The 53640-nt window shown below is 59.0% G+C and carries 52 protein-coding genes and 1 tRNA gene; 19 read left to right on the top strand and 34 right to left on the bottom strand.

Annotated elements, in window-relative coordinates; translation table 11 throughout:
* Window positions 1-118: 118 nt before the first annotated feature.
* The 5 genes from glmS to VH599_05310 all read right to left on the bottom strand — a co-directional run bounded on the left by glmS (window position 119) and on the right by VH599_05310 (window position 8806).
* Complete coding sequence (gene glmS, locus VH599_05330; GenBank protein HEY7347720.1) at window positions 119-1984, bottom strand: glutamine--fructose-6-phosphate transaminase (isomerizing); 1866 nt, start codon at window positions 1982-1984, stop codon at window positions 119-121.
* A gap of 335 nt (window positions 1985-2319) precedes the next feature.
* The gene (locus tag VH599_05325; protein HEY7347719.1) at window positions 2320-3054 is read right to left on the bottom strand and encodes a CdaR family protein; all 735 of its coding nucleotides are present in this window, start codon (window positions 3052-3054) and stop codon (window positions 2320-2322) included.
* A gap of 16 nt (window positions 3055-3070) precedes the next feature.
* A complete protein-coding gene (gene cdaA, locus VH599_05320; GenBank protein HEY7347718.1) occupies window positions 3071-3949 on the bottom strand; it encodes a diadenylate cyclase CdaA in 879 nt (292 codons plus the stop codon).
* A gap of 150 nt (window positions 3950-4099) precedes the next feature.
* Entirely contained in the window at window positions 4100-7918 is a 3819-nt protein-coding gene (locus tag VH599_05315; GenBank protein HEY7347717.1) for a tetratricopeptide repeat protein, read from the bottom strand.
* A 390-nt stretch (window positions 7919-8308) separates the two neighbouring features.
* A complete protein-coding gene (locus VH599_05310; GenBank protein ID HEY7347716.1) occupies window positions 8309-8806 on the bottom strand; it encodes a YajQ family cyclic di-GMP-binding protein in 498 nt (165 codons plus the stop codon).
* Window positions 8807-9006: 200 nt separating this feature from the next.
* Here VH599_05310 and VH599_05305 point away from each other — a divergent pair, with 200 nt between their 5' ends.
* From VH599_05305 to VH599_05295, 3 genes are all read left to right on the top strand, one after another.
* Window positions 9007-9717 (top strand): C4-type zinc ribbon domain-containing protein, encoded by a 711-nt coding sequence (locus VH599_05305; protein ID HEY7347715.1) that lies wholly within the window; start codon window positions 9007-9009, stop codon window positions 9715-9717.
* A gap of 89 nt (window positions 9718-9806) precedes the next feature.
* Window positions 9807-10223, top strand: coding sequence for a ribonuclease HI family protein (locus VH599_05300; protein HEY7347714.1), 417 nt, complete (start codon window positions 9807-9809; stop codon window positions 10221-10223).
* 138 nt (window positions 10224-10361) lie between these two features.
* Window positions 10362-11477: a glycosyl hydrolase family 18 protein gene (locus tag VH599_05295; protein ID HEY7347713.1), complete on the top strand. Its 1116-nt coding sequence runs from the start codon at window positions 10362-10364 to the stop codon at window positions 11475-11477.
* Between the two features lie 33 nt (window positions 11478-11510).
* On the opposite strand, the gene VH599_05290 is transcribed toward VH599_05295, so the two are convergent.
* Window positions 11511-12113 (bottom strand): hypothetical protein, encoded by a 603-nt coding sequence (locus VH599_05290; GenBank protein ID HEY7347712.1) that lies wholly within the window; start codon window positions 12111-12113, stop codon window positions 11511-11513.
* Between the two features lie 200 nt (window positions 12114-12313).
* Here VH599_05290 and VH599_05285 point away from each other — a divergent pair, with 200 nt between their 5' ends.
* From VH599_05285 to VH599_05255, 7 genes are all read left to right on the top strand, one after another.
* Window positions 12314-13162: a sigma-70 family RNA polymerase sigma factor gene (locus tag VH599_05285; protein HEY7347711.1), complete on the top strand. Its 849-nt coding sequence runs from the start codon at window positions 12314-12316 to the stop codon at window positions 13160-13162.
* Window positions 13159-13752: a zf-HC2 domain-containing protein gene (locus VH599_05280; protein ID HEY7347710.1), complete on the top strand. Its 594-nt coding sequence runs from the start codon at window positions 13159-13161 to the stop codon at window positions 13750-13752. The genes VH599_05285 and VH599_05280 overlap by 4 nt, the downstream gene beginning before the upstream one ends.
* A gap of 92 nt (window positions 13753-13844) precedes the next feature.
* Window positions 13845-15128, top strand: a complete 1284-nt coding sequence (locus VH599_05275) for a cysteine desulfurase-like protein (protein ID HEY7347709.1) — start codon at window positions 13845-13847, stop codon at window positions 15126-15128.
* A gap of 325 nt (window positions 15129-15453) precedes the next feature.
* Window positions 15454-16335, top strand: a complete 882-nt coding sequence (locus tag VH599_05270; GenBank protein HEY7347708.1) for a CDP-alcohol phosphatidyltransferase family protein — start codon at window positions 15454-15456, stop codon at window positions 16333-16335.
* Window positions 16332-17051, top strand: a complete 720-nt coding sequence (locus VH599_05265) for a phosphatidylserine decarboxylase (GenBank protein ID HEY7347707.1) — start codon at window positions 16332-16334, stop codon at window positions 17049-17051. The genes VH599_05270 and VH599_05265 overlap by 4 nt, the downstream gene beginning before the upstream one ends.
* A gap of 9 nt (window positions 17052-17060) precedes the next feature.
* A complete protein-coding gene (locus VH599_05260) occupies window positions 17061-17780 on the top strand; it encodes a methyltransferase domain-containing protein (GenBank protein ID HEY7347706.1) in 720 nt (239 codons plus the stop codon).
* Between the two features lie 36 nt (window positions 17781-17816).
* Complete coding sequence (locus VH599_05255; GenBank protein ID HEY7347705.1) at window positions 17817-18293, top strand: SRPBCC family protein; 477 nt, start codon at window positions 17817-17819, stop codon at window positions 18291-18293.
* Here VH599_05255 and VH599_05250 read toward each other — a convergent pair.
* The 3 genes from VH599_05250 to VH599_05240 all read right to left on the bottom strand — a co-directional run bounded on the left by VH599_05250 (window position 18260) and on the right by VH599_05240 (window position 20787).
* Window positions 18260-18946 (bottom strand): histidine phosphatase family protein, encoded by a 687-nt coding sequence (locus tag VH599_05250; GenBank protein ID HEY7347704.1) that lies wholly within the window; start codon window positions 18944-18946, stop codon window positions 18260-18262. The genes VH599_05255 and VH599_05250 overlap by 34 nt on opposite strands.
* Window positions 18943-19863, bottom strand: coding sequence for a diacylglycerol kinase family protein (locus tag VH599_05245; GenBank protein ID HEY7347703.1), 921 nt, complete (start codon window positions 19861-19863; stop codon window positions 18943-18945). Before VH599_05245 ends, VH599_05250 begins: the two co-directional genes overlap by 4 nt.
* A 93-nt stretch (window positions 19864-19956) precedes the next feature.
* Window positions 19957-20787 (bottom strand): SDR family oxidoreductase, encoded by an 831-nt coding sequence (locus VH599_05240; protein HEY7347702.1) that lies wholly within the window; start codon window positions 20785-20787, stop codon window positions 19957-19959.
* Window positions 20788-21250: 463 nt separating this feature from the next.
* On the opposite strand from VH599_05240, the gene serS reads away from it, so the two are divergent.
* The 4 genes from serS to VH599_05220 all read left to right on the top strand — a co-directional run bounded on the left by serS (window position 21251) and on the right by VH599_05220 (window position 25294).
* Window positions 21251-22525: a serine--tRNA ligase gene (serS, locus tag VH599_05235; GenBank protein ID HEY7347701.1), complete on the top strand. Its 1275-nt coding sequence runs from the start codon at window positions 21251-21253 to the stop codon at window positions 22523-22525.
* Between the two features lie 68 nt (window positions 22526-22593).
* Window positions 22594-23601, top strand: a complete 1008-nt coding sequence (locus VH599_05230; protein ID HEY7347700.1) for a metallopeptidase family protein — start codon at window positions 22594-22596, stop codon at window positions 23599-23601.
* Between the two features lie 220 nt (window positions 23602-23821).
* On the top strand, window positions 23822-24526 hold the full coding sequence (locus VH599_05225; GenBank protein ID HEY7347699.1) for a sigma-70 family RNA polymerase sigma factor: 705 nt from the start codon (window positions 23822-23824) through the stop codon (window positions 24524-24526).
* A 39-nt stretch (window positions 24527-24565) separates the two neighbouring features.
* Window positions 24566-25294 carry a zf-HC2 domain-containing protein gene (locus tag VH599_05220; GenBank protein HEY7347698.1) on the top strand — a complete coding sequence of 243 codons (729 nt, stop codon included), beginning with the start codon at window positions 24566-24568 and terminating at the stop codon, window positions 25292-25294.
* A 4-nt stretch (window positions 25295-25298) separates the two neighbouring features.
* Here VH599_05220 and VH599_05215 read toward each other — a convergent pair whose 3' ends face one another.
* Entirely contained in the window at window positions 25299-25880 is a 582-nt protein-coding gene (locus tag VH599_05215) for a TlpA disulfide reductase family protein (GenBank protein HEY7347697.1), read from the bottom strand.
* 214 nt (window positions 25881-26094) lie between these two features.
* Here VH599_05215 and VH599_05210 point away from each other — a divergent pair, with 214 nt between their 5' ends.
* Window positions 26095-27018 carry a hypothetical protein gene (locus VH599_05210; protein ID HEY7347696.1) on the top strand — a complete coding sequence of 308 codons (924 nt, stop codon included), beginning with the start codon at window positions 26095-26097 and terminating at the stop codon, window positions 27016-27018.
* Here VH599_05210 and VH599_05205 read toward each other — a convergent pair.
* From VH599_05205 to hemC, 4 genes are all read right to left on the bottom strand, one after another.
* Window positions 27015-29357, bottom strand: a complete 2343-nt coding sequence (locus VH599_05205; protein HEY7347695.1) for a hypothetical protein — start codon at window positions 29355-29357, stop codon at window positions 27015-27017. The genes VH599_05210 and VH599_05205 overlap by 4 nt on opposite strands.
* A 222-nt stretch (window positions 29358-29579) precedes the next feature.
* Window positions 29580-30344, bottom strand: coding sequence for a hypothetical protein (locus VH599_05200; protein ID HEY7347694.1), 765 nt, complete (start codon window positions 30342-30344; stop codon window positions 29580-29582).
* Window positions 30341-31462, bottom strand: coding sequence for a uroporphyrinogen-III synthase (locus tag VH599_05195; protein HEY7347693.1), 1122 nt, complete (start codon window positions 31460-31462; stop codon window positions 30341-30343). Before VH599_05195 ends, VH599_05200 begins: the two co-directional genes overlap by 4 nt.
* A gap of 13 nt (window positions 31463-31475) precedes the next feature.
* Window positions 31476-32546 (bottom strand): hydroxymethylbilane synthase, encoded by a 1071-nt coding sequence (hemC, locus tag VH599_05190; protein HEY7347692.1) that lies wholly within the window; start codon window positions 32544-32546, stop codon window positions 31476-31478.
* 463 nt (window positions 32547-33009) lie between these two features.
* On the opposite strand from hemC, the gene VH599_05185 reads away from it, so the two are divergent.
* Both VH599_05185 and VH599_05180 read left to right on the top strand, forming a co-directional pair.
* Window positions 33010-33080 (top strand) — tRNA-Gln (locus VH599_05185).
* A 159-nt stretch (window positions 33081-33239) separates the two neighbouring features.
* Window positions 33240-34229, top strand: a complete 990-nt coding sequence (locus VH599_05180; protein ID HEY7347691.1) for a hypothetical protein — start codon at window positions 33240-33242, stop codon at window positions 34227-34229.
* Window positions 34230-34338: 109 nt separating this feature from the next.
* Here the strand turns inward: VH599_05180 and VH599_05175 are convergent, their stop codons facing one another.
* From VH599_05175 to VH599_05150, 6 genes are all read right to left on the bottom strand, one after another.
* On the bottom strand, window positions 34339-34797 hold the full coding sequence (locus tag VH599_05175) for a hypothetical protein (protein ID HEY7347690.1): 459 nt from the start codon (window positions 34795-34797) through the stop codon (window positions 34339-34341).
* A 20-nt stretch (window positions 34798-34817) separates the two neighbouring features.
* Window positions 34818-35387 (bottom strand): 16S rRNA (guanine(966)-N(2))-methyltransferase RsmD, encoded by a 570-nt coding sequence (rsmD, locus tag VH599_05170; GenBank protein ID HEY7347689.1) that lies wholly within the window; start codon window positions 35385-35387, stop codon window positions 34818-34820.
* Window positions 35388-36572, bottom strand: coding sequence for a hypothetical protein (locus tag VH599_05165; GenBank protein HEY7347688.1), 1185 nt, complete (start codon window positions 36570-36572; stop codon window positions 35388-35390).
* Window positions 36573-36670: 98 nt separating this feature from the next.
* Complete coding sequence (locus VH599_05160) at window positions 36671-37378, bottom strand: hypothetical protein (GenBank protein ID HEY7347687.1); 708 nt, start codon at window positions 37376-37378, stop codon at window positions 36671-36673.
* A 79-nt stretch (window positions 37379-37457) separates the two neighbouring features.
* On the bottom strand, window positions 37458-37958 hold the full coding sequence (locus VH599_05155; protein HEY7347686.1) for a PaaI family thioesterase: 501 nt from the start codon (window positions 37956-37958) through the stop codon (window positions 37458-37460).
* Between the two features lie 15 nt (window positions 37959-37973).
* On the bottom strand, window positions 37974-39077 hold the full coding sequence (locus tag VH599_05150) for an A/G-specific adenine glycosylase (GenBank protein HEY7347685.1): 1104 nt from the start codon (window positions 39075-39077) through the stop codon (window positions 37974-37976).
* A 320-nt stretch (window positions 39078-39397) separates the two neighbouring features.
* On the opposite strand from VH599_05150, the gene VH599_05145 reads away from it, so the two are divergent.
* Window positions 39398-40543 (top strand): cystathionine gamma-synthase, encoded by a 1146-nt coding sequence (locus tag VH599_05145; GenBank protein HEY7347684.1) that lies wholly within the window; start codon window positions 39398-39400, stop codon window positions 40541-40543.
* A gap of 56 nt (window positions 40544-40599) precedes the next feature.
* Window positions 40600-41199, top strand: a complete 600-nt coding sequence (locus VH599_05140; protein ID HEY7347683.1) for a hypothetical protein — start codon at window positions 40600-40602, stop codon at window positions 41197-41199.
* Between the two features lie 92 nt (window positions 41200-41291).
* On the opposite strand, the gene tatC is transcribed toward VH599_05140, so the two are convergent.
* The 14 genes from tatC to VH599_05070 all read right to left on the bottom strand — a co-directional run.
* Window positions 41292-42098, bottom strand: coding sequence for a twin-arginine translocase subunit TatC (tatC, locus tag VH599_05135; protein HEY7347682.1), 807 nt, complete (start codon window positions 42096-42098; stop codon window positions 41292-41294).
* A gap of 2 nt (window positions 42099-42100) precedes the next feature.
* Window positions 42101-42373: a twin-arginine translocase TatA/TatE family subunit gene (gene tatA / locus VH599_05130; GenBank protein HEY7347681.1), complete on the bottom strand. Its 273-nt coding sequence runs from the start codon at window positions 42371-42373 to the stop codon at window positions 42101-42103.
* 385 nt (window positions 42374-42758) lie between these two features.
* Window positions 42759-43001, bottom strand: a complete 243-nt coding sequence (gene acpP, locus VH599_05125; GenBank protein ID HEY7347680.1) for an acyl carrier protein — start codon at window positions 42999-43001, stop codon at window positions 42759-42761.
* Entirely contained in the window at window positions 43001-43447 is a 447-nt protein-coding gene (gene nusB, locus VH599_05120) for a transcription antitermination factor NusB (protein HEY7347679.1), read from the bottom strand. Before nusB ends, acpP begins: the two co-directional genes overlap by 1 nt.
* 23 nt (window positions 43448-43470) lie before the next feature.
* A complete protein-coding gene (locus tag VH599_05115) occupies window positions 43471-43809 on the bottom strand; it encodes an Asp23/Gls24 family envelope stress response protein (GenBank protein HEY7347678.1) in 339 nt (112 codons plus the stop codon).
* Window positions 43810-43828: 19 nt separating this feature from the next.
* Window positions 43829-44614, bottom strand: coding sequence for a 3-oxoacyl-[acyl-carrier-protein] reductase (gene fabG, locus VH599_05110; GenBank protein HEY7347677.1), 786 nt, complete (start codon window positions 44612-44614; stop codon window positions 43829-43831).
* A gap of 36 nt (window positions 44615-44650) precedes the next feature.
* Window positions 44651-45673: an ACP S-malonyltransferase gene (gene fabD / locus VH599_05105; protein HEY7347676.1), complete on the bottom strand. Its 1023-nt coding sequence runs from the start codon at window positions 45671-45673 to the stop codon at window positions 44651-44653.
* Window positions 45674-45749: 76 nt separating this feature from the next.
* Window positions 45750-45950 carry a 50S ribosomal protein L32 gene (gene rpmF, locus VH599_05100; protein HEY7347675.1) on the bottom strand — a complete coding sequence of 67 codons (201 nt, stop codon included), beginning with the start codon at window positions 45948-45950 and terminating at the stop codon, window positions 45750-45752.
* Between the two features lie 245 nt (window positions 45951-46195).
* Window positions 46196-46747 (bottom strand): DUF177 domain-containing protein, encoded by a 552-nt coding sequence (locus VH599_05095; protein HEY7347674.1) that lies wholly within the window; start codon window positions 46745-46747, stop codon window positions 46196-46198.
* A 185-nt stretch (window positions 46748-46932) separates the two neighbouring features.
* The gene (locus VH599_05090) at window positions 46933-47643 is read right to left on the bottom strand and encodes a hypothetical protein (protein ID HEY7347673.1); all 711 of its coding nucleotides are present in this window, start codon (window positions 47641-47643) and stop codon (window positions 46933-46935) included.
* Window positions 47644-47723: 80 nt separating this feature from the next.
* On the bottom strand, window positions 47724-48233 hold the full coding sequence (gene coaD, locus VH599_05085; GenBank protein HEY7347672.1) for a pantetheine-phosphate adenylyltransferase: 510 nt from the start codon (window positions 48231-48233) through the stop codon (window positions 47724-47726).
* A 57-nt stretch (window positions 48234-48290) separates the two neighbouring features.
* Window positions 48291-49565, bottom strand: a complete 1275-nt coding sequence (locus VH599_05080) for a transposase (GenBank protein HEY7347671.1) — start codon at window positions 49563-49565, stop codon at window positions 48291-48293.
* A gap of 395 nt (window positions 49566-49960) precedes the next feature.
* Window positions 49961-52774, bottom strand: coding sequence for an ATP-dependent DNA helicase RecG (gene recG, locus VH599_05075; protein ID HEY7347670.1), 2814 nt, complete (start codon window positions 52772-52774; stop codon window positions 49961-49963).
* A gap of 68 nt (window positions 52775-52842) precedes the next feature.
* Window positions 52843-53640 (bottom strand): TRC40/GET3/ArsA family transport-energizing ATPase (locus tag VH599_05070; GenBank protein ID HEY7347669.1); only part of this gene is annotated, 798 nt, incomplete at its 5' end.

Genomic DNA, 53640 nt, shown 5'->3' with positions numbered 1-53640 from the left:
AACAAAGCCCGCTTCTTTAGGGACGGATTGTGCAATACTTTATTCTAAAGCACAGAACTTTATTCTAAAGCGCACAACACTATTCTAAAGGGACAACTCTCACAACACCCGAGCAAGCTTACTCGACTGTTACCGATTTGGCCAGATTCCGCGGCTGATCGATGCTGCATTCGCGCGCGATCGCCGCGTGATAGGCGAACAGCTGGAGCGGGATCACCTGCAGCAGGGGCGCGAGTAGCTCGTGCGCGGAGGGGACGTAGAACACGTCGTGGGCGTGCTGCGCGATGGCCGCGTCTCCTTCGGTGGCCACCGCCACGACGCGCGCATCACGGGCACGAACCTCTTGAATATTGCTGATAACCTTATCATACGTTTTACTGGCAGTAGCAATCGCCAGCAGCGGCGTATCGGGGTCCAGCAGTGCAATAGGTCCATGCTTCAATTCACCAGCAGGATAGCCCTCCGCGTGAATGTACGAAACTTCTTTGAGCTTCAGCGCCCCCTCCAGCGCGATCGGGTAGCCCGCGCCGCGGCCGATGAACATGAAGCTCGAGCAGGTGGAGAGCTTGCGCGCCACTGCCTGAAGGTGGTCCTCCCCACGGTCCGCCCGGTCCAGGATCTGCTGCATCTGCCCCGGGATCGCCTCGAGGCCAGCGAGCACCCGCGCCAGTTCATCGGCGCTCAGCGTCCCGCGCAGGCACCCCAGGTGGAGCGACAGCAGCGCCAGCACCGTGACCGACGTCACGAACGTCTTGGTGCCCACGACACAGATCTCCGGCCCGGCCTGGAGATAGAGCACCGCATCTGAGAGGCGCGTGATCGCGCTGCCCACGGTGTTCGTCAGCGAAATGACCGGCGCGCCACCATCACGTGCCTGGCGCACTCCGGCCAGCGTATCAGCCGTCTCTCCAGACTGGGTAATGGGAAGGCACAAGACCTCCGCCCCAACCACAGGATCACTGTAGCGAAACTCAGAAGCCGATATCACCTCCACCGGGATACGTGCCCACTGCTCCAGCATGTATTTTGCAATCAACCCGGCATATAAGGACGTGCCACAGGCCACCACCACCACCCGCTGAATGCGGTGCAGCACGCCCTGGACTTCCAGTGCGCCCAATTCCGGCAGGCGAAGCTCCAGCCCGGACGGCGTTTCGATCAGGCGACCCAGCAACGCGCGGCGAATGGCCTCCGGCTGCTCGTGAACCTCTTTGAGCATGAAGTGGTCGTAGCCGCCCTTCTCTGCTGCCTCCACATCCCACTCAATCGTAAGCGGCTCGCGCACAATGCGATTCCCCGCCAGATCACAGAGTTCCACGCTCTCTGGTCGAAGCGCCACCAACTCGCCTTCTTCCAGAATGATGACCTGGCGTGTGTGCTTCAGCAAAGCAGGAATATCCGAAGCCAGGAATTGCTCATGCTCACCCAGTCCGACAATCAGTGGGCCAGCATAACGCGCGCCGATCAACATATCCGGGTGACGCTGGCTGACTACCGCAATAGAATACGTGCCAGTTACCCGACCCAACGCAAGGCGTACCGCTTTGAGCAGATCGCCATTGGTCCTGGCATAGTGCGACTCAATCAGGTGCGCCAGAACCTCCGTATCAGTCTCAGAGAGAAACTGATGCCCCTGGCTGCGCAGTTCCTCGCGCAGTTCGGCGTAATTCTCAATGATGCCATTATGCACCACCGAAATCTCACCCTGGCAATCGCTGTGGGGATGGGCATTATCATCATTTGGCCGACCGTGTGTTGCCCAGCGGGTATGCCCAATCCCTACCGAGCCAAGGGGGCCATCATCTTGAATGACGCCAACCAGATTGGCGAGTTTGCCCGCGCGCTTGCGCACTGCCACCCTACCATCATTCCCCAGCACCGCAATCCCCGCCGAGTCATAGCCGCGATACTCTAAGCGCCGCAGGCCATCGAGTAAGATGGGGGTTGCCTGCTGCGCGCCAACATAGCCAACAATTCCGCACATGGGAATAGACTCCTCCCTTGAATCCAGAAGGCAAACAATCTGTATTCATACCGCTGACTTCGTTTTGGCCCGGCAGTCGCCTGCCGGTTTTGTCGAAGCCTTCGTAGGGGTCGGCTACTCCCTGGAGGCATCCGCTGATTTCCCGCTCATAAGTGCCAACTCTGAACGAGCCAGCCCAACAAGTCGGTTCGATACGCCTCCTCCTCGTCAACTGGGAGCCTCCTCCTCCCAGCCCATGCGCTACTGAGCCGTTACATTTCACCATATCCTCATTAAAGGATACCGTAATACGGAAACTTTGCCAAGCCCCTAAATCTGGCGCAGATTGGCCCTTGCTATGAAGTAGTTCGCGGTATCGGCGTGAGCGTTACCGTCACATCAGCAGGCGTCGTCTGCTCGCTAATATCAGCAGACACCGTCACCTGAACCGGCAGCACATAACTCCCCGGACCCAGGCCACCGACATCCACTACTGGGGTGAGTTCTACCGCATTGAGTTCAGGCAACGGCCCTTGCAGAGTCACAGACACCGAAGGCGGGGTGATGGTCCCTGTCAGATTTGGCGGCAGATTCTTCAGGGTCACGGGCGCGCTTGCCGTTACTTTGCCCTGCAATGGCGCAATATAGATTGAAACAGTCACCGTCGAAATGGAAGTACTCGAAATCCCTAATGGAAGATCAAGCCCAATCACGCGAGTAAGCGTTCTGATTGCTCCCGCAATATCAATTGGTTTGGTGTTGATAGAATTGGCGTCTCCAAGCCCAGGCACTGTCCCCTGAATCGTAATCGAAGGGGGGGCCACCAGCACACTTGTCACGGCATAGCCATCGCCAGGGTTGCCGTGAAGCTGCGGCACTACCGAGACCGTCCGATAGGAACCAGTTGCCAGAGCAGGCGTATTACCCGTCTTGCTATCAGGAACCACATACCACCACAGCGCAAAGGTAGAAACCAGCGCCAGCAGAAAACGCAGCCCCAAGGTGTGGAAGATAAAACGCGCGCCGGCTCGCAATCCCCTGGTCACGCGGGAACTCAGGTTGTGGGTTGGTGAATTCTCTTTGGATAGCATACCTCAAGCCCGATCCTCATGGCCGATCTCCAGCCTTCAATTTATCGCGCGCAAAGCCGCCAGTAGCTCCCAAAGGGATACGCCCCGAAGTCGCAGGTCGGCGCATCCGCCGTCCAGGTGAGCGCAGGGATACCAGCATCCGTCGCAGACGATCTTCGCTTACATTCCGTATTAGCCGCCCATGCTCAGCCAGCGAAATCGTGCCAGACTCTTCTGAAATAATGATGGCAATCGCATCCGTTTGTTCCGTCAGGCCAAGGGCCGCGCGATGGCGTGTCCCCATATCGGCATACGCATGCATCGCATCTGAAAGAGGGAGCAGCACCGCAGCAGCAATCAATCGATCACCGCGAATAATCACAGCGCCATCATGCAGCGGCGAATTCGGGTAGAAGATCGTCAACAACAACTCGGCGCTGACCAGCGCATCCATCCGCACTCCGGTAGCCGCATAATCTTCCAGACCCGTACTGCGTTCAATACAAATCAAAGCGCCCGGCTGCCGACGATCTTTCAGGCGTGTTGACGCCTGACAAATCTCGTCAACAGTACGCTCGGTTCCGCGTGAAAAACTCGTGCGAGGGCGATTCATCACTTTGCTGCTGCGCCCCAGGTATTCTAACAGGCGTCGTAACTCCGGCTGAAAGATCACCGGCAGCGCAATCAAGGCCGCAGGAATGGAGTAGCGCAAGAGCCAGTTGAGCAGGGTCAGGTGAAAGACCGAACTGATAAGGATACCAGCCACCAGGACAATAACCAGCCCTTGCAGAATCTGATCGGCGCGAGTTCCCCGCACCAGCACAAGGATGCTGTAGATAACCAGGGTCACGATCAGAATGTCTAACGCATCAACCCAGGTCAGGCGATCAAACAGCAAATGAAGGAAGGAACTCATACCACTCCTCCCCGCTGCCTCACAACCAGGGGACACGCCACAGAGAAGAACACCCCATGACAAGATAGCTTGTTGGTTCGTATACCCCGCACAGCAAAGCTCCAGGATACCTGTATCCAGGCGTGCTCTGCCACATCTTGCCCCGTCGATCTAGGCCCGTCGTGCTTGCAGTTCTTGCAACTGCCGCATGCGCTCAAAGGCAATCGTATTATTCGGGTCCACTTTGGCAAGGTTGCGGTAGACACGCACCGCCTGTTCGTATTCGCCAACCTCCGAGTAGGTCTGCCCAAGTAAATCATACGCCTCAAAGTTGCTTTTGTCCATAGCAATAAGTTGTTGCAGCGCAGCAACCGCCTCTTTAGTCTCATGGCTGGCAAAATAATGGCGGGCAATCATAGACTGATGCTGCGCCGCCTCGTCACGCCGCCCGGCCTGGAGGCAATATTGGACTATCTCCATGCGCGCCTGCACATTATCAGGGATCAATTGTACCACCTGACGGAAGGCGCTCAGCGCCTCTTCTCGGCTCCCCATATCCCAATAAATCGAAGCAATCCGCTGGAGTATTTTCGCCGCCTCGGCGCTCTGCCCGGTATGCAAATGAAGCTCCACCGCCACGCGCAGTTCGCTCAGCCCTTCATCAAGCAATCCCCAGCCAACATAAATATCGCCAAGTTCTGCGTGGGGGGCTGGCTCCTGGGGAGCCATAGAGCACATCTTTTTCAGCACATCAATCGCCATCTCCACCTGCTTATTCGCGCGGTAGTACTTGACCAGTTGCGCGTATTCTTGCAGGCTCTTTGGCATCTCCGCGCTCTGCAAGGATGAGGCTGGCGACGATGAATAGACAGCCTCCTGGGCTGGCAAGACTTGCTTCACCTGTTGAGCTATTTGCTGCGCCTTCTCAAGCTGCCCCGCTTGCTGGTAGGCTTTCGCCAGCAGCAGCGAGATCTCCACATCTGGCGCGTGATGCTCCTCGTTATTTTCACGCGGGCGCGCCCCCCAGGCAGAGGGATCAAGAGGTGAACGCCGCGCCGCAATGGCCGCCTCCTCCAACTCGCGAGCAGCATTCATCGCGTTGGTCGCGCCGCCCTGATCCAGATAGCACTTGGCGATAGCGTAACGGCAGAGGACTTCCATCCCCGGCCCATTCATCGCCTTCTGGTAGCTCATAATGGCTTCACTGAATCGCCCGGCCTGCTGCTGAATTTGCCCAAAGCTATAGCGCAGGTCCACATTGGAAGGTGATGCGTCCACCACCTGGGCATATTCACGCACCACCACCTCATAATAACGCTGGCCGTCACCACGCAGCGCTTTGAGCAGGCGTCCCAGCACATCCAGAGCAGCAACACGATTTGCCCCAGCCCCCATCGTTCCTACGGAACCTGGTGTCGCGCTGGTCCCAACCCCCGTTGCCACCGCAATCTGCCAGCGCACCAGCGCCATCGCATTGCGCGGGTCCAATTGCAGCACCCGTTGGTATTCGCCAACTGCCTGAGCGCCGCGGCCAGCTTTCATCAGTGCCAGCGCATAATTCAGGCGCATCGGCACATGATTCGGGTTCTCCTGAAGAGCCTGCTCATACTCCTGAATCGCTTTATCAGCATAGCCCATACGCAAATACGACTCAGCAGCGGTCATGCGCTCGCGCATCAATTCCTCAGCGCGGCCATGAGACGAGAGCAGGTTAATCAGGCGAACGCGATAGGGCAAATTATTCGGCTCAAGCTCCAGAATGCGCCGGTAGGTAGCAATCGCATCATCCACACGCCCGTGTACCAGATAAGTATCGATCAAAATAGTATATTTGGTAATCGCCTGCTCTGTTTTCCCCTGTTTGACATAGATTTCGCCCAGCATCAGATGAACATCGAGGTACTGGGGCGCCATCTCAATGACACGCAGACACTCCTCGATAGCGGCAGTAAGCAAGCCATGCGCGACATACTTGTCAATATCACGAACAGAAGCAATCACCTGCGAGCGCAGCGGCTCAGGCAGCGGAGGAATCCCACTTGGCGTCGGGCCTAACATCCCACTCTGCGAACGCAGCTCCCCCGAACCTGCTCCAGCCGCGCCAAGAAGCGCCTTGAGCGGGTCAGATGCGGTGCCAGCAACAGCGGCTCCAGTGGGCGCTGCTCCATACGCCAGCGAAGCAAGGGGATCAGAAGCAATACCCCCATCCTGGAAAGAACCCGGAGGCATCGCCCCTGGCTGTGAAGCCGACTGACCGGCCAGCGCACCCAGCGACTGCAAGGAACCGGACATCTGAGCCTGATGCGCGCTCGCCGGAGCAGGGCTGGAGAGCCAGTCATCATTGGAAGCCCCGGAGAAACCCTGCCCTCCTGCGTTATTCCCCAAAGAGATGGTGGGGGGTTCACCAGGCTGGGCAAACGAGATGGTGGCCGGGTCGGCAATATTCGGTTGACTGGGCGAGGATCCACCACGCTGGCCGAAGGTAATTGTTGGCGGCTCCGGTTGATGTGGCGATGCTGGCGATGCCGCGCCTCCGTGCATTTCGCCTTCGGCCATCATCTGCTCAACCTCAGCAATTTGATCTTGCCAACTCCGGCTGCGCAGGAAGCCAAGCAGCGCATTATACACCGTCTCGGTCTGATCCAATTCACCCAGCGCCCGATGCGCTTCAGCGGCTTCATGGCACAGTTGGATCAACTGATCTGATTCTTCCAGCGTCAGCGCGTCCAGATTCACGCGATCCACTGCCTCATCGAAATGTTGCGCAGCGGAGTTCAGATCCCCCATCGCTCGATAGCACTGCCCCAGCGCATAAAAGCAAGAGAGCGCGTAATCGGGATCGTTGAGCAGTTCACCAAACTGCTCAATAGCCTCCTGCCAGCGCTCCTGCTCTTGATAGAGCCACCCAAGAAAATAGCGGGCGTCAGGTCGATCAAATCCACTACTGATAATCTGCTCGCAGAGATCAATCGCCTCGGCAATTCGCCCCTCCGTCTGGGCCGTCTGCGCCTGGCGCAACGCGCTGGCAACCTGCGCAGCAGTCATGCGCTTGCGCCCGTTTTGCTCGCTTGATCCTGCTCGGCCAGCATTTCCTGCCCCCTTGCCTCCCCCCTGCGCCGATGGTGTGCCTTTCTTCGCCATGCTGTTCCCCGTCCTGCCCATGATGTCTGCACTCAACGCCTCTGGTTCGGCGGGAGCATCCCGCGCCGCCGGATCAGAGACCATCCCCGGCGTTATCGCCGAGGGAACAGAGAATTTGCCGGTGGACGAACTCGCCTGAAGTCCCGCGAGTGGCCCGGTCCAGAGCGGAACCCCACCATCACTCAGATCAGGCTCCGCCAAAACCATATAGGTGGCTAGTTCCTCACGTATCGCCTTTCTTGTTGCCGAGGAGTCAGGTGGGCTATCTGAAAGGCGAGCAAGCATTTTCCTGGCCTGCTCGTTCTCAGGATCCTCCCGCAGCGCTGCTTCACAATGCTGCCTGGCGTGTGCCAACTCGCCTTGCTGGGCATATCCCCGCGCCGCAGCGAGATGTTCTCGGAGCGCAGAAGAAAAATCGCTCTTACCGCGAAAATGCTCAGCAAGCCGCTCGTGCGGTCCTGGCTCCTCAGGCGATAGCTGCGCAGCTTTCTGCCAGGCGGCCTCGGCACGCGCTGCCTGAGCGGATTCTGCATAGTAATCGCCTAACGCGAGATACGCATGAAAAGCGTCGCCGCGACGCTGAAGAATAACATAGAGTTCAGCAACCTTTCCCAGCGCAATACTATTGCGCGCATCCTGCTCCAGCACGCGGAGATATTCCGCCAGCGCCGCCTCCCATTGTCTGGTCTGCATATAGCAGAAGCCCAGCCCACGCCGCGCGCCTGGATCAGCAGGGAACTCTGCCAGCGCCCGCTGATATTGCCTGGCTGCCTCAGCCCACTGGCGATCCCAGCGGAAACTATCGGCCTGGCTCATGGCCGCAGCAAACATCTCCCGATTCCCTGGCATGAACTCAGACCCCTTTTGAGCGCATTCCCTACGCTGGTCATCTTATCGCCGCGCCGCGCCAGGTTCATGCTGGAAGTTTGCCCACTCATGCGCCAGCAGGCCAGTTCTGGCCGCATCTGACCGCATCCAGCCATGCCTCACTCGCGCCTAGTATAACATACAGCGACAATCCTCTCCGGCTTGACAACCCATATAGCCTGCCTGATCGTTTACTATATCGCTTACCGGAGCAGTGCTGGAGCGTGTGAGCGCCTTTCTATGCTGTGGTACTAAGGTACTAGCAAGAACTCAGTAGCTCAGTTCGCGGCTTTGCTATCCTGCTTAGCAATTTTCTGACCGTTTTTCTGCTCTAGCCGCTTCTCCAGCGCCGTTCTGGCGGCGGCGCCAGAGCTAGCTCCGATAATTGATAAATTGCAACTCAACCGAATAATCCTGTTTCTTGAGGGTCGCTATCACGGCCTGAAGGTCATCGCGGCTTTTGCCCACCACACGGACAGCATCGCCCTGAATCTGTGGGCGCACCTTAGGGTGCTGGTCACGAATCAGCTTGGAGATCTCGCGTCCAAGCTCCGGCGAGATGCCCTGTTGTAGCTCAAACATCTGCCGCACCTGGCTGCCCGCCGCCGTTTCAATCTTTCCTGGCTTCAAAATCTTCAGAGAAAGGCTGCGGCGGATCAGCTTGCTCTCCAACACATCGCGGATACTTTTCAGCGTGAATTCGCTGTTGGTCGTAATGGTTATGCTTTTCCTGGCCTCATAGCGAATATCCGTTTTCGTATCTTTTAGATCAAAGCGTGTCTTCACCTCGCGCCGCGTCTGATCGAGCGCATTGACCAGTTCCTGTTCTTCAAACTGAGACACGACATCAAAAGAGTTTTCTCCGGCCATCTCACTCATCCTCTTTGCTGCAAAGCGGCTGAAGCATCAAAAGAATACATAGCGAAGGATATAGCAAGCCCTATTGTATCCTACTGAAAATGCCTTGACAAATAATCAGAGCCGCCTGGCCGTTTCTCGGCTCTTGTCGCTGTTGCCAGGTCAGGAGTAGAATGATCATGCTATCCAGTCTTGCAGCAAGGAGCGGCGCTATGAGCAGAGCAACACAGGCGGCTTTCCTCTACCAGTTACAGCAGCTTGACGGAGAAATCGAGCGTGTCGCTGCTGAGAGCCAGGCGATCAACGTCGCGTTACAGGACGACTCAGCGTTACGCCAGGCGCAGCAAGAACTTGAATCAGCGCAGCATTCCTTGCGACAGCGGCAGCAAGCGCAGCGCGCAGCCGAACAAGAACTGGCCGACCTGGCGGCTCGTATCAAGGGCCACAACGACCGCCTCTACAGCGGCGCTGTCACGAATCCGCGTGAATTAGGATCGCTGCAACAAGAGGTACAACATCTGCGCGAACTTCACAACACCCAGGAAGATCGGGTTCTGGAAGCAATGGCAGCGGCAGAGGACGCTCAGGCGCTCGCAGAGAGCAGGAGGGCCAGGCACGAAGCGGCTGAAAAGACACGCCAGCAGGAACAGACCGCGCTTGGCGAGCGTCAGCGTCAGGTGGAGGCAAAACTGGCGGAACTGCGTCAGCGACGACAAAGCCTGGCCGAAAGCGGCGATCCCTCGCTGATTCGGCGCTATGAGCAGATTCGTCGCACTCGCGGCGGCAAGGCGGTGGCGATAGCCGAAGGCGGCACATGCCAGGGATGCCGTGTCGTCCTGACGGCCAGCGATATGCAGCATCTGCGCAGCAGCGCGGATATAACGACTTGCGGCAACTGCGGGCGAATCCTGTACCTCCCTTAAACAACCAGCAAGAGCTTGTCAAGCAGTAAGCAGGTAGGCGCTCATGCAGGCAGGTTTCTGGCTTCTCATATACTCAGAAAGGAGGCTCCATGATCGAGCCAGGCCAACGACTCATCCTGCGCACCGATGGTGGCTCGCGTGGCAATCCTGGCCCTGCCGGCGCGGGTATAGTCATTGAGAACGCGGAAGGCAAACCGCTTGCCCAGGGGCGCAAGTTTCTAGGGCAGATGACGAATAATCAGGCGGAATACCATGCCCTCATACTTGGGTTGCAAGCGGTGACACGCTATCAGCCGGTAGCTGTGCAAGTCTTCCTGGATAGCGAACTGGTCGTCCACCAGATGAACGGACGCTATCAAGTAAAAGGTGCCCGCCTGCTTCCGCTCTATCAGCAAGTAAAACAACTGGCAGCGCGGCTGCCAGCAGTGCAGTTTGCGCACGTCCCCCGCAGCCAGAATCGTCGCGCCGACACTCTTGCCAACGCGGCAATGGATGCTGGCGCCTGATCCAATGCACCCCACTTTCAAGCGCCTGATGGCTCAATATGCCCTGAACCATCTCCTGCATTTGGGAAAATGTGAGCTACGACCACGAACCAATCAGATTTGCATGCTACAATAGCGACATGACATCAGGCACAGAGATTGCAGCCAGAAAGAGTACTCTTTCTGGCGCAGGTGAACGCCTTGCAAACGATACGGAAACCGAAGCTCGAAAAGTCGGCTGATACATTTCCCAATACGACGCGCTGGTACTGGCGGCTCTTGCGGGCAGCAGGTATTGCCCTGGCGCTCTTGACGGTGCTGGTCGGGTTTCTCTGGTGGCGGCTCAATGCCACCGAGACCAATTTCAGCGGCGCGCACTTCAACCAGGAGCAAAACGCCGTCTGGGCGGAGCATGCCTGGGTTGGAGAATCGCACACGCCCCAGGAATATGATGACCTGGCAGCCCTGCTCAGACAGGAACAGATTGGCTACCTCTTTCCCCACGTCGGCCCGCTTAATGGCGACGGGACCATTCCATTGGACCTCTACCCCAACGCCGCTGCTTTTGTCCGCGAGATGAAGTCACGCCTGCCCAATCTCAAAATCCTGGCCTGGATAGGACAGATCGAGAAAGATGGCGGCGGACCTCTTGACATGTCCAACGCGCAAACGCGCGCCAATATCGCTGCCGAGGCCCGGCGCTTTACCCAGGCTCTCGGCTTTGATGGCATCCATTACGACATCGAGCCGGTTCACAACCTTAACCCCCATTTTATCGATCTACTCGATGAGACACGCGCCGCCATCGGTTCCAGCAAAGTCCTTTCCATATCAGCACCCAAATGGGCGCCAGCCGCGCGCGTTATCCCCTTCGTCCAGGCCATCTCCGGGCGAGGGACGGCCTGGTGGACCACCTATTATTTTCTCATCGTCAGCTCTCACATCGATCAGTTGGTAGTGATGATGTACAACACCGCGCTGCCAACAGCCGACCTCTATGAAACGTTGGTCAAACAGGAGACAGCGCATATCCTGGACGCCAACAGCCACGCTCAGCACCCAGCCCAGGTGCTGATTGGCATCCCCACCTATCATGATAATGGGCCAGGCTTCCACGACTCAGCCGAGAATATGTTCAGTGGCCTGCGCGGCGTGACGGCTGGCCTCAACAGCGGGGAAGATACCAGCCACTTCGGCGGCATCGCTATCTATCCGCTCTGGCTGACTACCGAGAGCGACTGGCAGACATACAATCACCTCTGGCTGGGGGAATAGCCAGCAGGCTCCATAGCAGTGCTGCTGGCCCCATCAGGCTTCGACTTTTGGAAGTGGTCCATCGTCGGCATCTTCTCCATCACGCCCCACTGGTCCAGCAGATTCACCGGGCGCCCGGCGATAAAGCGTCCAGCGCCGTGACTCCGGCAGCGCAATCGGCTCAGCCCTCGGCGAAGGAGCATCGAGTGGGTCTGCCTCTGTCTGGCGGATATGGGCCAGGCCCTCTGAATGATCGGTTCGCGCGGCAGGTGGCAGTTCCATCGGGCGACCAGGCGTAAGATAATGCCCCAGGATAAGCGCGCAGCCAACGGCCAGCGGAATCAGCCCGGCCAGCAGCCAGGGGCCAAGATGGTATGGACTGACTAACGACGGCGGCATGTAAAAACCAATGGGGTAGAGGCCCAACGTCAACGCCAGACCAACCATCGCGGTAATCAGGCCACCATGAAGGACTCCCGCTCGCCTGATGAGCAAGGGCTTCGGCAATGTGTTGCGCCGTTTATCGGGTGGGGTAATGCCACGCGCAATCATTGCCATACGCTCGCGGTGTTCCAGATAGCGCCGCAGCGAGAGAAAGCTCAGAAAAACAATTAAGACGAGCAACCAGCCCAAAGCAAGCACAAGGAGATCATTCATCGTTTTCTTTCCTGGCAACCAATCTGCGTCTGGTCTCTATCTTACCATCTACCATATGGCTTCTGGAGTAAGAGCATATGTTGCAATATTTTGTTTCGTGTTATTATATGGGACAAAGAAAGCTGGCTCAAGCAGAACGCCGCGCTGGCAAGAAAGCCCTGGCAATGCTCGCGCACCACTACTGATCGCTGAGGAGCCGTATGAGCCATAATGGTTCACGAAACTTTTTAGACTGGCTTCTGCTCAAACAGGATATGAATGACGAGCAGATGCCACTCTCCGCGCGGGCCTTTGAGTCCTATTCCCCGGCCATTCCTCAAACTCAGTCGGCCACCGAGGAGGCTGAACGCGAAAAGGAGTTCGTGCGCCGATCATGCCAGGGGGACCAGGACGCCTTCGCCGTGCTGGTACGCAACCATCAGCGCCGGGCCTTTATTCTGGCGTTCCGCATGTTGAATGACAACGAAGAAGCCGCTGAGGCAGTTCAGGAAGCTTTTCTGGCGGCCTGGCAGGGCTTACATACCTTCCGAGGCGAAGCGCGCTTCTCCACCTGGCTCTATCGCGTCGTTTATCACTGCTGCCTGCGCATGCTGGAGCAGCGCCGCCGTAATACGCGCGATCTGGATGCAGCGACAGCCCAGGCCGAACATCAGGCGGCCCTGGAATCAGGCCAGGAAATTCAAGCCCTGGTCGCTGACCGAGAGCGCCAGAAGACTATTCGGCAAGCTATCCAGGAACTGCCTGGGAAGTATCGCGCCGTCTTGATCTTGCGCCATCTGCAAGAACTGACCTATGAGGAGATTGCCCAGGCGCTCAGCCTTCCGGTGGGAACCATCAAAACCCATCTGTTCCGCGCGCGCAACCTCTTGAAAGAACGCCTCCAATTGCTGGAGCATGAAGAGTCCTCGTCTCCATCTCCGACTCATCCAAACGCCCCCCAGCCTCTACCAGCTTCTGAGAAGCCCGCGCCCTCACTTCTTGCCCGTTTTGCCTCTCCATTCCTGCGCCTGGAATCAGCAGGCGAGCGAGGAAGGAGTGAGAGATCATGATCTGCTCACGAGCACAGCGCCTGCTGCAACTCTATATCGATCACCGCCTCAGTCTGTCACACACGCGCGCTTTGGAGCGCCACCTGGCTCATTGCGCCGCCTGTCGCTTCGAGTGGACGCAGCTTGAAGATTTGCTTGCAGACATACACAGCCTGAGCAACATCACCGAACCAGCCTGGCTCACTGAAGCGATCATGGCGCGCATCGCCGAAACAACCGCCCAGGCTCCAGAGAAGTTGCCAGCCGAAACACGCAAGCTCCGGCAACGAGCAAGCCATCGGGCAGGCTTCCGGCCAACCATGCAAGACCTGATACTCTCTTCCATGCTGGCAACCATCGTAGTCATCAGCTTCGTGCTGTTTCAGCCAGTCTTGCGCAATGGGTTGGTCAAGAGTGTGAATCCGCTGGTGGGGCCGGTGCTGGCCGGGCTGCAATTCCTCATATCGCCAGATGCTGGAATCATGGGCTTGTTTGTCTGGCTGCTCTGGATACTTCTGGGCGTCTGCATCACCCTGGTATTGGCGGGGAGCGAGGTTCGCTCGCACTGGCGTCAGCGCATACGTAACAGGCTGCCGCAGGGCTGGCGCTAGCACAGACCCCCTACCGCATTGCCGGGCAATCGTGTCATAATAGGGGAAGCCAAAAACACCCATCAAAACGGCTCGACCCCAGGAGGACACACATGCAGGCCCCTTCACCTGATCTGCAAGCCTATCGCCGCTTCTTCCCTGCCCTCAATCAGACCATCCAGGAACACCCTCTTGTCTTTTTCGATAACCCCGGCGGTACCCAGGTTCCCTCAACCGTCCTTGACGCGATGACCGCCTATCTTACGCGGGCCAATGCCAACACCGGCGGCGCCTTTGCCACCAGCCGCCGCACTGACGCCATTATCGCCGAAGCTCGCGCCGCAATGGCCGATTTCCTTAACGCCGACGCGGATGAGATCATCTTCGGCGCGAATATGACCACGCTCACCTTCGCCATCAGCCGGGCGCTGGGGCAGGCATTCCAACCGGGCGATGAAATCCTTGTAACCAGACTGGATCACGATGCCAATATTGCCCCCTGGCTGGCCCTCCGTGAAAGTGATGTCGTCATCCAAACCGCAGAGTTTCAACCGGCCACCTGCACATTGGATATGGATGATCTCCGCAGCAAGCTCTCGCCGCGCACCAAGCTCGTCGCAGTAGGCTATGCCTCCAACGCGGTAGGCACTATCAACGATCTGCCAACGATTATCAAATGGGCGCGCGAGATCGGGGCGCTGGTCTTTGTTGATGCCGTTCAGTACGCGCCACACGGCCCCATAGATGTTCGCGCGCTGGATTGCGATTTCCTGGTCTGTTCGGCCTACAAGTTTTTTGGCCCCCACCTGGGCATCCTTTATGGCAAGCGCCCGCTGCTGGAACAACTGATGGCCTATAAAGTGCGTCCAGCCCCCAATGAACCACCAGGAAAGTTCGAGACCGGCACACTGAACCACGAAGGCATTGCAGGGTTGCTCGGCGCGCTCGATTATCTGGCAATGCTTGGCCGGGATCATGCCGACCTCTATCCCGAAACGTATCCCGACTGGAGCGGACGCCGCCGCGCGCTCAAGCTGGCAATGCGCGCCATCCAGGAATATGAGCGTGGATTAGTCGCCTATCTCCTCGACTGCCTCAGCAGCATCGTTGGCCTCAGCCTGTTGGGGCTGACACACCCCGAAGACCTGCCCCGCCGCGTACCCACTGTTGCCTGTATCAGCAATCGCCATACCCCTCGTGATATGGCCCGCGAACTGGGCGAACACGGCATCTTCACCTGGGACGGCAATTACTACGCGATGGCCTTGATGGAACGCCTGGGCCTGGGCGAACAGGGCGCGCTGCGCATCGGGCTGGCGCATTACAACACCACCGAGGAAATTGATCGGCTGATTGCCGTACTGCGGGAACTCCACACAGAAATAGAAACGCCCTGAAACGCCTGAGCCAACTCAAGCGTCCGGGGGTGCAGCGCATATCATATAATGAAAGAAATGAAGTATTCACCTGGCGCCTTGATACCAGGGTAGATATGCTCCGATGCCAGGGGAGAGGCTATTGACAAGCTTGAGGGACGTGCTATACACTCGCGCCAACCGCTGCTCCAGGCCAGCCTTGACTCACACCTGTAGCACACGCCTGTAGCCTCTTGATCCTCAAGTCAAGGCGAGAGCGAGATTTTTGCCGGAAAGGGAGAGACCACAGGTGAGAGGGCATAGCACGCCACCTGAAGAACCATTTGCAACGCCTATAGATGCATCTATGGATGGTGTCCACAGCCATCCAGGCGCACTGATCTGGCTTCCCAGCGCCATTACGACTATCGCATTGGTAGCGGGTTTTGTCGGGATAGTCCTTGCTGCCGACCCCAGCGAGCCAAATCGTTTCGTGTATATTCCACTGCTGGTAGGGTTAGCGGTCTTTTGCGATGGCATTGATGGGCGCGTGGCGCGCGCGCTGGGCGCGTGTTCTAAATTCGGCGAAAACTTTGATTCGTTCGCTGATCTGGTTGCCTTTGGCGTCGCGCCTGCTTTCATGATTTATCAACTCTTTTTGCGCGAGCTACCTACGCCGGGCTTCGTTGCTATCGCCATCGCGTCATCATTTGTCTTCTCCAACGCCTTCCGCCTGGCCCGCTTCGCCACAAAAGAATACAATCCACGCTTTTTCGAGGGTCTACCCACGACGGCTGGCGGAGCGTTTATCGCCAGCCTGGCTTTCTGGGGTGTCACCCTGCCACCTGTTGCCGCTGCCGCTGCGGTGCTGGTGACGGCCATCCTGATGAGCAGCCACATCCAGTTTCCCAAATTGGGTCAGGTCTTTGGGCGAGCGCCATTCATGCTGAAATGGACGCTTCTGCTGGCAATTGTCGTGGCGCTGGTACCCTTCCAGGCGCGGCTGCTCAGCCTCATCATCGTGGGCTATGCCTTCTACGCGCTGGTCTGGTCCACCGAGCGCGCCGTCCGACGACGCTTCCGCCGGGCGATGCCAGCGGCGGCAGTTGGCCTGATGTCCGGCCCGGCAGGCGCACAGTTCGCCGGGATCACCACCATCACCGTTACCGACGATGAGGACGATGACGACGACGAAGAAGAGGCCGAAGAGGATTGGGATGATGATTGGGAGAGCGAGGACGAGCCTTGAGCCTGGAAGGAGCGAAAAATCAGCCCGCGCAGTTTCCTGGAGAGATGCTGGCGCGCATCGAGTCTGACACGCCCGCACTGGGCGCGCTCAAAGAAGGTCTCCCCTATATTGGCGGGGCGCTCGTCGCCACACTCATCATCAACAAACTCCTCCCCTGGCTGGGCAAGTTCTTCTGGCTTGTTCCGGCCATGCTGCTCTTCTTTTTCCGCGATCCTCCGCGTCCATATCCGCAGGACGATGCATGTATCTATGCAGCGGCTGACGGCACGATCATGGCGGTTGATCAAGTGGATGAGGATTGGTTCATTGGTGGGCCTGCCACTCGCATCGTGACTTTTCTCTCCGTCTTCAACGTTCACGTGAATCGCAGCCCGGTGGCGGGCGAAATCATAAAGCTCCGGTGGAAATCTGGCACATTCGCTAACGCCATGAACTTTGAGAAATCTGAGGCTAACGAACGCAACATGGTTGCTATCAATGGTCCTCACGGCAGGATCACAGTGGCGCAGATTGCCGGGCTGCTGGCTCGGCGCATCGTCTGCTGGGCTGGCGAGGGTGAACACCTGCGCGCCGGCCAGAAGTTTGGCATGATTAAATTCAGTTCGCGCACCGACGTGCTGGCCCCACATGGCACGATAGAGGTAATGGTCAAGCCAGGCCAGCAAGTGCGTGCTGGCATCACGCCTATTGCCCGTTACAACACATCCGGCGAGTAAAAAAACTGCATGAACCTCAGCAAGCGCGACAACACTATTGAAGAATTGCTTGATGCGCCAGTAACCGATCAAGGGCTGCTGGCGCGTAACCTTCGTGACATTCGCCGCATCAACCTGCTGCTCGGCTGGACAAGCCTGGCCTTGAGCCAGGTAGCGCAGACGGTGGCGCGCCAGCAGCTTCAAACCTTCTCATTGCTAGATGTCGCCACCGGCTCAGCGGATATTCCCAAAGCCATTGCCCGCTGGGCACAGCGCCAGCAGCTTCAGACAAAAATCGTCGCCACCGACATCAGCGAGCAGGTGCTCGCCTCGGCGCGAACAAACTGCGCCGACTTTCCCGAAATCCACGTGGAGCAGCAAAACGCGCTGTCGCTCTCGTATGCAGATCAATCGTTTGATCTCGTATTGTGTTCGATGGCGCTTCATCACTTTGCCCCTGACGATGCGCCCATGCTGCTGCGCGAGCTAGCGCGGATAAGTCGGCGCGCTGTCATCGTCAGTGACCTTCAGCGCAGCTTTCCAGCCTATCTGGGAGCCTGGCTGCTCACACATACTCTGATGCCCAACCGGCTGACTCGCCATGATGCGCCTGCTTCGGTGCGCCGGGCCTATACCGCCCGCGAGGCTCGCGCCCTGGCAGATCAGGCAGGGCTGCATTCTGCGGCTATAAGAATAGTCTTTCCTTTTCGGCAAATCTTGCTCTGGGAGCGCACATCTCCGGCCTGTTGATTTCAGAAGCTCTGCATCTTTTTGCAAGGAGAGTCCATGCATACCGTTGATACAATTGCCATTGCCAGCACACCAGATGTCGTTTATCGCCTGGCAGCAGATGTAGAGCGATGGCCGGAAATCCTGCCGCACTACCGCTGGGTGTACGTTTTAGAGACACGCGGGCCAGATGAATGTATTGTGGAAATGGCCGCCCGGCGTGATCGCATTCCCGTCTGGTGGCGCTCCATTCAGCGATGTTATCCAGCAGAACACCGCATCGTCTACAAGCATATTGGCGGCGCAACGACCGGCATGGACGTGGAGTGGACAATTGTACCCACCAGCGGCGGCGCCCGCGCGCGTATCACTCACGACATCCTCTTGCCCTGGCCGATCATCGGGCCACTGGCCGCCTGGGTCATGTGCGATGCGTTCGTGTCCTACATCGCCAGCCAGACCCTGCGTGGCATCGCCGCCGCCGCCGAGGAGTTACAAAGTCATTCAGCTTCAAGGGTCTCAACATCATGCTGAGCATGCGCCGCCCTATCTGCCAGATGCGCGCTAATGATCTGGCTGAACCATAACCCTTCCGAATTAAAGCGGAGCTTGATCATCGCGGTATTAGGCACAGTGAACAGAGGCCCTATCGCGCTAAATTGCCGCATCCGTTCAGCGTTGACCTCGAACGAGCCAGTAAACAACACCCAGAACATCACCCGCATAAAGGCCCCATGACCGAAAACTGCCACGAAGCCCTGCTCCTGCTGCCGCAGCCGTTCTAATGTCGCTTGTATACGCTGCACCAGATCGGCAAAGGACTCTGCCCCCTCCCCTCCTCGATAGAACGGATCGCAGCGACGCCAGTAGGCTTCAGCCGTCGGCTTCCGCTGCTGGAGAGTCGTGAGTTGCCCACGAAAGCGGGCCAGATACGTAAACTCATGTACCGGCCACACCTCCTGGCGCACACCAGGAAACCGCTCAACCGTCGCTTGCGCCGTTTCCTGGCTCCGCCTATACACCGAAGTCACCACCAGGGACGGCGGCCCAAGAAACACCTGGGCCAGCCGCCGCGCCTGCTCAATACCTTTAGGAGTGAGCGACGTAAGCGCCGTATCCTTGATCGCCAATCCGGCGTTACTCTCGCTCTCCGCGTGCCTGATAAACCAGACAAGAAGCTCGCTCATGTCTTTGACACGCGCACTTGCAGAGCGCCTAGCAGCGCCTTTGCCTCGAAACGCGAAGCTTTGATGACCTCGCCATCCAGGTGAGCAAAGACCGGCTCCTGGCTCTCCAGCACAATGGAACGCACACGGCGCATATGCACTTCGGGCTGACTGGCATGCTGCCCTTTATTGACCATACCCAGCAAACGCAACGCTCGCAGCTTGGAGGGCTTCACAATCATGCAAACATCGAACAGGCCATCATGTATATCCGCCTGCGGATTGATACGGAAGCCTCCGCCATAGGTTGGCCCCACGCTGACGGCTGAGAGAGCATAGAGCCGCCCGTCCGTCTCTTCCTCATCAGGATAAATCTTCAGCCAGGGACAGCGATCATAGTGAAAGATAATTTCGCGCAGACTGGCGGCCCAATAGAGCGTTGGCCCCTGGAGGAAAGCAAAGCGCTTCAGTTCATCAGCCGCTGCGGCGATATTCGCATCAATTCCAATGCCCAGCGAGTTCACGAAGTAGCGCCCGTTGACCACCCCAACATCCACCGCTGTAATCTCGCCCGCCAGCGCCACCTCCAGCGCCTCGGCGGGATCACGCGGCAGTTTGAGCGTATTCCAGGCGTAGTCATTGCCGTTACCAGCCGCGACCAGCCCCAGCGGCACTGCTGCCGGTTGCTGCGCAGAAAGGATGCCATTGGCCGCCTCGGCCAGTGTCCCATCGCCGCCAACCACAACGACGGGCCGACCACTTTGCGCTGCCTCGCGCGCGATGTGCTCGCCATGATGCGGGCGCTCCGTCAGGGCCAGTTCACCACGCCCGCCAGCCAAAGCGCGCTCCACCAGTGGGCGGATGCGCGTGGCGCGCCCGTGATTCGCCGCCGGATTCAGAATGACCACCGCCTGGGATGCCTGTGGTGACATAGCCATTGCACACCTTCCTCATGGCACCGTTGCCTGAGCATTCCTTCAGGGTCAGTGCCCGATTTCCACCGCTTCCTCAGCGCTGAATCTTGCTCCGGCTCACATTCTGTGCCCGCCCCCAACATGGAGACACTGCCCGGTGAGCCAGCGTGCCTGCTCCGACGCCAGAAACACGATCACATCAGCCACATCTTCAGGCTGGCCCACACGCCCCAGAGGAATACTGGGAACGATGCTCGTCTCCATTTCCGGGGTCATCCAGCCCGTCTGGATTGGCCCCGGCGAAACGATGTTGACAGTGATGCCATAACCGCTTAGCTCCCTGGCTGACGAACGACTATATGCTTCCAGCGCCGCTTTGCTCGCGCCATAGGAAACCTCCTGTGGAAAGCAATACGCGCCATCGGTACTGATATTGATAATCCGTCCCCAGGTCGCGCCACGCGCTACATGACGGCGGGCATACTCAGCCATCATCAAAGCCACTGCCCGGCTGTTCACCGCGAAATGCCGATCATGGCTCGCGGCAGTTATGGTGTACAGAGGGCGCTTGAAGCGATCAAGCGCCTCCTCTGGCAAAGGAGCAAACGTATCTTTTGGCGCGCCGCCAACCGCCGCGTTATTGACCAGCGCCTCTACTGGCCCAAACGCCGCTTCGGCCTGATCAAATAACTGCGGAACAACCGCAGGGCCGGCAAGATCAGCTTCCCACGCCTCGGCCTGACCACCCCGCGCCCGAATTGCCTGGACAACTCCAGCGGCGTCCAGCGCCCGCTGGGCAGCGCCGGACTCATCGCTGAGCGGAAGCCGCAAATAGTGAACAAACACGCTAGCCCCCTGGGCAGCAAGCGCCCTGGCCGTCGCCGCGCCAATGCCATGATTCGCGCCCGTCACCAACGCCACCTTGCCTTGCAATCCGGTGTCGATCATCGCCGCGCTCCTCTTAAGCAGGAAACCAACATGGGGGAAGCAATCGGTAAGTTCTTGCCGCCAAGTATACGCTGACAACCCTGGCAATGCAAGCGTGGCTATGCTATACTAAGATCGCATTGATCGAGATAAGTACGCCAGGCCAGCCATCAGAGAACTGCGGGAAGGTGCGACGCAGCGACAGGCGCGGCAGAAATCCCCTCGTGAGCAGCCCGCCCAACGGCCAGAACGCTCTGGCCCAGTAAGACGAGCCGGTCAGCCCTCGTTAGCAGGCGCATAAGACAACCGCCAGCCAGCCACAGGCGCTTGTAGAGCTATCTGGCCGGTTGTGAACAAAGGTGGCACCACGGCATCCGCTGTCCGTCCTTGGGATGGGCGGCGTTTTTTTGTGGTTTTTCCTGGTGAACCCCAAACACGTACCTTCTCAATTAACCTGTAACCGCTCAAAGGAGGGTGAGTCACTATGCTTGATCTGGCATTCATTCGCGCCAACCCCGATGTCGTCAAAGACGCGGCGCGGCGCAAGCGCGTTGACACCGACATTGACGCGCTGCTGGCGCTGGACGCGCGCGTGCAGGACGTGCGCCACGAAACCGAGATGCGCCGCGCCGCGCAAAACCGTCTCTCAAAGCAGATGCGCGAGGTGGGCAGCGACAAGGCCGCCCGCGAGCAATTGATTGCCGAGGGCCGCGCAGAGGCTGTCGCGCTCAAAGAACTGGAGCCGCGCCTGCGCGAACTGGAGGCGCAGCTTCAGGAACAACTGCTGCTCGTCCCTAATATCCCCGATGCCAGCGTTCCCGATGGCCGCGACGAAGACGATAACATCGAAATCAAACGCTGGGGCGAGCCGACGCGCTTCGATTTCGAGCCGTTGGATCACGTCACGTTGATGCAGCGGCTCGATCTGCTGGACCTGGAGCGTGGGGCAAAGGTTGCGGGCAGCCGCAGCTATGTCCTCAAGAACGACGCCGCGCGGCTGGAATTGGCGCTGATGATGTTTGCGCTGGACCGCATCAGCCGCAAGGGCTTTACTCCGCTGACCGTACCCGCAATGGCGAAAGAGTTCTGCTTCATTGGCAACGCCCAGTTCCCGCGTGGCCGCGAGCAAGTCTACGCGCTGGAAAAAGATGAACTTTTCCTGGTTGGCACCGCTGAAGTCAGCATCACCGGCATGTTCGCTAACGAGATTCTGCCTGGCAATGAACTGCCCCGGCGCTTTGTGGCTTATTCGCCCTGTTTCCGGCGCGAGGCTGGCACGTATGGCAAAGACACGCGCGGCATCTTGCGCGTTCACCAGTTCAGCAAAGTCGAGCAATATGTCATCTGCCGCAACGACCACGAAGAATCGGTGCGCTGGCACGAAGCCCTGCTGGCAAACGCCGAAGAACTAACTCAGGCGCTCGAACTCCCCTATCACGTCGTCGTCGTCTGTACCGGCGACCTGGGCGATGGGCAGGTCAAGAAGTACGACATCGAGTGCTGGCTGCCTTCAGAGGGGCGCTACCGCGAGACGCACTCGTGTTCATACTTTCACGACTACCAGGCCCGCCGCGCCAACATTCGCTACCGCGACCAGGACGGGACGGTGCGTTATGTCCATACGTTGAACAACACCGCGCTGGCCTCAACACGGACCATCATCGCCTTGCTGGAAACACACCAGCAGGCCGACGGCACAGTGCGCATTCCCGCCGCGCTTCAGCCCTATATGGGTGGACAGCAGTGTATCGGGAAATAGCCCGCGCCGCTCTGGTACAATACAGATAGGGCAAGATACAGCGGAGAAATCAGGCCAGGAGGCGCAGCATGCCTGAACTGGAGCCGGACGACGAACAACACGATTACTATGAAGTCCTGGGGATAGCTGAAGAAGCCGACGAGGAAGAGATTCGCCATCGCTATTACACGCTGGCAAAAAAATGGCATCCAGATCGCTTCCTCCACGCCGCCGAGAAAGAGCGCCTGCTGGCCGAGCGCCGTATGAAGCAGCTTACCCGCGCCTATCACGTGCTGGGCAACTCCACGCTGCGGCTCCAGTACGACGAGCGGCGTACCCTAGTGGGGGTTATTGACAATGACGGACATACCTGGCGTCCAATGCCAGGTATGTACCACTCCTCGATAGTACCCCCAGGCTTTGCCGCGCCTGCCCCATCAATCATCCAAAATGAGGATAAGAACGGCGCTGGCTTCTTCTTTGCCCTCCTGTGCTTTCTAATCGCGCTCGGCTGCCTGGGGCTGCTGCTGGGCCGCCAGCCCGGCATGCTCACTGGCTCGTTCTTGCTCATCGGGCTACTGATCTTTGGCATCGTGGGTCTGCTGTTTCTGCAAGAGGACAGCCCTCTCAACCGCCTGGTCAACTCCTGGATGGAGAGCGAGCCGAAACCATTCCGCCAGGCGCGCGAAAAGGCCGAACAAGCCAGAGTGCGTGAAGAAGATGAGAAGTCTGATGAGGTACAAAGCGCCTTCGAGGCGCTGGTGGAGGAAGCACTGGAAACCCTTCCCGACGAGTTTCAGGAGCAGATGCAGAACGTGGTCGTGCTGGTGGAACAAGAGCCAGACGAAGAAACGCTGGAGCGTGTCGGCGTCAAAGAGGGGCACATCTTGCTCGGACTCTATCAGGGCGTGCCGCTCACCGTGCAGGGCATTGCTGGCGGTGGTTTGGAGCACATCACTATCTTTCAGCAGGCTATCGAAACCTATTGCCAGGGTGATCCCGACCGCATCCGCGATCAGGTGCGCAGAACCGTCCTGCACGAACTGGCGCACCACTTCGGCATTGACCATGACGAAATGCCCATCTGGGTCAAATGAGCCAGGAAAGCGGCGCTTCCCTTCAGCCACATTCGCTGCCAGAACAGCCTGTAGTCATTGTGGCTTGCTTTGTAGTAAAACGGACTTCCTCAAACGTCTTTTGGAGAGAATGATAGCAGCAATTGCTCGTTCATCGCAGGAAGCCTCCGCCTCCTCTACCAAAGAGCGGCCAGAACTGGTACACTACGAGCGCACAATTGCAGGATGAGGAAGTAGCCACATGAGCTTTGGCAAAGGCGCCCAGGGCAGCAACGGGAATATGGAACAGCCTTTCCCTCAGCGCCCGGAAGATTCAGGCGACGCGGAGGCGCTCTTCATTGCGCGCAGCCGTCGCGGGGATACCGCTGCCTTTGATCAGTTGATCCTCCTCCATCAACAGGCCGTTTACACCCTCGCCTACCGCATGCTTGGCGACCCGGACAACGCCGCTGATGTCACCCAGGAGGCGCTCTTCTCCGCCTATCGAGCCATTGCCAGCTTTCGCGGCGGCTCATTTCGCTCCTGGCTGCTGCGTATCGCCAGCAACGCCTGCTGCGATTATTGGCGGCGCAGCCGACGGCATCCGGGCGATTCCCTGGAGGCGCTCAGCGGACAAAGCGAGGGACACGACGAAGGACTGGCGCAGCAATTCGCCGCCGATGAGCGCTGGAACCCTGAGACGCTGGCCCTGCGCGTCGAGTTGCAGGAACTGATTCAGGAAGGACTGGTCTACCTGCCTCTGGAACAGCGCCTGGCAGTCATCTTGAGCGACATTCAGGGGCTTTCTTACGAGGAGATCGCCAGCGCCACCGGCGCCTCACTGGGAACCGTAAAATCGCGGATTGCGCGGGGCCGGGCGCAGTTGCGCGACTACCTGCAACGGCATGTGGAACTTTTGCCGCGCAACTACCGTTTAAGAGAAGAGAAGGGCCGGGAAACCGGCTAACCACACGCTGTTTGCAAAGAACGCTGGGGAGAGACCACGTTGGGGTATCTGGAACACGATTGGGACCGACAGCGCGAGCAGCTTTCGGCGCTGTTGGACAATGAACTGGCGGAACAGGATCGCGCTGAACTGGAGGCGCATCTGCAAACCTGCGCCAATTGTCGCGCCGAACTGGCGAGCCTGCGGCGCGGCAGGGCGCTCGTGCGCGCGCTCCCCCAGCCAGCTCTCCCCCGCAGCTTTGCCCTTCTTCCCGAAGCATCACGGGCGCAAGCCATGCCTCAGCAAGCCGCCTCAACGCCACGTCTGGCCTCTGGCTCAGAGCGCAGGCCCGCCAGGGTCACGCCTGCCAGGATTACGAACCGGCGCCGCCCGGTGCGGGCGCTGCAATGGTTCAGCACAATCGCTGCTGTACTGGGCATTGCCCTCTTGCTCTCCAGCGTCTTCTCAAGTCCATCGTTCAGGAATGCATCAACCGCTGCAAACACCTCTCAAGCGCCAGAGAGCGCTGGTCAATTAGGAAACTCCTCAACCCCATCGCCTCGCACCCCCAACACACAGCCAAGCGTAGGCACGCCGGTCCTGGCACAGGAGACGCCAACCGCCACGCCAGAGAGGGATGCGAAGCAGCCAAACTCGGACAAAGCGACAGACGCTTCTTCCCACCCATCCTCCGGGCCACTTATCTCTCTCACCAGCGTGGGAGTCATTCTGCTGCTGCTGAGCGTTTGCGGCTTCGTCGTAGCCTGGGTGATACGCCGTCGCCTGTAACGCTCTACGCGCTGATACTCTGATAATCCGCTTGCAGCGTATCGGGATTCAACTCCTGATTGAAGACGGCGCGCACAATCCCCTGCTTATCCACAAAATAAGTGCGCGGGAGCGACACCGGCTTATAGCTGGAGTCAGAGTTAAACTCATATCGCGGGTCGGAGAGAACCTGATACGTAATCTTATACCGCTGGGCGTAATCATTGATCGTAGCCATTGGCTCGCCCTCGTTGATGCCCAGAATCACCAGACCCTCCGCCTGATGCTCCTGATAAAAACTATTGAGCAAGGGCATTTCATCCTGGCAGGGCTGGCAATAGCTGGCCCAGAAGTTAATAATCACCGGATGCCCGCGAAAGCTGCTCAGCGTCACCGGATGCCCATCAACACCCGTAAGCGTGAAATCAGGCGCTGCCTGCCCAATGCCAATGCCACCAACTGGCGCGGTATCTTTGCTGGGCTGAAACAAAAGCCAGGCGAATCCACCTACCAATACGATGAGCAGAACCAATCCACCAAAAAAGAGCGCCCGCCCGCTGATGGGCAAAAAGCCACGACGCTTTGGCGCTTGAACGTCTGTTGACATAGATCATTCCTTGCCGCTATCTCTTAATGATCGCCTGTGAATAATTGTATGTGCAATTCTTTCAACAGAAAAGTATAGCGAAGTAGAAAGCACAGGTCAAATCAACCCGGCAAAGTAACCGGCTTGCAGATACCACGGGCGCTACCAGAACCAACACCTATTCAAGGGGATGTGATACTATTTCTGAACGAGATACGCGATAGAGGAGTCCTTTATGGCCCACTGGAGCGCCATACCCTTGCTCACTACTGCCGCAGGCAGTTACCCACCAGGCGACCTTCCCCCGAAGCGGGCGGTCCAGCGCGCCGTAGAAGACCAGATTGCAGCGGGCATTGACCTGATTAGCGATGGGCAGGTTCGCGCCGACATCATCAGCCTCTTTGCCGCTGGCATCCCTGGTTTTCGGCAGGCCCCAGATGGCGTCTGGGAACTGGAAGCGCCCCCGGACCTGCCCAGCGAACCCCTGGTCGCTGGCGATTATTTGCTGGCGCGCCTGCTGGCAAGGGGCCGAGCAACCGTCAAAGGGGTCATCACCGGACCTGTTACGCTGGCGCTCTCTACACGCCTGACGCCTGGCACTCCCTACAACGGAAACAGCGACCGGCAACTCCTCTTGCGCCTGGCAGGTATTCTGGCCCGCGAAGCAGCGGCGCTCGTAGCGGCAGGGGCAGAGATCGTGCAAATAGATGAGCCAATGTTGCCGGGCGCTATCCACAATGGGCTGGAGATCGATCTGGCGGAACAGGCGCTGCGCGAGGTGACGGCCATCATTCCGTTCCCCATGCTGCATATCTGCGCCGATGTGCGCCCCATCACCTATGAACTGCTCGCCATGCCTATTGCCGCGCTCAATGTCGCGGGTTCGCAAATTGACACGCTGAGCGCCATCGAGGCCGACGACCTGGAGAGTGCTGGCTTCCGACTCGTCTATGGCTGTGTCAACACCCAGGCCCCAGCGCCAGAGGCACGCCAGGTCATCCAGACACGTATCGAGCGAGCCGTTAATCGGCTTGGGGCTGAGCGGCTCTGGCTCTCGCCCGATTGTGGGCTGCGCCTGCACAGCCGCGAAGACGCCCAGGAGATACTCAGCGAACTCGCCGATGCCGCGCAAGCCGTTCGCGCGCGTCTGGACGCCTAATCCTCCCCCTCCTCTCTGAGCGTGTCAGCGCGCTCCTTGCGCGCGGCCTGAAAAGCACTGGCCGGAATCGTTTTGCTCGCCTGCTGCACCTGCGTCGCCGACTGCGTAACAGCATCTAGCGCGGTTCGCAGCCAGGCAGCCATCATGTCAACGCGCCGCGTATTCGGCATACCCTGCAACATCGCGCGCAGCTTAAAGGTCAGTGTGCGCGCGTTACGCTCTTGCTGGGTTGCCTCGCCAGCCATAGTGGAAAGCACTCCGACCAGTTCGCGCAGTTGTCCCACATTCCAGGCCGGTTCTTGAACCTGGGCCTCGGCTTCAGCAGCCTCACGGTCTACATCGGCCAGCGTCAGTTTTTTGTTTTCATCAACAGCCAGGTCAGCGGCGCCGCCAACGGCTGCGGCATCGTCAACGGCTGCCTCTGCTTCGGCATTCCCAGGAGACTCCCCTTCGGCCTGCTCAAGAATCGCCGCAGCAGCAGGCGGCTGAGTCTCTCCTTCTGCCGCTGCCACATCATCAGCCTCCTGTTCTGTTTCAAGCTTCGACTCCTCGCCAGCCGCAGAAGCTTCTTGCGACGCCTCTTCTCCATCTGCGGTTGGCTGCGCTGCCTGTTCTGCTGGTTGAGAGGCTGGCTCCTCCGACTGAGGCGCTTTTTCTCCCTCCGCTTGCTTTATATCTGCCTGCGCTTCCGGCAGCGCAGCTTGCTCCTCAACCGGAGGCACTTCTGGCTCAGCGGGCGCTTCTGGCTCAGATGAGGCTTCTTGCTGCGCAGTGGCTGCCTCTTGCGAAGCAGCAGGCTCGGCCATGCTGTTTGCCAGGGCTGCGCGCCGCTCCATTTCATCAGCCAGGCTCAAGGCCGAAGTCCCTACACGCTGATTGAGATTCTCTTCCACTGGCTTCAGATCAACCCCTGCTGGAGCAGCGGTCAGCAGCAATTGCTCGGCCTGGGTTGCAAACTCCACCTGGCGCTGGGCGCTGTTCATGATATTATCGGCGGCGATCACCAGCGCATCCACGCTGCGTAAATGCTCTTGCAGCACTTCAGCCACCGGCAAGAGTCCATCCTGACAGCGACCAACCGTTGCCATCAGTGCCGCCGTCGATTGCTGCACCCGTGCCAGGCGCTGATTGACATTGGTTTGCATCTGTTTAATAGCGATAGAAAGGCCGTCAAGCGCCGTACCTGTCAGCACCGGGAGTCGGCCCAGGCTGTCCTGGCCGACGCGCCCGGCCAGTTCAGCCAGTCCGGCAACGGCAGTCTCCATCCGTTCGCGCTCATGCTCGCCATGCACAAAGCTTTCGACACGCTCCAACATCAGATTCAGACTCACCGCCAGCGGCAGCAGATCGCCTTCTACATGGGCGCGCGCCGAATAATCCCCCGCAGCCACGCGCGCGTGCGTTTGCTGGATGATCGCCAGGCCAGCCTCCAGGTGACGCTTTTTCTCAGCCGTCTCGCGTAAACGCTTATGTAGACGCTTGTTGCTAATTTGCAGCCCGGAGACATAGGTAATCAGATGCACGCTTTCTTGCATCTGCCGCCCGAAAAGCCAGGCCACCACACCTACACAAACCTGAACCAGCACCAGATAAATCAGCGAGAGATAACGCCCCTGCGCGGTGAAAACCGCCCCAAGCGAAGTGGAGGGATGAAAGAGCAGCAAGACAATAGCTGTGAAGAGCGCGGAAATGATGGAGAGAATTAAGGCCGTCTCAGGTGAGAAAAGAATGCCGCCGCTCAGAATCACCAGAAGAAAGAGCAGTGAAATATGCAGCGTCTCCAGCGAGAGCAGATGGGCAGCACTCAAGAGCAAATCCAGTACCACCAGCGCCCCACCGCCAACCACCAGCAAATAGCTGGCTTCAGCAATTCTCCCCATCCAGTTCAAGAGCCAGACAATGCCGAAGAACGCCAGCCCGCCCAGCGCCACCAGCACTCCGGCAAGCTGGAAATGGCCGAAGAGATAGCCAGGCAAAACCGCAAGCAGGATCACCGCCTGCGCCGCCAGCAAGACCGTCACCAACCGGGCGCGCTGGCGCTCCTGCTCGGCAAAATTGAGCAGCGCGCGCCTCAATAAGCTGGAGACACCAGCGCGCAACGCGGCAGTATCACCCGAAAGCTTCGTTTGATCACCCGAAATCTGGGATTTCCAAAGGGGCTGGAGTGCTTCCTCCTCCAGAAGTTCCTCAGCCTCCGCCTCTTCTTCTCCACCCACCCCTGGCTCTCTCATTCCCTGCTCTGGAGTCAATCCAGCGGCCTTGCCAGCCGACGCCTCTCTTCCTGCTCGAATCTGCGGCAGGCGAATGATCGGCGTTACCTTCGGTTCTTGCTCTGCCATAGCCATCTTCTCTTTCTGCTGAAATAAAGCAGCGATTGCAGACGCAGATCAAGCATACCACTACCCGGTCGCTTTCTGTCCTGAGTTTCGTTGCGCGCCCACCTCCGCAAAACCTATGCCGAAGAAGCAGCCTATCAAGACAAGCTCGGCAGGCGCTTGGCGGAAGGCAAAGCAAGGCGCTTGAGAGGAGAGGTAAGAAGAAGAGGTGATGCGTTGTCCTGGCTAGCTCTTAGTCTGGGCGCTGGCGCGCTGGCGCAGGATCACGTTGGTAAAGGGTACGCGAAATACACTAAATATCTCGATACTGACCAGGAAGCCCGCCAGAATAAAAGCCGCGCCAATCAATTGCCCCAGGAAGAAGCCGCTGGTAAAACCCAGCCGGACTAATCCGGTAAGGATAGTTGGGGCCAGCGCGCCAATGGCAATCAGTACGTTGGAGAGAACCCGATAGGGCATGATGCGCTTGCGCCAGAAGACCCACGCCGTCCAGAGCGCGCCGCCAAAGAGAAACGCCGCGCCGCTGATATTCATGATCGGCGCCAGGATTTCTATATCCAGCGGCATAATAGTGAAGTTGGAGACATCAACCACCTGCTGAGGTGTAGAGCTAAGCAGCTTGTGAAGATTCTCAGCGGAGATCGACGCCGTAAAGACGCGCGCCGCGCCATAAATAGTCGCCAGCGCCAGAACAGCCATAATTACATGCGCCACGCGGCGCGGCAGCATCAGATATGCCGTACCCATGCCAAGATAAGCGGCAACCAGCAGGCCGCCAAAGAAGTACCACGCGCGATAAATCCCCAGGTTCCAATGACCCTCAGCCGCGCCGACAGCCTCAACGGCAGCAGCAATGCCATAGGCCACCAGGCCAAGCAGCCAGAGCAGCTTATAGGCTTTGGGGCGATGGAGGTACTGATCGAGGACAAAGATAGCGGCAATCAAGCTCAGCACAGCCGTGAGCGTGGCAAGTACCCCATCAGCACTCATACATGTGTCTCCTTAGATCGATGCGCCGCCCTTTGCGCCTGGGGAGCCGCAAAATACGAGACAATCGCCCGCGTCAGGCCAGGCATCGTATATTCTTCAGCAACAATCTGTGGCACCAGGCCAGCCTCGCGCGCGGTCTGCGCCGTGATGGGGCCGATGCAGGCCACCGCCACACCGCTCAGCGCATCCGCCAGACTCAGCCCATGCAGCGCCGCCAGAAAGCCGCGCACCGTAGACGAACTGGTGAAGGTGATCGCAGCGGGGCGCGCTGCCAGGGCTGCTATCACCGTCTGCGCATCCAGAGGCCGCGCCACCGTTCGATAGGCGGCAATCTCCTCTACCTCAGCGCCCAGGCGGCGCAGTTCAACCACCAGCGCCTCGCGGGCAATATCGGCGCGTGGCAGTAAGATACGCTGCCCGACCACATCACCGATGCCCGCGATGATCGCCTCGGCCACATACTCATCAGGCACGAAATCGGGGCTTACCCCGGAATTACGCAGCGCCTCCGCCGTCGCCGGACCAATCGCGCCCAGCCGCACGCCCTTGAGCGCCCGCCAGTCCATCTCGGCCCGATGCAGCCGCTCGACGAACGCCCGCACGCCATTCACGCTGGTAAAGATCACCCAATGATAACGCTCGATGCGCCCAATGGCTCGATCAAACGCGGCAGTATCGGCGGCAGGCTCGATGCTGATCGCCGAGAGCGTCGTTACTTCTGCCCCCTCCGCTTCCAGCAGCGCGCGAAGCCCCTCCGCCTGCTCTGCGGCGCGTGTGATCAGGATGCGTTTTCCCACAAGCGGGCGCAGATCGACCCGGCGCAGCCTGGCGCCCTCGCCCACAATCAGCATGACGGGCGGCGTGATCCCGGCGGCCTCCGCGCGGGCAGCAATATGGGCAAGCGTCCCAGCTATATATTCCTGCCGCATCATCGCTCCCCAGCGGATAACGGCAGCGGGCGTCTCTGGCGCTCGCCCCCGTCGGGTCAGTTCCGCGACGGCCCCAGAGAGCGTCCCTCTGTCCACCAGCAAGAGCAGAGAATCAGCAGTTGTTGGCAGGTTCTCCCAGGCAAGAGGAGCCTTTGCCTCAGTTGGTTCTGGACGGCTGCGGGCCATCATATGCCTCGTTTTCCTATTCGCTGCCTACCGGACGAGCGCGGCTCTCGGCCAGAAGTTCACCCGCGCCCGCAGCCAGAAGCGCCTGCGCCACCGAGCGGCCCAACTCCTCTGGAGCATCCAGCGGGCCACGCGCCTCGCGGCGCAGCAGATGCGCGCCATCAGGGCTGGCGACCATCGCGCGCAGCCAGAGGTATTCGCTGCCCGCCTCGCCCTCAACCGAGGTATAGACACCGATGGGAACCTGGCAGCCACCGCCAAGCGTATCCAGCAGCGCCCGCTCCGCAGATACTGCCCGGCGCGTTGGCCCGTGATCGGCTGCCGCCACCAGGCGCACCAGGCGCTCATCAGCCGCGCGCACCTCCACAGCCAGCGCGCCCTGTCCGGCAGCCGGAAGCATCACCTCCAGCGACAGATACTCCGTGATCCACTCGGACAGCCCCAGACGCGCCAGACCAGCAGCAGCCAGGATAATCGCATCGGGGCCATCAGACGCCAGCGCCTTGCGCAGGCGTGTATCTATATTGCCGCGAATCTCCACGATCTGGAGATCAGGCCGCCGATGCAGGATTTGCGCCCGGCGGCGCAAGCTGCTGGTTGCCACTCGCGCTCCTGGCGGAAGTTGCTCAAGCGTGCAGCCATGACGCGAAACCAGCACATCGCGCGCATCGGCCCGTTCTGTGATGGCGGCAAGGGTCAGGCCAGCGGAAAGCTGCCCCGGCAAATCCTTCAGGCTATGCACAGCGGCATCAATCGGCTGGCGTGTCTCTGTCACCCGTCGCTCATGCTCCACCAGCAGATGATCGTTCAGCGGCTCGACAGCTATATCCAATTGCCCGGCCAGGAGCGCCTGCTCCAGTTCGGCCACAAACAGACCCTTATCCCCAAGCTGGGCCAGCGGAATCGCCAGCGCCTGAGTTTTGTCGCCCTGGGTTTTGATCGTCTGGACAGCGAAGCGCACAGCAGGATGCTCCGCCCGGAGCAGGCCAATGACCGCTTCCGTTTGCCACATCGCCAGCGCGCTGCCACGCGTCCCTACGATAACCTCAAGACCCTCCCCAGGGTCTGATAACATATTGCCTGCCATAATGCGATGCTCCTGGTAGCGCCCTTGCAACCAGTTGCAGAAAACAGTGCAAGGCCATACCCTCTCAGTCTCTAAAACGCCACTCTATTATAGCAAATTCTTATCCATCGTGCAGGCAGCGAGCGTCTGCGCAGCTTCCACCATAGAGGTTCCACCAATGATCGGGGGTCACTGGTAGCGCCGCCTTCCAGGCGGCCACCGCTGCGCCCTGGCGAGCGTTCGCCCTCCAGGCCAGCGGACCAGCAGGCCACCGCTGGCCGCCAAGAAGGGACGCGCGAGCGACCAACGGGAGCGAGGACCTCTCGCTCGACGAGGCATAGCCGAGGCAAGCGGCCCTTCCCGAAGGGAGGCGGCGCTCCCAGTAACACGCCTCGCTTGCCAACACCTCAGATTTGGGAGAACCCACCATAGAAAACCGCTTGACATGGCTCAGTCCCATAGGGTATATTAGAGATGTCTGCTTTGGGGTATCGTCTAACGGTAGGACCCGTGACTCTGGATCACGTTGTCTAGGTTCGAATCCTAGTACCCCAGCCTCGTTGAAGAACCGGATATTTCCGGTTCTTTTTTTGTAGGTTCCCCCCAGGCAGAGTTGGCATAGAATATGCACGGTTCTCTTGACGCAAGGCGTCTGGCCGAGCGCCTGGCATCGGCGCCTTATTGCCGTCCTGGTATGAAGAGAAGAGGGATACAATGGAGCAAGATATTACAGGGATGAGCGATGCGAGCGACCTCCCTGAGCATCTCCCAAACGATAAAGAAGAACCCGGTAGCGCAGAGCTTGCAGCCGATCTGGCGCGCGAGCAAGCGGCAGGGCGGATCCCACCAGGGTCGGCCACCCCAGGCCAGGGAGAGGATGCCATACTCTTTGTGGAAACTGGCAGGCTGCCTGATCAGGAAAGCGCCCTCTCACCGGAAGATGCCATCCTTGGGACGGCTGACCTGGAGGCAGGTTCACCCTGGTATCGCTCGCGCTGGCTCTACCTGGGAGCAAGCCTGGCAGGTGGAATAGCCCTGGCTGTCGGCGCTGCGCTCTTGATAAGAAATCGCAACGCCCGGCGACGGCGAACAGCCCTGTGGCGCGCGCAAAACTTCCTCAACCAATGGTCCAACCAATTGAGCGGCCAGACAGGCAGGCTTACCGAACAGGTCAGTCGGTTCACCGGGCAGATTGGTAAGCCTACCAGACGAGCAGGCAGAGTACGCAGGCGGGCAGATATGATCACCAGGCAGGCGCAGAATCAACTCAGCCGCCTTGCCAGCCGTACACAGGGAGTACCCCTGAGCCGCATGCCACGCCAGCGACAGAAAACCATCACCAAATGGCTGAAGCAGACCCGGCGCCAACTGACCAACCTCTCCCGGCAGGCTGGCGGTCAAATGGGTTCCTTCGGAGACGCTCTAAGTTCCGTGAGAAGCTCTCTTAGAAGGACTACGCGAGCAACCACCGCCCAGGCTATCGGCAAGACCCAGGAGAGTCTGGCGCAGGTCAGGCAGGGCGTCGCAAGTGGAGCAGCCAGAACAGGCAAGGGCATCAAGTCGGGGTGGAAGTTCAGCCGCAATTTCACGCTTGGCATGACGGCAGGCGCTGTCTGGGCCGCGCTCTTTACGCCCCAAAGTGGAGAGGCCACGCGCCAGCGACTCACCGCATTCTTTCCATCGCGCAGGCCCAGGAACCAGTAACGCGCGCCACCTGGCCGCCTACCAGGACCATCCATCGCTACCATCAGACCGCGCTGGCGCAAGCGCCAGGGGAGCGCGACAAAGCATCAACAGCGTCGCTTCAGCGCCCTCAAGGCTGATCTTCTGGAGCGGCGCTGTTGGCGTCAATCAGATCGAGCATGCGTTGCAGCTTGCGCATCACTTCCAGAATATTGCTGCGCTGACGCTGATAGCCGTCGGGCCGCAGTTCACGAAACCAGCTATCAATATCGCCGTCGCTAATATCAAACCACTTGAGGTCCGCCTGAAGCCGCAGATGCACCCGCATCGCCGGATCATGGCGCGGCGGCCCGGCCTTTTTCTCCTCGGCTGGCGCCTCCTCCGGTTCTGCGGCTTCAGCCGCCGGATGGAGCGCGGCATAAAGCGCCTCGACCTCATTCGCCTTAAAAAAAGCGTCTTTGCCGACGCCCCCATACGCCCGCAAGCGCTTCTCTCGAATGAACTGCTCCAGCGTCTTGCGATCAACCCCCAACCGACGAAGCGCCTCGCTATCATCAATAAAAGCAAATCGGCTGGCTGGCTTTGACATCGTGGCGTTCCCTCCTGGCACTAGCTTTTTAACTGGTGCTCATAGAAAAGCAGCAGCGTGCTGCCATAGCGCCGCTCATCTACCTGGCGAAACTTACGCAGTGGCAGGTGATCGAGGTCCACCCGCTCTTTGGGAAAAATCTGCACAATCGCCAGCGCCCCGGCATCTGTCAACGGCAGGCGCTCTACCTGAGCCAGCGCCTTTGCCGCCAGTTGCTGATATTGCGGAGGCGCTATATATACCATATCATACCGCCGCCCCTGGGAGGCTGCCAGGTCCAGAAAACGAAAGGCGTCTCCCCGAACCACCTCGGCGCGGTCTGCCAGGCCAGTTGTCCGCAGATTCTCGCGTAATACTGCCGTCACCTGCTGGCTCAACTCGATAAACGTCGCGTGCGCCGCGCCCCGGCTCAACGCCTCCAGCCCAACGGCCCCTGTTCCGGCGAAGAGATCGAGAAAGCGCGCATCAAGAACCCGCACGCCTAAAATATCAAACAGCGCCGTCTTGACACGATCAATCACCGGGCGTGTCCCGGCTGTCTTCGGGTGCTTGAGCCGCCGACCTTTCGCCTCACCACCAACAATGCGCACTTACGATTCCTCTGCCGCTGTCAGTCTGAGCAGCATATCAACTTCCTCTTCAAAATGATCGTCTTTGCCCCAGCGGATACATTCAGCCACCTGATCTGGGCTTAATCGTTCCGGCAGAGACACACTCCAGATGGCCTGCAACAGCGCCGCCGTTTTTTCCGCCCCGATCTGATCCTCCACCACATAGCGAAAAGCCTTCAGATTGTCGCTGCTGGGTGGGTTCAGCCGTCCACGCAGCCGACGCAGCCGCTCCAGCAGGGTCCGCGCCCGCGCTTGCTCCTGCAAAGAGTTCAGATTTCGCTCTCCACGAATCGGAATAGGGGTGCGAGGCCGTTCGCGCACGCGCAGGTGTTCATTTCTTTCCTGCGCGGCCACATCAGCGGAGGGCTGTTCTTCATCACCTATCAGCAAGCCACCCTCCGGCAGCGGGCGCAAGATCGTCTGCTCGACAGGGGCAGCCTGCGAGAGCAGCGAGGTATACTTCAATTCAGGCGCCTGGCGATGAGGCGAGCCAGACGCTGGAGGCGAAGAGACGCCTCGTGTCAGCGATCCCTCTGCTGAGGAGCTGCCAGAATCCTCAACTGCTGCACGAGCGCCAGTTGATGCAGGGCGCTCGTGAAGAAGCTGAAGCCGTAGCTGCTCCAGCGCCTGCCGCAAATTCACCCCATCCAGGGTACGCACGCCCAGCCGCTCCATCGCCTGGCGCGGATTTAACCCCAGCACAGCGATCTCCGCGATAAATTGCTTGCGATCAAGCGCGGAGCCAGCGGCGGGCAAAGCCTCTGTTGGCCCTGGAGCAGACCAATCAGCCCCCTCTGAGACAGCGCCAGCCATAGTTGGCGGCGCGCCTGAACCAGTCGGCCTGGCGCCCGCCCCACTTCCTTCGACAGCAGACGCCGATTCTTCCAGACCCCGCATATCGCGGGGGTTTCTCCTCGATGAGTCGGCAGCCACCGGGGTCTTCTGCGTCTTCCCCTGATCCAGCAACTTGTTCACCTTGCTGTTCAGATGTTGGGTCATCTGATCGAGGCCAGCGTCAGCCTGCCGCAGCAGGCGCTCGATTTCCTCTGCCGAGGCGTCTGGCCGCACCGGCAGAGCAATCTCGATGGTGCGCACCTGCCCAGCGACTGAAAATTGTACCGACTGTTTCAGCCAGATACGATCCGACGCATCCTGCGGTCCCATCACATAGCCCTCCAATCTCCAAGAGCCATGACGGGACCAGCATGCTGGTCCCGTCATGGCTCTGCAAGGACATTTCGACAAGCTGCCTATCAATGACGCTAGAAGTCTCGACCTTTCTCACGCCTGCGCGGCTTTTCCGTTTTCTTGTGTTTCTTTCCTCGACGGGAAGAAGACCAACCATCTCCCTCCTCCTCCTCCTCGTCCTCCTCATCGTAGAGGCTATCATAACTATAGGACTCTTCTTCTGGTTCCGCTTGCAGATTGGCCTCCTCAGCCTCCGGCAAGGGTTCCAGATCTTCGATAACGTCTTCCTCCTCTAGCCTGGAACTGCCCTCACTAGACTCCATATCAATGAGACCAGCCGCAGCGGCCAGATCAGCCAGCGACTCAGCGCCGCTCAATCGAAGCGGCGGCGCTGACGCCCGGCGGCTAGCAGGCTCTGCCTCGACCACTGGCGGCGTCGCTGGGCCTTTCGGCGCTTTCCCGGCTTTGGCACTCATCTCTGATGCGCTCTCCGCCTCACTCTCCTCGGCCTCTTCACCTTCCTGAGCGCCTTTTCCCCCGCCAATCACTCGGCGTCCGGCTGCCACATCCAGCCAGAACTGCGAGTAATAGCGTGGTCGTTCTGTTTCCTTTTCAAGGTCTTTTCTTGCCATCATTCCACCTTGCTCATCAACGTGCAGCTTTGATTTTTTGTCCCTGACAACGCTTCGATAGACCACTGAAGCAAAAGGATCAGCCTTGTCGGACACCTGCCCAACAGAAGCACACCACTTCTTGCTCGTAGCGCCTACCTCGCATGCCATGATACTGAAGTTTTCTAAACGATGTCAAGCTGAATCGTTGGTACTCTGCCGTCTGATGCCCCTGGCGCAATATTGAAAACTAGAACCAGCGATCCAGCCCTGGATAGGTTTGCAGCGCCTGCTGGCGAAGCTGCTCAGGATAAGGGAGAAACGTCCCTCTGGCCTCGGCAATGACCACTGCCGGATCAGCAGCCAGGGCAATTGCCCCGCGCGCAATGACCATACGAGCGCGGCGCTGTTCAATTTCAGCACTCACCCGCAGTAACTGCCCTACCACTGCCGGCTGGCGATAACGAATCTCCAGACGCCCCGTCATCACCCACTCTCCGTGGAGCAGCGCCGTGCGCGAGAGCGCCTCATCAAGCAGCGACGCCAGAACCCCACCATGCACCACTCCAGGGAACCCCTGAAAAGCTTCTTCCGGCAAGAAATCGGCCAGGATACATTCGCCTTCGCGCCGAAACTCAACCCGCATCCCAGAGGCATTGCGCACCCCACACACAAAACAACGCTGATAATCGCTGCGATCATTTAATCCACCGACTTCATCTTTATCTTTCGATAACCTTAGATCAGACAAGGACAGCTCCTCATGTTAGGGCAGCGAGACCAGCAGCGCCGCATAGTTCTGTGCCTCGTGATCAGCAAGCTTATCTGGCTCGCCGTGCAGCGCAATCAAGCCATCGTGCGCCAATCGTCGCGTAAGGCCATACAACCAGGCCAGATCAACCGCAGAAAAATCTGGCTTCACCTGCGGCCCAAGGTCCATCAAATTCAAGCGTTCCCCTGGCGCCAGCAACCGCAGGGCATCCACAATACGCCCGCGAAAATAGCGCGTCGTGCTGGTAAATGGTTGGGCCTTATAGGCTGCGGGCGTTTCCGCCACCTTGCCCAGAGACCTATTTGCTCGCCCGGCATCGGCAAGGCCATCCACACCCTTTGTCAGCGTCCGTTTCCGCAAGGCTGCGTCTGCCCTTCCTTGCTGAAGCAGCGCCTGCAATCCCTTGCCCGATGGAAACAGCGTATGCTGGCCCACCTCTTCATACGCGCAGCAAACCTGCTGCATAGGACAATTTTCACACGCTGGAGTCGCTGCTGTGCAGACCGTCGCGCCCAGGTCCATTAGCGCCTGATTCCAGCGATATGCCTCGCCGGATGGCAAGGCGGCCTCCGCCAACTTCCAGACCGCCTCATCGCGCACAGGGGCTTCCAGCTTTTCAATGCCAACGAAGAGGCGATACAGCACGCGCCGGATATTGGTATCAACAGTTGGCGCCTGTTGATGATACGCAAAGCACGCGATAGCCCCTGCGGTATAGCGCCCCACGCCCTTGAGCGTGCAGAGTTCCTCCACTTTTGCTGGAATCTGCCCCTGATACTCAGCCATCACCTGACGCGCGATGGCTTGCAAACGCACTGCGCGCATATTATATCCCAGCGGCGACCAGGCGCGAATCACCTCAGCCGTCGGAGCCTCGGCCAGCGCCGCCAGCGTGGGGAAGCGCGCTAAAAACTCTCGATACTTGGGAAGCACGCGATCCACCTGGGTTTGTTGGAGCATCATCTCCGAAACCAGAATAGCATAGGGGTCATTCGTCTCGCGCCAGGGCAGTTTGCGGCCAGCGCGCTCATACCATTCCAGCAAGAGGCGATGGGCCAGCCCCAGGCGCTCAGTATCAGGAAGGGTTATATCAGTCATGCACGTATCAATCTCTATGGTCTCGACAGGCGCCCACCCACACCGGCGCTACAGATAACCAGGAACCAGTCATTGGCTCAGGAAAAACACTCCAGGAAAAACATAAAGAACGGGCTTACCAGCCCTGGCGCAGCCATTATACCATACGCTGAGGTTTCGCCCGGCTTTTTAAGACAGCCTCAGCCGCCTCCACGAGTTCCGTGAAATGCCATGAACTTTTTTGCAAAGCAGCGCATTTAAGCAAGAGGGCGATTGAATCAGGGTGGTATAATAGCTGCCAATGACAAAGCAGTCACAGCGTAGCATCAGAGAAAAGCAGGATCAATACTATGGAGTTTGCAACCAGAGCCATCCACGCCGGGCAGAACCCGGACCCGACCACCGGGGCGACCATCACCCCCATTTTCCAGACTTCGACCTACACCCAATCCGGCCTGGGCGAGCATAAGGGCTATGAATACTCGCGCACCCAGAACCCCACCCGCACCGCCCTGGAAACCTGCCTGGCGGCCCTGGAAGAGGGCATGTATGGGCTGGCCTTCGCCAGCGGCATGGCCGCCACCAGCGCCGTCCTCAGCCTCTTCAATCCGGGCGATCATATCCTCGCCTGCGATGACCTCTACGGCGGCACCTATCGCATCTTCGAGCGCGTCCTGCGCAAAGCAGGGCTGGACTTTAGTTATGTACCCGCCAGCGACACCTCCGCTTATAAGCAGGCCATCCGCCCCAATACCCGCGCTATCTGGGTGGAGACGCCAACCAACCCCTTGCTCAATCTGGTAGACCTGGCCGCCGTTGCTCAGATAGCCAGCGATCATCAGGCGCGGCTCATCGTTGACAACACCTTTGCCAGCCCTTACCTTCAGCAGCCGCTGAAACTGGGCGCGCAGATCGTCATCCACAGCACCACCAAATACATCAACGGCCACAGCGATATGATCGGCGGCGCAGCCATCACCTCCGACGAAGAAACCTACCAGAGCATGAAGTTTTATCAGAACGCCGCTGGCGGCGTGCCTGGCCCATTCGACGCCTGGCTGGCTCTGCGCGGCGCCAAGACGCTGGCGGTGCGCATGCGCCAGCACTGCGCCAACGCCCAGGCCATCGCCACCTATCTGAGTGAGCATCCCCGCGTGCGCAAAGTCTACTACCCTGGCCTGCCCAACCACCCCAACCACGCGCTGGCGGCACGCCAGATGCGCGACTTTGGCGGCATGGTCTCGTTCGACCTCAAGGGCGCGCGCGCCGATCTCGATCACGTCGTGCGACGCCTCAAACTCTTTGCTCTGGCCGAAAGCCTGGGCGGAGTCGAATCGCTGGCCTGCCACCCCGTCACTATGACTCACGGCAGCATCCCCGTCGCCGAGCGCGAAAGACGCGGCATTACCGAGACATTGCTGCGCCTCTCTGTCGGCATCGAGGACACGCAAGACCTGATCGCCGATCTACAACAGGCGCTCGGATAAAAGGCGCAGCCTCCTCGCCTTGGGAAACGTGAGGCGAGGATGAGAAAAAGAGAGATTTGACCTGCGCGTTTCTAATCTGGTATCATGAAGCCAGCCCGCATCACCAGTCAGTGGGCTGGCGAACTATGCGCTTCGCCCGCGCGCGCGGGCGCTGGGAGGAGTATCAAGCACTCATGGGGGCAATCATTCAATGGCTCTTCACGGACCCTGGCGCCGCTGGGGGCGGCCACGGACAAGGGCCTGACGGTTCTGAACTATTCCACTTTTTTCTTCCCTGGATCATTTTCTGCGCGCTGGGGCTGCTCGTGCCATTTTACTATTGGGTCGAAGGTCGCAAACGCTTCTTCAAGAAGAACGTTCTGAACAAACGGCTCATGGATAAATACATGAACAAATGGGTGATCATTGCCCTGGTCGGCTGGCCCCTGATCGGCGCTCGCGGCCTGCTGGACAGCACCCCGCTGGCCTGGCGCTTCTGGCGCTATCTCTGGCTCATCTGGGTCGTGGAAGTGACAGCCCGCCTGCTTTTCTACCTCATCGTCAAATATCCCGAGGAGCGCCAGGACTACCTGCGCAACGCGCGCCTGCTGGAATACTTCCCCAAGCCGCGCGACACCAAAGGCAAACCGCGTGAGGCCAAAGCCGGACGCCGCTAACACGTTCGAGAGACTAACAAAGCAGAGCAGGGGATACGGGCCTGGTACCCGCATCCCCTGCTCTGCTTATGGGCTTCTTCGTGGGCTATACGCTACTTTTTCGTTACCCGAATCAGGATAATGCTCAACTCATACAACATCGTCATGGCAAGACCCAGGACAATTGGGCTGTAAGGGTCGGTGCCAGGCGTTATGACTGTGGAGAGAATCCACAGGATAACCAGAGCCAATGCCCGTTTGCGCCGCAGGGTCTGCGAAGACAGGATGCCGATCTGCGCCAGGAAGGTCAGCACCAGCGGCAGCTCAAAGACAATCCCGAACGCCAGCATGAAGAAGGCGACAAACGTAAAGTAGCTGTTGGCAGTGATCAACTCAAGGAAGTTATCCTTGCCAAAACTAATCAGAAAGTTGACCGGAAAGCGCAAGGTCAGGAACCCAACGGCCAGCCCCGCCAGGAAGAGAACCACCCCGATCAGCACAAACGGGCCAGCCCAGCGCCGCTCGCGGCGTGTCAGACCAGGAGCCACAAAAGCCCAGATCTGATAGAGAAGCATCGGCGACCCCAGGCCAATGCCCACCGCCACAGAGAGCTTGAGAACCACCGAAAAGGCTCCGCCAATCTCTGTCGTCGTCAACCTCGTTGCTCCGCCAGGCCCCTGGACGAGCGGATTTGCCGCCACAGGCAGCGGGAGCATCAGGAAGTTCATAATAGGCTGCCAGAAGATGAAGCCGACGATACTCCCCAGAACAATGGTGACCGCGCAAATGATGATACGCCTGCGCAGCTCTTCCAGGTGGTCCACCAGCGACATCGTACCGCCGGTTTCCTCTTCTTCTTCCGGTGGCTCTGGCTCGTCGAGGCCAATGACCTGATCCTGGTCCAGTTCGCTGGTAGCCATAGCTATTCGACTTCGACTTCTTGAGGCTTCTCAACGCTGGCGGCAGGCGCAGTAAGCGATTCCTTCACCTCCGGGCTGACCGCCTTGTTCGAGGTTGAAGTAATCTGCTTTGGCTCAGGCGATTTAACCTGATCGACAATCTCGTTGGTCGCCTTCTTAAACTCACGAATACTCTTACCGACCGCGCCGCCAATCTCAGGCAGTTTGCGAGGGCCAAAGATGACCAGGGCAATCAGCAGAACGATCAGCAAATCCCACGCATGGAATCCAAACATGGCGTGCCTCACTTTCAGGGGACCAGTGGCATTGAAACGTCACTGGCTTAGGGTCTCTTTCTTGAAGATTATACCATACCCATCTGAAAGGACCAGGATTACCCCAATAATCTGACAATGCGTGGCAGAAGCTCCATGCCAGGGTGTTTCAACCATCTCCTCATCCAGAACCCATCCAACAGATGGAGCATAGTACATCTTCTACTACACAGAAAAGTCACCATTGGATCATCGAGAAATTCATGCAAATGGATAGAAGAAGCCGCAAGCCCCGATCAGGTGAGTCTATCTGATGGAGGAGATGCAAAGAAAAGAGGCATTCCCTACAGGGGAGCAGAACCTCTTGCCGAGGTTCTGCTCCCCTGGTGAGATATGGTGCTGAGACTTAGTGGAGGTGTTCCTCGATGTAGTCCTGCGCTTCGCCGACAGTCGTGATCTTCTCGGCATCTGCATCCGAGATTTGCAGCTTGAACTCCTCTTCCAAGGACATAATCAACTCAACTAGATCAAGCGAATCAGCATTCAGGTCATCGACGAACGATGCGGCAGGAACTACCTCAGATTCGTCCACGCCCAGTTGATCGACAATAATCTTTCTTAGTCGGTCGAACACGGTGTTGGATGACATCATCTCACCTCGCTTTCCGCACCGGACATGGGCAAACCTTGAGTCCGGCTGAAAATTGTACCCAGAACCCCATTGACGAATCGGCTGGAGGTATCACTACCAAAGGTTTTGGCTAGCTCCACGGCCTCGTTGATGGCGGCCTTAGCTGGTACAGTATTATTGAACAGAATCTCGTAGATTGCAAGCCTCAAGATGTTTTTATCAATCTTTGCCATCTGCTGCAACGGCCATTCCTGCGCCGCCTTCTCAATCTCTCCATCAATCGCAGACAAATGAGCGAGAACCCCTTGCACTAATTCTTTGGCAAAGTCTACCACACGGGGCGGAAGATGGCGCTGCGCGGCATGCCGCTCTAAAACAACGTCAATGCCATGATGAGATGTATCGTATTCGTAAAGAGTCTGCAAGGCAATCATTCGCCCCTGCCTGCGCACACCGACTGGCATCTCATCCTCGTCCCCGACCTGGGTCAGGCCACATCTTGAATGTAAACGTTAATTTCTTTCACCGTCAAACCAACCATATGTTCAATAGCGGCGCCAACGGCATCCTGCACCGCTGTGGCTACCTGGACCATATTGCTGCCAGACTCCACCACCAGATAGAGCGCGACGCCCACCTCCTGATCGGCCAGCGTCAAAGCGATCCCGCGACGGGGCGCTTCACGATCCAGCAAACGCGAGAAATGCCCACCAACCGAAGCCAGCCGGACTACCCCTGGCTCCTTGAGCGCAGCCATCTCAATAATCGTCTCCAGCACCTGTTTGGCAATGCGTACCGCGCCCAGTTGTTCGGTTTCCGTTTCCATCACACGGCGCTCCTCTTCCTTAAAGCCCCATCCCACCATCAATCACCAGCACCTGCCCGGTGACATAGCCCGCCGCCGGGGTACAGAGAAAGCTAATCACCGCTGACACGTCTTCTGGCGTTCCCACCCGGCCCAACGCCACATGGTCCAGCATCCGCTGGCGCAGCGCCTCTGGCAGATGGGCAGTCATCTCCGTTTCAATAAAGCCCGGAGCCACTGCATTCACCGTAATGTTGCGCGAGCCAACCTCCTGCGCCAGACTTTTGGTCAGGGCAATCACCCCGGCCTTGGCCGCCGCGTAATTGGCCTGCCCGGCGTTACCAGCAATGCCCACAACCGAAGACACATTGACGATTCGCCCCCAGCGCGCCTTCAGCATGCCGCGCAGCGCGGCCCTCGCACAGAGATAGGTTGATTTGAGATTGGTGGTTAATACGGCATCCCAATCGGCCTCGCTGATACGCATCAGCAAATTATCACGAGTCAGCCCCGCGTTATTCACCAGAATCTCGACAGCGCCAAAGGTCTCGGCAATGGTCGCAAACAGCCGATCAATCTCCGCGCTCTGGCTGACATCAGCCCTTATAGCAAGAGCTTTGCCGCCCTGCTCCTCAATCAGCGCCTGGACTTCGCGGGCAGCCTCCGCGTTCCCCCGGTAGTTGACCACCACATTCGCCCCTAAACGGGCAAGCTCCAGCGCGGTAGCGCGCCCAATGCCGCGTGAACCCCCTGTAACCAGGGCCGTCTTTCCAGCAAGCGTGGTTGGTGATGGCTGGCCGGTGGAACCTCGTTTGCCCTGCTCCATCACATCTGGCCTCCCAAAAGCAAATATTTTTCTGCCTCACGCATCCTTCAACCGTGAAAGCAGATCATCGGCCACGCGCGCGACATCGGCAGCGGCGCTGACGTTGAGCGTAGTGGCCCCCTTCACAATGCGCCTGACCAATCCAGAAAGAACCTGGCCTGGCCCGATCTCCACAAAGAGCGAAACTCCCTGGGCAGCCAGAAACTCAACCGTCTTGATCCACTGAACTGGCGAAACAATCTGGCGGGCCAGTTCTGTGCGCAGCGCGGCGGCCTCAATAACGGGCCGCGCACTGATGTTCGAGACGAGAGGGATCGTCGCGTCGCCCAGCCGCGCCTCAGCCACCGCCCGCGCCAGCCCGGCTGAGGCCGGTTCCATCACTGGCGAGTGAAAAGCGCTGCTCACCGCCAGGGCCACGACGCGCTTTGCGCCACGCGCCGAAGCCAACTCCATCGCGCGCGCTAACGCCTGCTGCTCGCCAGAAATAACGATCTGACCAGGAGAATTATAATTCGCCACGACCACCCGGCCCATTCCTGGATGTCGGCTGGCCTGCGTCCCCGACGCGGCGAGCATTTCTTCGGTGGCCTGCGCGCAGACTTCTTGCAGCACAGCATCATCCAGGCCAAGCACTGCCGCCATCCCGCCAGGGCAGACCGTCCCCTCCTCGTGCATCAATCGCCCTCGTTCGCGTACCAGCGCCAGCGCCGCTTCCAGGTTCAGCGCGCCGCTGGCGGCCAGCGCGGCGTACTCTCCAACACTGTGACCGGCCACATAAGCAGGCTGAAGCCGTTCACGAGCGCCCCCGGCAGCTAGATGCTCCTCAAGCGCAGCGAGCAATGCCATGCTGACCACCACGATAGCAGGTTGAGCGTTGATAGTCTCCTTGAGCGTTTCTTCTGGCCCCTGGAAACAGAGAGCAGAGAGCGCGAATCCCAGGCAGCGATCAGCGCGCTCAAACACAGCGCGAGCCGCCGGAGAGGCAGCGGCAACATCCGCCCCCATCCCAACGGCCTGACTCCCCTGGCCGGGAAAAATAAAAGCGATAGGCTCGCTCACGCCTGATCTCCCTCAATTGGCTCGCTGGCTTTCCAATACTGGGAAGCAGGCTTCGCCAGCGCGCGTGCTTTTCAGCTTATTGCCCGGCAGCGCGTTTCTCTTTAATCGGCAGCACCTGGCGCCCGCGATATGTCCCACAATTGGGGCAGACATGATGCGAGAGACGCGGTTGGTGGCACTGTGGACAATTAATCAACTGCGGAAGCTTGAGATGATGATGACTACGCCGCTTTGCCTTGGCGGCCTTGGTCACTTTTCGCTTCGGTAGAGCGCCCACGATCTTTCTCCTCTATACCTGGCTTGGATTATGACTAGCTTGAACTATGGCTAGCTTGAACTAGAACTGGCTTGAACTATATCTGGCTTGAACTATGACTAGCCTGAACTATGGCTAGCTTGAATTATAGGCATAGCAGCGATTGCCCGCTGGAACCGCAGCACAGGTAGACCCTGCGCTGCTCCTGGGCAGCAGCGCCCGCCCATTGTATCACAAAGAGAGCCTCGCGCCAAAAAAGCCGCGCGCTATCGCTGCGGCTGCTCTGGCTGTAAAGACTCCTTGAGCAGATCGCCCAGCACGCTTAAACGCTCATCAATCGGGGGCTGGCAATCACACGGACCCTCATTCAGATTTTTCCCACACTGCGGACACAGACCTGCGCAGGTCTCCTTGCAGATAGGCTGCATTGGCAGCGCCAGCAGCAGGTTCTGGCGCAGCGCCTCGCGCAGATCAAGCTGATGGTTCTGGTCAATGGGGAAGATGAGCTCATTATCACTTTCCGGCAGCGAAAGGCCGGTAATCACATCAATAGTAGGATAAAACTGTTCCTCCAGATCAAAGGATACCGGCAGGGTAAAAGGGTCCAGGCAGCGCACGCAGCTTAATTCAACCTGCGCCTCAATTGGGCCATCAACCAGAATGCCCTGATTCGTGCGGCGCATGCGCAAGCGCCCGCTGATTGGGCCAGCCAGCCTGACCGATTCATCCTCCAGATACAAGGTGTCCGCATTATCAAGTTCAACAACCTGGGTAGCGCCCACCTGGGCTTTTAAGAGTTGCGCAACGTTATATATCATCCTCTTCCCTCCCATCTCTACAGGAGAGCCATCAGGAGCAAGCAAATGCCTGCTTATTATACCCGTTCTCAACAGGCGCTGTCAAGCGCCGGGGCGCTAAGAGTGCGCTCCAGCACAGGTCTGGCGCTTCGAGCAACGGGCAGGCAACCGGGCAACAGAATCATACAGAGAAGCAAGCGATCTCGTTAATGTTTGCGCGGCGGGAAGGTTCTAGACTCGCTCACACGAGACGGTTCTTCAGGAGCAGGCGGCTCCAGCGGGGCTGAAGAGCGTCGGGGGAAAGCAGGCGGCTGAGGCGGAAACTCTTCGCGCATTGCCCGCCTGTGAACCATACGCGCCACACCTTTTTCTTTCCATGTGGTCTCCGCTTCTGTCGTCTCCTCCTCGCGCTGAACAAGCGTCTCCTCTGGCTCCTCCTCTTCGCCTTCCTCAGCGCGGACGGCCAGGGTCTCCAGGCCCATATGAATACTGAGCATTGTCTGTTCGAGCTGGACCTGCAAGCCGCTGAGTTGTTCTTCCAACCCACGCAGCGTTTCAGCAGCATAGGCGTCGGCCCCATCGCGAAGCTGGCGGGCGCGTTCCTCTGCTTCGCGCTGAATCTCAGCCGAACGCTCGCTCGCCAGTTGCACCATCTTCTCATCATTGATGAGCCGATCAGCTTCCTCGCGGGCAGCAGCAATAATACGGCTGCCTTCTGCCTGGGCCTGGGCCAGCAGCCGCTCGCGTTCCTGGTTCAGTCGGCGGGCCTGCTTGACTTCTTCGGGTACCGCCGCGCGCATCTGATCGATGATCTGAAGCACCTCTTGCTCGCGCACCAGCACCCGATTGGTCATTGGCATCCGTTGGCTGCTGGTGATAAGGTTTTCAAGGCGATCCACCAGAAAGAGAATATCCATACTGACCCTCCTTGGCGCCTGCCGGGGAGCAGCGGATACATCTGCTGACTGCCCGCTATACTAGAAAACTGGAAAAGCACTCATCGGGCAAACTTCCGTTGCAATGCCTGTGCCACCCCCGCAGGCACCAGACCATTCGGGTCGCCCCCTAATTTTGCTACCTCTTTCAGCAGACTGGAACTCAGGAAGAGATAGCGTGGCTCCGTCACCATCAGCATCACTTCGATCTCTGGCGCCAGATTGCGGTTCATCAGCGCCTGCTGAAATTCGGCCTCAAAATCCTGAACGGCACGCAGCCCCTTCACGATCAAGCGCGCGCCAACCTGGCGCACATATTCCACTGTCAGCCCCTCAAACGATTCAACCCGGACATTGTGAAGCTTTTTTTCGGCAATCGTCTCCTGCCAGAGCTGCACGCGCTCCTCAGTTGTAAAGAGCAGATTCTTCGAGGGCGTCGTAAACACCCCAATAATCAACTCATCTACCACCCGAGCCGCGCGGATAGCAATGTCCAGATGCCCGTTCGTCAGCGGATCAAACGACCCAGGATAGACGGCAATCAGTGGCCGCCTGGAAGCGCCTGCGCTCACACAAGCCCTCTCTTTTTCACAGCGTATTGAGCATACAGTATCACAGCCGTTAGTGAACTATTGACTGGTTGGTATGGCTGGCGCTGCCGCCAGCGCCCTGGGCTGGACTGACCAGGCAAACGTTAACCAGACGGGCCGAACTGCAACGGCCTCTATCCCATCGGCCTCAAAGGCGTTTGGGAGTGCTTTCCGCAAAATGTTGGCGGACCCATTCACGTCCGCATTCACGGTGCGCCCGTCCCTGGCCTGATACAAGCCGCGCTTGATGCGCTTGCCGCTGAAGACGGGCTTGCCTGCCCGCTTCGGATCGTAGAGGGGCATGGCATCGCTGTCAAGCGCACTGGCGCGGCTGGTGTAGCTCTCTTCCTGAAGCACAAACCGCATGCCTGCCAACTTCGCTTTATATGCCAGCATCTGGATAAAGCGGGCATGCGGCAGTCCGACAAAGTGCTGATTATTGACCCGACCTAGCTCGGCTTCTTGCTTCCAACCAGCGTTCTTGCCGACAATGAGCGTGCCTATCCCCTCTTGCGCCAGCAGGGCAATAATCGCTTTGCTCGCCGTATGCAAGTAGTGATTGATGCGTCGGGTCCGCCTGGTGGTCAGACGGGCCATCCGCGCCGTTATCCCCAGATGGCTCAAGGCTTCCTGCAATGCCGCCCGCCGCTTATTGTAGTAGTGGTTAGTGGATTTGATCGGACGCCCGTTAACGAGTCGGGGGACAAAGCCCGGCTTGTTTGAGGTTAGCGCCGCGAGATTGTCCACGCCAATGTCTACCGAGGCCACCAGGGCTGGGTTGCCGGACGGGGCGGCTTCTGCCTGTTCATAGACGATTTCGACGACATAGTAGCCCGCACGCGGGACAATGCGGGCCTGCTTGACGGTTTTGTGGCCCGTCTGCACTTCAATGTCCAGACCCGAAGGCCGGAGGCGCCCACGAGCAAGCGCCCGACGGGAAAGAGCCTGGAGGTCATAGATCAAAAGGAAGCGGCCCCTGGTTTTGTGCTTGTATTTGGGCAGCTTCGGGCGGCCCAGGAACTTGCCGGGGGCTTCCTTCCAGGCTTCCAGCGCAGCGAAGAAGGCCCGCCAGTTCGTATCCAACTGCCGCAGGATGGAGTTTCCAACTTTGCGCGGCAGGGCACGATAAGCGGGCGTGGGCTTCATCCGATGATAGACTTCTGAGTTTCCAAGGTAGCGGTGTTCAAAGATGTAGGTTTGCCGCACCTCATAGAGCGCGGCATTATACAGATTTTTGGCGGCGAAAGCAGCGGCGTCAATGGGCGCAAAGCGGCTATCACTGTGCTTGATGACGTGTTGTTCGACGAGCTGCATCCTCTGCCTCCAAGGCCCGCTCCAAGAGCCAGAGCACATCCTTGTTCAAGGACCGTCTCTCTTGGGTCGCGTGCTGGCGCACCCGCTCCAACAAGTCGGGCGGGAAATAGACCGACATGCGTTGTGGTTTGCTCTGGTGTTCCATAGCATTATTATACCGCTAGCATAATGCTATGTCAAACGCAGGATAGTCAAGGATACGCGAGAATAGCCAGGAAATCCTGTGAACGGTTTCTACACGCGATTCCCCAACGCGCCCGGCCAGGTCCACCGGGAATCTTGCTCTGGCCCCTATTAAACCATATGGTCTGCTGCCTGTCTATCATCTTTCCAGGGGACTGATAGCGCCTGCAAACGCAAGGATCAGCGCGTAGGTACCCTCTGCAATAAGCGCCTCAATGGCCGACAAAACGGCTCCAGAAGGTGGCTACTCGCTCACGCAGCCGCCGATGCTCGTTTTTTTGCAGGTATGCATCGCTGGACCAGAGCCATTCGGCCTGCGCCCGCGCCACCTCCAGCAGCCGCGTATCCGCCAGGTTAGCAACACGAAGCTCCGGCAGCCCGCTCTGGCGTGTACCAAAAAAGTCTCCAGGGCCGCGCAGCTTCAAGTCTTCTTCGGCCAACGTAAAGCCGTTGGTGGTGCGCTCAATCACGCTCAGGCGCTCCTGGGCTTGCGGCCCGGACCCCTCGCTCAGCACATAGCAAAAGGATTGATATTCGCCGCGCCCGACGCGCCCGCGAAACTGGTGGAGCTGCGACAAACCAAAGCGGTCTGCATCCTCAATCGCCATCACCGTTGCGTTGGGGACATCAACGCCGACCTCGACCACTGCGGTAGCGACCAGCACATCCAGTTCGCCATCGCGGAAGCGCCGCATCACCTGCTCCTTTTCGCTGCCCTTCAGAGCGCCATGCACCAGCCCCAGCCGGAGCGTCGGGAAAACCTGGCTGCGCAGGCGCTCGTACTCAACGACGGCGGCTTTCACATCCTCCAGCGTTTCCGATTCCTCGATCAGCGGGCAGATGACATACGCCTGGTGTCCCTGCTCCACCTGTTCGGCAATCACATGGTAGGCTTCCGCACGCCGCGTGCCGGAACGCCAGCGCGTGATGATTTGCTGGCGGCCCAGCGGCATTTCATCCAGCGTCGAAATATCCAGATCGCCATAGAGTGTCAAGGCTAGCGTGCGCGGAATAGGGGTGGCTGTCATCACCAGCATATGCGGATTGTAGCCCTTCTGGCGCAGGGCATCGCGCTGCTCGACACCAAAGCGATGCTGTTCGTCCACCACTGCCAACCCCAGCCGCGCAAACGTGACCCCTTCCTGTATCAGCGCGTGCGTACCCACCACCACCATTGCCTCGCCCGATTCAACCGCAGCCAGCATAGCGGCGCGTTCGCGCTGGCGCTGGCTCCCGATCAGCAGAGCGACTCGGATGCCAAACGGCTCCAGCAGGCGCGAAACGGTGCGATAGTGCTGCTCGGCCAGGATTTCGGTGGGGGCCAACAGCGCGCCTTGCAGGCCGTTGGCTGCCGCCGTCAAGAGCGCCGCCGCCGCCACCACTGTCTTGCCCGATCCCACATCGCCTTGCAACAGGCGGCACATCGGCTGCGCGCGGCTCAGGTCCGCCAGAATCTCTCTGATCACGCGCCGCTGCGCGCCTGTGAAACGGAACGGCAGCGTCGTTTCAAGCGGTGTATCAATCGAAACCGGCCACAATCCCGGCCCTGGAGGTCGTTCCCCGACAGAAGCAAGGCTCGTACTTTCTGGAGATGCTTCGCTCGCTTCCACCGTCTCAAAAATCTGCTTCAGATCAACCTTCAGCGCAAGCCCCTCAACCTTACTGCTCCACTCTGCCCGACGAGCCAGCATCCCTAGCTGAATCAGAAAGAGTTCATCAAATGCCAGGCGGCGTCTGGCGCTGACTAATCGAGATTCATTCTCAGGGTAGTGGTACTGGCTCACCGCCTGGGGCAAAGAAGGTAGCCCGACCCGCGCGCGAATCGTCGCAGGCAGGAACTCCGGCAGCAGTTCGGCGCAGCGATCTACCGCCCATTTGGTGTAGCGGCGCAGCGCCTTGGCGTTTAGCCCTTCGGTCAATGTATAGATGGGGACCAGCCGCCCGGTATTCACGAGATCGCCCTGCTCCGGTAACTCGTGGCTGCGCACATTGAATTCCACTTTGTTGCCAAAGCGCTGCTTCACGCCGGTCAGGACGATATAGCTGCCGCGCGTCAACTGCTTGAGCAGATAGGGCTGGTTAAACCAGGTGGCGCGAATCTGCCCCGTCTCGTCCGAGACTCTGGCGACGGTGCGCACCCTGCCGCTGGCGCTGCGCACGTTCTGCACCTCCCAGATCATCCCCATGATCGTCACCACCTGCTCCAGCGGAATCGTCGCAATCTTTTCGAGCTTGCTGTAATCGTGGTGCTCGCGCGGGAAATACGTCAGCAAATCCTGCACCGTCTGGATGCCCAGGCGGTGCAGCTTCGCCGCCTGCGATGGACCAACTCCAGGAACGGCTGTCACCCGCGCCTCCAGCAGAAAATGGCCGTCTACTGCCGCCTGGCCGTCTTCGATCTCCGGGTGCAAGGCTTCTTGCTCATCGTCCGATGCTGACGGCGCGGCGAACGCCGTTTCATCGAGTTGATTCGATAAATCCACCAGATGGCTGCTGCGAATCACCGGCGAGGACACCGGCCCGCGCGCGGGCTGCACATCCCAGGGCGCAGCTTCCTGCGCCACATCAGATGGAACAAAGGCGGGCGCGGCTTCCTGGGGAGGGCTGCTCCTGATGGGCGTAGATCGGGCTTCCGGCGCGCGCCTGCTCGCATCCGTCGCTGGCAGCGTGCGCGGCCCTGAAGACGCAGCCGCCGGGCGAGACGCAGGCTGCGCAGCCGATGCCGCTGCTTTGGGCGCCTCAGCCGTCTGCCCACCGAGTTTGGCGAGCGCGGCACGCACCCGCGCCGCGCGCTGCATGGGATCAAGCGCGCGATAATCTTGCAATAAGTGCTGAATGGCCTGCTCAACCGGCGGCGCGCCAGTGGTTTCTTTCAATTCACCGGCCAGCCGCAGTTTTTCCACTTCCTCGATCCAACGTGCTACAAAGGCTTCTAAGCCGCCAGGGCGGACGGTTTGATCGGTATGCCCCAGCCGCTGCTCATGGAGGAGAATCTTCCGAGCCTTCTCAATGACAGGTGGTAGCACGCGCGCATCCCCTTTCTCGCACTTCTAGCCGCGTCGCCAGCGGATTGGATGGGAAACGTACAGGCAGCTTAAGATGCTACTGCCGCCGGTTCGAAATGAATCTCCAGGTTCTTTTCGACAAAGCGCGCCACCTTGGCGTCCATTGGGATCAGCACGGCTGGCAGCGTCAATTCGCGCTTGAAATTGCCGACCTCCACCACCATCTCGTCGCCTTTCTTCGTCAGGACGACTTTATTCAGTTCCACATGGGGCAGCGGCAGACGCAAGATATAGCCCTGGCCGTTTTTGACGACTTCCTGCACCGCGCCGCGATAAAAGACCTGCGTCGGGTCGTCGTCGCCAAAGATCGTATGCGCCAGCTTTGCCAGCGCCTCCACGCCCAGAATCTCCTCAGAAAGATACGGCCCTTCCCAGATGGGCAGCGGCTGGAAGGTATTGTAAATCTCCTGGCGATAGCGCTCCTGGGACTCAAACAAGCGCTGCATAAACACGTCGTGATAGTTCGCTTTCGGCAAAACGCGGTTGCAGACAACGCCATCGATGGGATAGTTATAGAGCGCCAGATAGGTTTCTGCCCGCAGCGCTTCTTTAATCACCATCTTCTCCGGATTGACCACCAGCCGGTAGGAACTGGTTTCCGGGTCCGTCAGCACCTCGCGCAGCGCCTTCACCCGCCCGTTGAGCCGCTGGAAGGATTCCGCCAGATTGACCGTTGAGGGTACAAACGCTTTCAGCAGCGGCCTCGCCAGGTTTACCGCCGTCTTTTGCAAGACGCTGGTGCGCCCCACGTACCAGAGAAATGATTCCGGCAGACTGAGGAGCCGCATCGTCTCGCCGGTTGGCGCGGCATCGATCACCACCGTCTC

Source organism: Ktedonobacterales bacterium (assembly GCA_036557285.1).
Classification (GTDB): domain Bacteria; phylum Chloroflexota; class Ktedonobacteria; order Ktedonobacterales; family DATBGS01; genus DATBHW01.
This window is presented reverse-complemented; position numbering and strand designations above follow the sequence as displayed.

What these genes read in the sequence shown, in the direction of transcription:
- glmS (HEY7347720.1), bottom strand. Translation starts at nt 1,984, where the DNA reads ATGTGCGGAATTGTTGGCTATGTTGGCGCGCAGCAGGCAACCCCCATC.
- VH599_05325 (HEY7347719.1), bottom strand. Translation starts at nt 3,054, where the DNA reads ATGCTATCCAAAGAGAATTCACCAACCCACAACCTGAGTTCCCGCGTG.
- cdaA (HEY7347718.1), bottom strand. Translation starts at nt 3,949, where the DNA reads ATGAGTTCCTTCCTTCATTTGCTGTTTGATCGCCTGACCTGGGTTGAT.
- VH599_05315 (HEY7347717.1), bottom strand. Translation starts at nt 7,918, where the DNA reads ATGCCAGGGAATCGGGAGATGTTTGCTGCGGCCATGAGCCAGGCCGAT.
- VH599_05310 (HEY7347716.1), bottom strand. Translation starts at nt 8,806, where the DNA reads ATGGCCGGAGAAAACTCTTTTGATGTCGTGTCTCAGTTTGAAGAACAG.
- VH599_05305 (HEY7347715.1), top strand. Translation starts at nt 9,007, where the DNA reads ATGAGCAGAGCAACACAGGCGGCTTTCCTCTACCAGTTACAGCAGCTT.
- VH599_05300 (HEY7347714.1), top strand. Translation starts at nt 9,807, where the DNA reads ATGATCGAGCCAGGCCAACGACTCATCCTGCGCACCGATGGTGGCTCG.
- VH599_05290 (HEY7347712.1), bottom strand. Translation starts at nt 12,113, where the DNA reads ATGAATGATCTCCTTGTGCTTGCTTTGGGCTGGTTGCTCGTCTTAATT.
- VH599_05285 (HEY7347711.1), top strand. Translation starts at nt 12,314, where the DNA reads ATGAGCCATAATGGTTCACGAAACTTTTTAGACTGGCTTCTGCTCAAA.
- VH599_05280 (HEY7347710.1), top strand. Translation starts at nt 13,159, where the DNA reads ATGATCTGCTCACGAGCACAGCGCCTGCTGCAACTCTATATCGATCAC.
- VH599_05275 (HEY7347709.1), top strand. Translation starts at nt 13,845, where the DNA reads ATGCAGGCCCCTTCACCTGATCTGCAAGCCTATCGCCGCTTCTTCCCT.
- VH599_05270 (HEY7347708.1), top strand. Translation starts at nt 15,454, where the DNA reads ATGGATGGTGTCCACAGCCATCCAGGCGCACTGATCTGGCTTCCCAGC.
- VH599_05260 (HEY7347706.1), top strand. Translation starts at nt 17,061, where the DNA reads ATGAACCTCAGCAAGCGCGACAACACTATTGAAGAATTGCTTGATGCG.
- VH599_05255 (HEY7347705.1), top strand. Translation starts at nt 17,817, where the DNA reads ATGCATACCGTTGATACAATTGCCATTGCCAGCACACCAGATGTCGTT.
- VH599_05250 (HEY7347704.1), bottom strand. Translation starts at nt 18,946, where the DNA reads ATGAGCGAGCTTCTTGTCTGGTTTATCAGGCACGCGGAGAGCGAGAGT.
- VH599_05245 (HEY7347703.1), bottom strand. Translation starts at nt 19,863, where the DNA reads ATGGCTATGTCACCACAGGCATCCCAGGCGGTGGTCATTCTGAATCCG.
- VH599_05240 (HEY7347702.1), bottom strand. Translation starts at nt 20,787, where the DNA reads ATGATCGACACCGGATTGCAAGGCAAGGTGGCGTTGGTGACGGGCGCG.
- serS (HEY7347701.1), top strand. Translation starts at nt 21,251, where the DNA reads ATGCTTGATCTGGCATTCATTCGCGCCAACCCCGATGTCGTCAAAGAC.
- VH599_05230 (HEY7347700.1), top strand. Translation starts at nt 22,594, where the DNA reads ATGCCTGAACTGGAGCCGGACGACGAACAACACGATTACTATGAAGTC.
- VH599_05225 (HEY7347699.1), top strand. Translation starts at nt 23,822, where the DNA reads ATGAGCTTTGGCAAAGGCGCCCAGGGCAGCAACGGGAATATGGAACAG.
- VH599_05215 (HEY7347697.1), bottom strand. Translation starts at nt 25,880, where the DNA reads ATGTCAACAGACGTTCAAGCGCCAAAGCGTCGTGGCTTTTTGCCCATC.
- VH599_05210 (HEY7347696.1), top strand. Translation starts at nt 26,095, where the DNA reads ATGGCCCACTGGAGCGCCATACCCTTGCTCACTACTGCCGCAGGCAGT.
- VH599_05205 (HEY7347695.1), bottom strand. Translation starts at nt 29,357, where the DNA reads ATGGCAGAGCAAGAACCGAAGGTAACGCCGATCATTCGCCTGCCGCAG.
- VH599_05200 (HEY7347694.1), bottom strand. Translation starts at nt 30,344, where the DNA reads ATGAGTGCTGATGGGGTACTTGCCACGCTCACGGCTGTGCTGAGCTTG.
- VH599_05195 (HEY7347693.1), bottom strand. Translation starts at nt 31,462, where the DNA reads ATGATGGCCCGCAGCCGTCCAGAACCAACTGAGGCAAAGGCTCCTCTT.
- hemC (HEY7347692.1), bottom strand. Translation starts at nt 32,546, where the DNA reads ATGGCAGGCAATATGTTATCAGACCCTGGGGAGGGTCTTGAGGTTATC.
- VH599_05180 (HEY7347691.1), top strand. Translation starts at nt 33,240, where the DNA reads ATGGAGCAAGATATTACAGGGATGAGCGATGCGAGCGACCTCCCTGAG.
- VH599_05175 (HEY7347690.1), bottom strand. Translation starts at nt 34,797, where the DNA reads ATGTCAAAGCCAGCCAGCCGATTTGCTTTTATTGATGATAGCGAGGCG.
- VH599_05165 (HEY7347688.1), bottom strand. Translation starts at nt 36,572, where the DNA reads ATGGGACCGCAGGATGCGTCGGATCGTATCTGGCTGAAACAGTCGGTA.
- VH599_05160 (HEY7347687.1), bottom strand. Translation starts at nt 37,378, where the DNA reads ATGGCATGCGAGGTAGGCGCTACGAGCAAGAAGTGGTGTGCTTCTGTT.
- VH599_05150 (HEY7347685.1), bottom strand. Translation starts at nt 39,077, where the DNA reads ATGACTGATATAACCCTTCCTGATACTGAGCGCCTGGGGCTGGCCCAT.
- tatC (HEY7347682.1), bottom strand. Translation starts at nt 42,098, where the DNA reads ATGGCTACCAGCGAACTGGACCAGGATCAGGTCATTGGCCTCGACGAG.
- tatA (HEY7347681.1), bottom strand. Translation starts at nt 42,373, where the DNA reads ATGTTTGGATTCCATGCGTGGGATTTGCTGATCGTTCTGCTGATTGCC.
- acpP (HEY7347680.1), bottom strand. Translation starts at nt 43,001, where the DNA reads ATGTCATCCAACACCGTGTTCGACCGACTAAGAAAGATTATTGTCGAT.
- nusB (HEY7347679.1), bottom strand. Translation starts at nt 43,447, where the DNA reads ATGCCAGTCGGTGTGCGCAGGCAGGGGCGAATGATTGCCTTGCAGACT.
- VH599_05115 (HEY7347678.1), bottom strand. Translation starts at nt 43,809, where the DNA reads ATGGAAACGGAAACCGAACAACTGGGCGCGGTACGCATTGCCAAACAG.
- fabG (HEY7347677.1), bottom strand. Translation starts at nt 44,614, where the DNA reads ATGGAGCAGGGCAAACGAGGTTCCACCGGCCAGCCATCACCAACCACG.
- VH599_05095 (HEY7347674.1), bottom strand. Translation starts at nt 46,747, where the DNA reads ATGATATATAACGTTGCGCAACTCTTAAAAGCCCAGGTGGGCGCTACC.
- VH599_05090 (HEY7347673.1), bottom strand. Translation starts at nt 47,643, where the DNA reads ATGGATATTCTCTTTCTGGTGGATCGCCTTGAAAACCTTATCACCAGC.
- VH599_05080 (HEY7347671.1), bottom strand. Translation starts at nt 49,565, where the DNA reads ATGCAGCTCGTCGAACAACACGTCATCAAGCACAGTGATAGCCGCTTT.